50 protein-coding genes, 1 tRNA gene and 1 pseudogene (1 of these 52 running past the window's edge) are annotated in these 57227 nt (G+C 63.2%); 27 read left to right on the forward strand and 25 right to left on the reverse strand.

Going from position 1 to position 57227, the window contains the following annotated elements:
- Positions 1-369 precede the first annotated feature (369 nt).
- From D8Z78_RS19855 to D8Z78_RS19870, 4 genes are read right to left on the reverse strand one after another with little or no spacing between them, the layout of a single operon-like run.
- Positions 370-1404 (reverse strand): extracellular solute-binding protein, encoded by a 1035-nt coding sequence (locus tag D8Z78_RS19855; protein WP_121632272.1) that lies wholly within the window; start codon positions 1402-1404, stop codon positions 370-372.
- Positions 1405-1444: 40 nt separating this feature from the next.
- The gene (locus tag D8Z78_RS19860) at positions 1445-2248 is read right to left on the reverse strand and encodes an ABC transporter permease (protein ID WP_240672192.1); all 804 of its coding nucleotides are present in this window, start codon (positions 2246-2248) and stop codon (positions 1445-1447) included.
- Entirely contained in the window at positions 2241-3164 is a 924-nt protein-coding gene (locus tag D8Z78_RS19865) for an ABC transporter permease (RefSeq protein ID WP_121632274.1), read from the reverse strand. The genes D8Z78_RS19860 and D8Z78_RS19865 overlap by 8 nt, the downstream gene beginning before the upstream one ends.
- The gene (locus tag D8Z78_RS19870) at positions 3154-4230 is read right to left on the reverse strand and encodes an ABC transporter ATP-binding protein (RefSeq protein ID WP_121632365.1); all 1077 of its coding nucleotides are present in this window, start codon (positions 4228-4230) and stop codon (positions 3154-3156) included. Before D8Z78_RS19870 ends, D8Z78_RS19865 begins: the two co-directional genes overlap by 11 nt.
- An 88-nt stretch (positions 4231-4318) precedes the next feature.
- Between D8Z78_RS19870 and D8Z78_RS19875 the strand changes: the two genes are divergently transcribed.
- The 10 genes from D8Z78_RS19875 (at position 4319) to D8Z78_RS19915 (ending at position 13739) form a co-directional block, all read left to right on the forward strand.
- Entirely contained in the window at positions 4319-4996 is a 678-nt protein-coding gene (locus D8Z78_RS19875) for a TetR/AcrR family transcriptional regulator (protein ID WP_121632275.1), read from the forward strand.
- Positions 4993-6642, forward strand: a complete 1650-nt coding sequence (locus D8Z78_RS19880) for an amidohydrolase (protein ID WP_121632277.1) — start codon at positions 4993-4995, stop codon at positions 6640-6642. Before D8Z78_RS19875 ends, D8Z78_RS19880 begins: the two co-directional genes overlap by 4 nt.
- On the forward strand, positions 6632-7111 hold the full coding sequence (locus D8Z78_RS19885) for a DUF3237 domain-containing protein (protein WP_121632279.1): 480 nt from the start codon (positions 6632-6634) through the stop codon (positions 7109-7111). Before D8Z78_RS19880 ends, D8Z78_RS19885 begins: the two co-directional genes overlap by 11 nt.
- A gap of 69 nt (positions 7112-7180) precedes the next feature.
- Entirely contained in the window at positions 7181-8590 is a 1410-nt protein-coding gene (locus D8Z78_RS19890; protein ID WP_164933024.1) for a transaminase, read from the forward strand.
- Entirely contained in the window at positions 8590-9972 is a 1383-nt protein-coding gene (locus tag D8Z78_RS19895; protein ID WP_121632280.1) for a glutamine synthetase family protein, read from the forward strand. The genes D8Z78_RS19890 and D8Z78_RS19895 overlap by 1 nt, the downstream gene beginning before the upstream one ends.
- Before the next feature lie 441 nt (positions 9973-10413).
- Positions 10414-11301, forward strand: coding sequence for a LysR family transcriptional regulator (locus D8Z78_RS19900; protein WP_121632282.1), 888 nt, complete (start codon positions 10414-10416; stop codon positions 11299-11301).
- Positions 11302-11408: 107 nt separating this feature from the next.
- Positions 11409-12032, forward strand: coding sequence for an NAD(P)H:quinone oxidoreductase (gene wrbA, locus D8Z78_RS19905; protein WP_121632283.1), 624 nt, complete (start codon positions 11409-11411; stop codon positions 12030-12032).
- On the forward strand, positions 12032-12670 hold the full coding sequence (locus D8Z78_RS19910; RefSeq protein ID WP_121632285.1) for a DsbA family oxidoreductase: 639 nt from the start codon (positions 12032-12034) through the stop codon (positions 12668-12670). Before wrbA ends, D8Z78_RS19910 begins: the two co-directional genes overlap by 1 nt.
- Positions 12671-12681: 11 nt before the next feature.
- A complete protein-coding gene (locus D8Z78_RS24740) occupies positions 12682-12819 on the forward strand; it encodes a hypothetical protein (RefSeq protein ID WP_164933026.1) in 138 nt (45 codons plus the stop codon).
- Positions 12820-12839: 20 nt separating this feature from the next.
- Complete coding sequence (locus tag D8Z78_RS19915) at positions 12840-13739, forward strand: EamA family transporter (protein ID WP_121632287.1); 900 nt, start codon at positions 12840-12842, stop codon at positions 13737-13739.
- A 313-nt stretch (positions 13740-14052) separates the two neighbouring features.
- Here the strand turns inward: D8Z78_RS19915 and D8Z78_RS19920 are convergent, their stop codons facing one another.
- Genes D8Z78_RS19920 through D8Z78_RS19930 form a run of 3 tightly spaced genes read right to left on the reverse strand, consistent with a single transcriptional unit; the run spans position 14053 to position 16807 of the window.
- The gene (locus D8Z78_RS19920) at positions 14053-14901 is read right to left on the reverse strand and encodes an MBL fold metallo-hydrolase (RefSeq protein WP_121632290.1); all 849 of its coding nucleotides are present in this window, start codon (positions 14899-14901) and stop codon (positions 14053-14055) included.
- A gap of 4 nt (positions 14902-14905) precedes the next feature.
- Complete coding sequence (locus D8Z78_RS19925; protein WP_121632292.1) at positions 14906-16330, reverse strand: sulfatase family protein; 1425 nt, start codon at positions 16328-16330, stop codon at positions 14906-14908.
- A 9-nt stretch (positions 16331-16339) separates the two neighbouring features.
- Positions 16340-16807, reverse strand: coding sequence for a MarR family winged helix-turn-helix transcriptional regulator (locus D8Z78_RS19930; protein WP_164933027.1), 468 nt, complete (start codon positions 16805-16807; stop codon positions 16340-16342).
- Positions 16808-16918: 111 nt separating this feature from the next.
- On the opposite strand from D8Z78_RS19930, the gene D8Z78_RS19935 reads away from it, so the two are divergent.
- The 6 genes from D8Z78_RS19935 to D8Z78_RS19960 all read left to right on the forward strand — a co-directional run bounded on the left by D8Z78_RS19935 (position 16919) and on the right by D8Z78_RS19960 (position 28602).
- Positions 16919-17866 carry a Bug family tripartite tricarboxylate transporter substrate binding protein gene (locus D8Z78_RS19935; protein ID WP_121632295.1) on the forward strand — a complete coding sequence of 316 codons (948 nt, stop codon included), beginning with the start codon at positions 16919-16921 and terminating at the stop codon, positions 17864-17866.
- A 58-nt stretch (positions 17867-17924) separates the two neighbouring features.
- Positions 17925-18473 carry a hypothetical protein gene (locus D8Z78_RS19940; RefSeq protein ID WP_121632297.1) on the forward strand — a complete coding sequence of 183 codons (549 nt, stop codon included), beginning with the start codon at positions 17925-17927 and terminating at the stop codon, positions 18471-18473.
- Entirely contained in the window at positions 18473-20062 is a 1590-nt protein-coding gene (locus D8Z78_RS19945; RefSeq protein WP_121632299.1) for a tripartite tricarboxylate transporter permease, read from the forward strand. The genes D8Z78_RS19940 and D8Z78_RS19945 overlap by 1 nt, the downstream gene beginning before the upstream one ends.
- Positions 20059-21585 carry a sulfatase-like hydrolase/transferase gene (locus D8Z78_RS19950; RefSeq protein WP_121632300.1) on the forward strand — a complete coding sequence of 509 codons (1527 nt, stop codon included), beginning with the start codon at positions 20059-20061 and terminating at the stop codon, positions 21583-21585. Before D8Z78_RS19945 ends, D8Z78_RS19950 begins: the two co-directional genes overlap by 4 nt.
- A gap of 464 nt (positions 21586-22049) precedes the next feature.
- Positions 22050-23711, forward strand: coding sequence for a C1 family peptidase (locus D8Z78_RS19955; protein ID WP_164933028.1), 1662 nt, complete (start codon positions 22050-22052; stop codon positions 23709-23711).
- A gap of 34 nt (positions 23712-23745) precedes the next feature.
- Entirely contained in the window at positions 23746-28602 is a 4857-nt protein-coding gene (locus D8Z78_RS19960; RefSeq protein ID WP_121632303.1) for an OmpA family protein, read from the forward strand.
- Between the two features lie 173 nt (positions 28603-28775).
- Here the strand turns inward: D8Z78_RS19960 and rtcR are convergent, their stop codons facing one another.
- The gene (rtcR, locus tag D8Z78_RS19965; protein WP_240672193.1) at positions 28776-30386 is read right to left on the reverse strand and encodes an RNA repair transcriptional activator RtcR; all 1611 of its coding nucleotides are present in this window, start codon (positions 30384-30386) and stop codon (positions 28776-28778) included.
- A gap of 164 nt (positions 30387-30550) precedes the next feature.
- Between rtcR and D8Z78_RS19970 the strand changes: the two genes are divergently transcribed.
- The 3 genes from D8Z78_RS19970 (at position 30551) to D8Z78_RS19980 (ending at position 34245) form a co-directional block, all read left to right on the forward strand.
- Positions 30551-32104, forward strand: coding sequence for a vWA domain-containing protein (locus D8Z78_RS19970; RefSeq protein WP_121632306.1), 1554 nt, complete (start codon positions 30551-30553; stop codon positions 32102-32104).
- Between the two features lie 273 nt (positions 32105-32377).
- A tRNA-Gln gene (locus D8Z78_RS19975) sits at positions 32378-32453 on the forward strand.
- Between the two features lie 373 nt (positions 32454-32826).
- Positions 32827-34245: an RtcB family protein gene (locus D8Z78_RS19980; protein WP_164933029.1), complete on the forward strand. Its 1419-nt coding sequence runs from the start codon at positions 32827-32829 to the stop codon at positions 34243-34245.
- A 129-nt stretch (positions 34246-34374) separates the two neighbouring features.
- Here the strand turns inward: D8Z78_RS19980 and D8Z78_RS19985 are convergent, their stop codons facing one another.
- The 3 genes from D8Z78_RS19985 to D8Z78_RS19995 all read right to left on the reverse strand — a co-directional run bounded on the left by D8Z78_RS19985 (position 34375) and on the right by D8Z78_RS19995 (position 35981).
- Complete coding sequence (locus D8Z78_RS19985) at positions 34375-34578, reverse strand: RHS repeat-associated core domain-containing protein (RefSeq protein ID WP_121632310.1); 204 nt, start codon at positions 34576-34578, stop codon at positions 34375-34377.
- A gap of 265 nt (positions 34579-34843) precedes the next feature.
- On the reverse strand, positions 34844-35287 hold the full coding sequence (locus D8Z78_RS19990) for a hypothetical protein (RefSeq protein WP_128910869.1): 444 nt from the start codon (positions 35285-35287) through the stop codon (positions 34844-34846).
- Positions 35280-35981: a Tle-like phospholipase domain-containing protein gene (locus D8Z78_RS19995; RefSeq protein ID WP_121632312.1), complete on the reverse strand. Its 702-nt coding sequence runs from the start codon at positions 35979-35981 to the stop codon at positions 35280-35282. The genes D8Z78_RS19990 and D8Z78_RS19995 overlap by 8 nt, the downstream gene beginning before the upstream one ends.
- A gap of 549 nt (positions 35982-36530) precedes the next feature.
- Here D8Z78_RS19995 and tnpA point away from each other — a divergent pair.
- The 4 genes and pseudogenes from tnpA (at position 36531) to D8Z78_RS20020 (ending at position 39258) form a co-directional block, all read left to right on the forward strand.
- Positions 36531-36902 (forward strand): IS66-like element accessory protein TnpA, encoded by a 372-nt coding sequence (gene tnpA, locus D8Z78_RS20005; protein ID WP_164933031.1) that lies wholly within the window; start codon positions 36531-36533, stop codon positions 36900-36902.
- Positions 36899-37246, forward strand: coding sequence for an IS66 family insertion sequence element accessory protein TnpB (gene tnpB / locus D8Z78_RS20010; protein ID WP_121632314.1), 348 nt, complete (start codon positions 36899-36901; stop codon positions 37244-37246). Before tnpA ends, tnpB begins: the two co-directional genes overlap by 4 nt.
- A 62-nt stretch (positions 37247-37308) precedes the next feature.
- A pseudogene (gene tnpC / locus D8Z78_RS20015) lies at positions 37309-38962 on the forward strand (IS66 family transposase).
- Complete coding sequence (locus tag D8Z78_RS20020; RefSeq protein WP_121632317.1) at positions 38962-39258, forward strand: hypothetical protein; 297 nt, start codon at positions 38962-38964, stop codon at positions 39256-39258. Before tnpC ends, D8Z78_RS20020 begins: the two are co-directional and overlap by 1 nt.
- A 179-nt stretch (positions 39259-39437) precedes the next feature.
- Here the strand turns inward: D8Z78_RS20020 and D8Z78_RS20025 are convergent, their stop codons facing one another.
- The 9 genes from D8Z78_RS20025 to D8Z78_RS20065 form a co-directional block, all read right to left on the reverse strand.
- A complete protein-coding gene (locus D8Z78_RS20025; RefSeq protein ID WP_121632319.1) occupies positions 39438-40388 on the reverse strand; it encodes an SMP-30/gluconolactonase/LRE family protein in 951 nt (316 codons plus the stop codon).
- Positions 40385-41677 carry a TRAP transporter large permease gene (locus tag D8Z78_RS20030; RefSeq protein WP_121632320.1) on the reverse strand — a complete coding sequence of 431 codons (1293 nt, stop codon included), beginning with the start codon at positions 41675-41677 and terminating at the stop codon, positions 40385-40387. The genes D8Z78_RS20025 and D8Z78_RS20030 overlap by 4 nt, the downstream gene beginning before the upstream one ends.
- Positions 41678-41680: 3 nt before the next feature.
- Complete coding sequence (locus tag D8Z78_RS20035) at positions 41681-42139, reverse strand: TRAP transporter small permease (protein ID WP_240672194.1); 459 nt, start codon at positions 42137-42139, stop codon at positions 41681-41683.
- 55 nt (positions 42140-42194) lie between these two features.
- Complete coding sequence (gene dctP / locus D8Z78_RS20040) at positions 42195-43163, reverse strand: TRAP transporter substrate-binding protein DctP (RefSeq protein ID WP_121632324.1); 969 nt, start codon at positions 43161-43163, stop codon at positions 42195-42197.
- A gap of 130 nt (positions 43164-43293) precedes the next feature.
- Positions 43294-44790 carry a tripartite tricarboxylate transporter permease gene (locus D8Z78_RS20045; RefSeq protein ID WP_121632325.1) on the reverse strand — a complete coding sequence of 499 codons (1497 nt, stop codon included), beginning with the start codon at positions 44788-44790 and terminating at the stop codon, positions 43294-43296.
- Positions 44791-44793: 3 nt separating this feature from the next.
- Positions 44794-45255, reverse strand: a complete 462-nt coding sequence (locus D8Z78_RS20050) for a tripartite tricarboxylate transporter TctB family protein (protein ID WP_121632327.1) — start codon at positions 45253-45255, stop codon at positions 44794-44796.
- A gap of 59 nt (positions 45256-45314) precedes the next feature.
- On the reverse strand, positions 45315-46268 hold the full coding sequence (locus D8Z78_RS20055; protein WP_121632329.1) for a Bug family tripartite tricarboxylate transporter substrate binding protein: 954 nt from the start codon (positions 46266-46268) through the stop codon (positions 45315-45317).
- A 28-nt stretch (positions 46269-46296) separates the two neighbouring features.
- On the reverse strand, positions 46297-46983 hold the full coding sequence (locus D8Z78_RS20060) for an RraA family protein (protein WP_121632330.1): 687 nt from the start codon (positions 46981-46983) through the stop codon (positions 46297-46299).
- Positions 46980-47990 (reverse strand): hydroxyacid dehydrogenase, encoded by a 1011-nt coding sequence (locus D8Z78_RS20065; protein WP_121632368.1) that lies wholly within the window; start codon positions 47988-47990, stop codon positions 46980-46982. The genes D8Z78_RS20060 and D8Z78_RS20065 overlap by 4 nt, the downstream gene beginning before the upstream one ends.
- Before the next feature lie 189 nt (positions 47991-48179).
- On the opposite strand from D8Z78_RS20065, the gene D8Z78_RS20070 reads away from it, so the two are divergent.
- Positions 48180-49076: a LysR family transcriptional regulator gene (locus D8Z78_RS20070; protein ID WP_121632332.1), complete on the forward strand. Its 897-nt coding sequence runs from the start codon at positions 48180-48182 to the stop codon at positions 49074-49076.
- 169 nt (positions 49077-49245) lie between these two features.
- Here the strand turns inward: D8Z78_RS20070 and D8Z78_RS20075 are convergent, their stop codons facing one another.
- Positions 49246-51822, reverse strand: a complete 2577-nt coding sequence (locus D8Z78_RS20075; protein ID WP_121632334.1) for an ATP-binding protein — start codon at positions 51820-51822, stop codon at positions 49246-49248.
- Between the two features lie 170 nt (positions 51823-51992).
- Here D8Z78_RS20075 and D8Z78_RS20080 point away from each other — a divergent pair, with 170 nt between their 5' ends.
- Positions 51993-52229, forward strand: coding sequence for a hypothetical protein (locus D8Z78_RS20080; RefSeq protein WP_121632335.1), 237 nt, complete (start codon positions 51993-51995; stop codon positions 52227-52229).
- Between the two features lie 86 nt (positions 52230-52315).
- Here the strand turns inward: D8Z78_RS20080 and D8Z78_RS20085 are convergent, their stop codons facing one another.
- Positions 52316-53431 (reverse strand): DUF418 domain-containing protein, encoded by a 1116-nt coding sequence (locus tag D8Z78_RS20085; protein WP_121632337.1) that lies wholly within the window; start codon positions 53429-53431, stop codon positions 52316-52318.
- Positions 53428-54027 (reverse strand): TetR/AcrR family transcriptional regulator, encoded by a 600-nt coding sequence (locus tag D8Z78_RS20090; protein ID WP_164933032.1) that lies wholly within the window; start codon positions 54025-54027, stop codon positions 53428-53430. Before D8Z78_RS20090 ends, D8Z78_RS20085 begins: the two co-directional genes overlap by 4 nt.
- 244 nt (positions 54028-54271) lie before the next feature.
- Here D8Z78_RS20090 and D8Z78_RS20095 point away from each other — a divergent pair, with 244 nt between their 5' ends.
- Positions 54272-55129: a nuclear transport factor 2 family protein gene (locus D8Z78_RS20095; RefSeq protein WP_121632340.1), complete on the forward strand. Its 858-nt coding sequence runs from the start codon at positions 54272-54274 to the stop codon at positions 55127-55129.
- A gap of 358 nt (positions 55130-55487) precedes the next feature.
- Here the strand turns inward: D8Z78_RS20095 and D8Z78_RS20100 are convergent, their stop codons facing one another.
- Positions 55488-55877: a winged helix-turn-helix transcriptional regulator gene (locus D8Z78_RS20100; RefSeq protein WP_121632342.1), complete on the reverse strand. Its 390-nt coding sequence runs from the start codon at positions 55875-55877 to the stop codon at positions 55488-55490.
- 103 nt (positions 55878-55980) lie between these two features.
- On the opposite strand from D8Z78_RS20100, the gene D8Z78_RS20105 reads away from it, so the two are divergent.
- Positions 55981-56826, forward strand: a complete 846-nt coding sequence (locus D8Z78_RS20105; protein WP_121632344.1) for an SDR family oxidoreductase — start codon at positions 55981-55983, stop codon at positions 56824-56826.
- Positions 56827-56888: 62 nt separating this feature from the next.
- Here D8Z78_RS20105 and D8Z78_RS20110 read toward each other — a convergent pair whose 3' ends face one another.
- Positions 56889-57227, reverse strand: partial view of an aspartate aminotransferase family protein gene (locus tag D8Z78_RS20110; RefSeq protein ID WP_121632345.1) — the 3' end only. The gene runs 954 nt beyond the window's last position; 339 of the gene's 1293 nt are visible here — the last part of the coding sequence; the start codon falls outside the window, past its right edge; its stop codon occupies positions 56889-56891.

Raw genomic sequence — 57227 nt, forward strand, 5'->3', positions numbered from 1 at the left:
GACGACAAAGGCGCTCGCGCCATGTTCAGGCGTCGATATTCTGCGGCCGCGAAGGGTTGTTTTTCCACAGAATCGGCGGAAGGCGGGCATTCGCTGCAAGTGCAAAGCCGATCAACCTGCTTATTGAAATCTGGCAGCCGGACGACATTTCCAGGCCTTGCCTCGGCAATGTCTTGAAGGGGTTAGATCAAGGTCGGTTTGGTTCACGCCAAACTCGGTGTGGAATGCTGACACGCTTGAAGGCGCCGACACAAAAATCACCCATCCAACAGCTGGTTCGTCGGGACGACTACTGCGTTCATCGCGGCGTCAGGGACAGTCATGTGCCAAGGGTCGGACCGGCGGGCGGGACGCCGGTCCGGGGGAAGATCAGCGCGTCAGCTCGGTCCAGATCCGGGCATAGAGATCCTGCGCCTCGGGCGCGCAGAGGGTCTGCTGTATCGCAGCGTCGCGCAGTTCCTGCGGAACAGTCAGTTCAGGCGCAGTAACCAGTCCGGGATCCATGAACTCCTCGGAACCGTCAATGCCGTTATTGTACATCGTGTAGTTCGAGATCATTGCAGCATTTTCAGGGGCCATGATGTAGTTCAGGAACAACTTCGCGTTCTCGACATTGGCGGCGTCGGACAGGATCGCGACATTGTCCATCCACTCCATATAGCCGGATGCGGGCCAGCCATAGGCAAAGCCATCGTTCAGGCCGCGCACGCGGGCGGCTGCGCCGCTCCAGAACACCGAGGCGTTCAGGTCTTCGTTGATGAACTTTTCGAACGAGGGGTAGTCGACCGATGCCCAGTTTTCCTTGGCCGAAAGCAGCAGATCGCGTGCTTTGCTCAGGGCTTCGCGGTCGGTTGTGCAGGGTTCGGCGCCAATGTAGCGCAGGGCCATGTCGATCGTGTCGTTCATGGAGGGGACGACGTTGATGCTGCCCTTCAGTTCCTCTGGCGGGTCGAGAAAAATCGCAGCCGTGTTGATGTCGCCGTCATAGACCTTCTTGTTCACCATGACACCGGTCGTGCCCCAGACCCACGGCACGGTGTACATGCGATCGGGGTCGGTCGGGATGGATACCCACTGATCCGCGACGTGTTCGAAATTCTCCATCTCGGTGGGGTTGCTTTCCATCAGCAGGCCCTGTTCGACATAGGCCGGGAGGAAATAGCCGCTTACGACGATCACATCCATGCCGTGGCCGCCGGCCTGAATGCGGGCGATGGCTTCTTCGTTAGCCACGAAGTCGGTCAGGGTGACCTCGACATCGTATTCTTCAGAGAACTTTTCGAGCAGTTCGGGAGGTGTATAGAGCCCGAAATTGTAGATATTCAGATTGCCTTCGGCCATGGCGGATTGCGCGAACAGGGTCAGGCTGGCGGCGATCGCGGTGCGGGTTGGATCAAGTTTCATTCAAAGACTCCGTTGTGGGACATGGGGTGAAGGTTTTTTTCTATTGCCTGGTGCGGGTGACGAACCACGAAGCCGCGACGATCGAGATGCTGGCGAATAGCAGCAGCGCCGAGATCGCGTAGATTTCCGATGTTAGATTGCGGCGCAATTCACCCATAAGGTAGGTTGGCAGAGTTTCCTGACCCGGCGATTTGATCAGGCTGCTGACCACCACGTTGTCGAGCGAGATCACGAAAGCCAGCATGAAACCGGCCAGTATGCCTGGCAGCAAAAGCGGCAGTGTGACCCGCCGGAAGGTGTAAAATCGGCTGGCGTAGAGGTCCATCGACGCGGTTTCCAACGTCAGGTCCATGCCCGACAGTCGCGCGCGGATCGGCAGAAACGCAAATGGGATGCAGAACGTTGTATGAGCCACGATCACGTAGCCAAGGCCTTGATAGCCGGTCGCCTGTTTGACCTGTGCCAATACGACCATCAGGGCAATGGCAAAGACGATCTCGGGCACCAGCAGCGGCTGGTTCAGGATGACGAAGATGCCCCCCTGTCCCTTGATGTGTCTGCCGCGTGTGACGGCCAGTGCCGCCGCGGTTGCCAGAACGGTCGACAGCGTTGCAGCGGTGAGGGCCACGATTGCCGAGTTGAGCGCCGCCCTCCGGAACGCGGTATTGTCCAGCGCGGCGGCAAACCAGCGCAGGGTTGCGCCCTCCCACCGGCCTGCCGTGTCGCTCGCGTTGAAGGCGTTCACCACAAGTATCAGGACCGGGATGTAGAGGGCAAGGAAGGTGACAATCGCGATGGTCGCAACACCGGGCATATGGGTGACATCGAAGCGCTTCTCAGCCAATGGATTCCCCTCCTTTGGCGACGCGCCGGATGTACCAAACCATCGCGCCAAGCACGACGAGCGTCAGGGCGATCGACAATGCAGCCCCCAAGGGCCAATTGCGGCCTTGCCCGAATTGCAGATCGATCAGATTGCCCCACATCATCGCACGACCGCCGCCCATCAGCCGCGGCGTAACATAGGCGCCAAGGGCCGGGATGAAGACCAGAATTGAGCCGGCCGCGATGCCCGGCCACATCAAGGGCAGCACCACCTTGCGCAGACAGTAGAACCGAGACGCATGCAGGTCGTAGGCGGCCTCGGCGAGGCGGAAATCGAATTTCTCGATGGCGGCATAGACCGGCAGCACCATCAGGGGCAGGTAGACATAGGTCATCCCCACCAGCACCGCGCCGTTTGTGAACATCATCTGCAAGGGTTCGTCGATAATGCCCGTCGCCAGCAGCAGGCGGTTCAGGGTGCCATCGGCGCGGATCACCTCCTGGATCGCGATGGTGCGCACCAGAAGATTAGTCCAGAACGGAACGGTGATCAGGAACATCCAGAAGGCCCTAGTGGACGGTGAACGTGTCGCGATGAACCAGGCGGTCGGGATGCCAAAGACGAAGGTGAGTGCGGTGGTCAGCAGCGCAAGAGCCACGGATCGCCCAAGGATCGTCAGGTGCGCGGTTGCGGGAATGTAGCTATCGTCGAAAAAGTCTTTCTCCAGAATGACCGCTCGCCAGCCTTCAAGCGAGAAGCCCCATTCCACATTTCCGTACTGCCCCTTCTCCATGAAGGAATAACCGACCATGACGACGAGCGGCAGGATCGAGCAAAGCGTGATGACGGTCAGCGCAGGCAGGGCCAGCGACCAGCGGCGCCGGGTTTCGGCGCGTATAACAGCCCTTTCGCTGGCGATCGCGCTACGCGGCATCGGCGGCTTCCTGTGGCAAAAGGCGCAAGGCATCCAGCGGCAGAGAAACCTGAAGGCGCTGCCCTTCGGTGAGTGTCGTCTCGGCGTGAAGGTTGTTCTGAGCGCGCAGGCGGAGGGTTTCGCCATTTTGCAGGCGCACAGAGGCCTGGGTGTCATTGCCGGAGAAGACCAGCGTTTCGATCCGGCCATTGAGCGTGATGGCGTCCTTGGCGAGCGGTCCGACGACAACCTGTTCGGGACGGATCATGACTGTGACAGGGCCGTTGGCCGCCTCATTCCGTGGCAAAGGCACAGGCGGTTGCCCGGCCATGCCCAGCTTTGCGTCCGCGATCACACCGGCCAGGAAATTCGCATCGCCGATGAACTCTGCAACGAACCGGTTCGCCGGGTGGTCGTAAAGCGCCCGGGGATCTGAAACCTGTTGTAGCGTCCCACCTTCCATCACCGCGATCCGGTCGGACATCGTCAGCGCCTCATCCTGATCATGGGTGACGAAGATGAAGGTCAGGCCCATTTCGCGCTGCAATCGCTTGAGCTCGACCTGCATCTGCTTGCGCAGCTTGAGGTCAAGCGCGGACAGCGGCTCGTCCAGAAGCAGAATGCGCGGGCGCGGTGCGAGCGCGCGGGCCAGGGCCACGCGCTGCTGCTGACCACCGGACATCTGGCTGCTCTTGCGGTCGCGCAGATGCGACATCTGCACGATTTCGAGCATCTCGTCCACCCGGCCCGCTACCTCTGACGGTGTCGCGCCGCGAGCCTCAAGACCGAAGGCGACATTCTGCGCGACAGTCATGTGCGGGAACAGGGCGTAGCTTTGAAAAACGGTGTTTACCGGGCGGTTATTCGGCGGGATCATCGCGATATCTTTGCCATCGAGCACGAGCTGCCCGCCGCTGGGCTGCTCGAATCCTGCGATCATCCGCAGCAATGTCGTCTTCCCACAACCCGACGGCCCCAGAAGGGTAAAGAATTCGCCTTCCTCGATGGTGATGTCGATCGACTTCAGCGCGTGAAAGGCGCTGTTTCCGGCACCGAATTTCTTCGAAAGCGAACGTATGTCGAGCATGTTTGCCACCCAAATTGCTGCGTAAACGTTATTGACAGTAATTTTTTAGTCAATACAAAATTAAACTGACAAAAGGATTGGACAGTGGATGACAACGCAAGCAGAACTCGGGCTTCGGGACCGCAAAAAGGCGCGTCGCCGTGAGGATATAATTGCGGCGGCCATCGAGCTTTTCGAAGAGAAAGGCGTCGATGCGACCACGATTGCGGACATTGCCGAAGCTTGCGAAGTGTCGGCGCCGACGGTGTTCAACTACTTCGGGTCCAAGGATGGGATTCTGGTCGCCATCACGGAAGAAGGCACGCAGCGCAAACGTGAAAGCGGATCGCGCAGACCGCGCCTGGATGGTGTTCCCCTGGCAGACATTGTGCTGGATCTGTTCTTGGAGATATCTCAAGAGACGCTGGATATCGCGTCGCGGCGGGTCTGGCGCTACGCCGAAGCGTCGGTCATCCGACGGCCCGAGACAGAGCTTTCGGCGCGGTTTCGAAATATCTCGCGCCTGCTCGTCGAGGCGATTGTCGAGCGGCTGGACATCTACGAACTGCACACACGCGCGGGCACATCAATAGACACCCGCTATCTTGCGACCGTGCTCTATGATTTGTGGATGCCCTGCTACCTGACCCTGATCACCGAGCCGCAGACCACGCTGGCCGATCATAACGCTATGCTGTCGCAACGGATCACACCCATTTTAACTTTCATCTTTGACGACAACACGCTGGCGGCCACCTATCTGCGCAAGACCGGAGAGACAGCATGACCCCGACACTCGTTTTCACCAATGCGAGCGTTCTGACAATGGACCCTGACGCACCTCGCGCGACCGCAGTTGCGGTGGTCGGTGACCGGATCAGCGCCGTGGGCTCGGACGCCGAGATCGAAGCGCTGGCAGGTACGGGAACGCGCCGGATTGATGCGCAGGGCCGAACGCTGCTGCCGGGATTCGTGGAGTCTCATGTGCATCTTTTCATGGGCGGCTACAACGAAACTGTCATCAAGGCCGACCGGGTCATCGGCATTGAAGACTTGCGTGCGGCGATCAACGACTACGCAAAAGCCAATCCGGACCTGACCTTGTTGCTGGGACAGGGCGCGGACTATGCCATTATCGGAAAGGACCGGCCATTGAACCGGCACGAACTGGACGATCTTTGCCTGGACCGGCCCTTGGCGATAATGGCCTACGACTTTCACACGGCCTGGGCCAATACCGCCGCGCTTGAAGCGGCGGGCCTGTTGCATGGACGCGATCTGCCGCCGGGCAGCGAAGTGGTGATGGGCGCGGACGGCAAGGCGACCGGTGAATTGCGAGAATTCTTTGCGTTCCTGCCAGTGCTGGAGATCCGCAATGTCGGCGGGCGCGAAGCGCTCGGCATGTCGGGGATCGAGCCCCCAGTTCCGCCGACCGAAAAGGAACGCAGCGAAGACCGCGAGACCATCAAGGTTGGAATGCGTCATGCCGCGCAACACGGCATCACCTCGCTGCACAGCATGGACGGAAACCGCTACATGCTAGAGCTTCTGCGCGAGATCGAGGAAAAGGGCGAGCTGATCTCTCGGCAACGGGTGCCCTTCCATCTGACAACGGAAATGGACCTTTCGGAACTGGACCGAGCCAGCGCGATGACGCGCGACTTTTGCAGCGATACGCTGTGTTCCGGCTTTGTCAAAATTTTCCTCGACGGGGTGATCGCAAGCGGCACGGCGGCGATGATCGAACCCTATGCACACCGGCCGGATCATCACGGCGAGCTGCTGCACACGCGCGAGGATTTCATCGCGGCCGCGATTGAGATCGACAAGCGCGGGATGCAGATCGCCATCCATGCTATCGGCGACGCAGCCGTGCGGTTGGCGCTGGATGGCTACGAGGCGGCGGCGAAAGCCAACGGCCCACGCGACCGGCGGCACCGGATCGAGCACATCGAGATGCTGCATCCCGACGATGTGGAGCGTTTTGCCAGGCTGGGGGTCGTGGCCTCGATGCAGCCGCTGCACGCGCCGGTGCGTGAGGACGAGACCACAGTCGGGATCGGACCAGACCGGGCGCGCCTGGCCTATGCCTGGCGCGAGATTGCAGACACGGGCGCTGTCCTCGCGTTCTCTTCGGATTGGCCAATCGTGCAGATCTCTCCGCTTGCGGGGATACAGGCCGCAATGACGCGACAGAACTGGGTTGAGGGATTGCCCGATCAGCGGCTGGATCTTCACGATGTGTTGGCAGCCTACACCCGCAACGGTGCCTATGTCGGTTTCGCGGAAGAGCTGACCGGCACAATCCGGCCCGGCATGAAGGCCGACCTGGCGCTGCTTTCAGGCGATATCGAAAAGACTGACCCCGACCGCATCGGCGACATGGCGGTCGACCTGACACTATTTGACGGACGTGTCACCCATGAGCGCTGATTGCCCCGACATCACCACGCTGGGTGCACCGCTGTCGCCCGGCCTGCCGCATTTGACGCGGGTCTGTTCGATCCGGGCAGAGATCGGCCCGCCGACCGAATTCGACACCAGCCGAGGCACGGGTCGGGCGATGTTCCCGATCACCGGGGGAAAGGCCGTTGCGGCCGACTGGCGCGCGACCATTCTGCCCGGCGGTGCGGACTTCGCGCGTCGTCTGGCCGACGGCACCTACGAGATCGAAGCGCGCTATGTCCTCAAACTGGAGGACGGCACGCTGATGATGGTGCACAACGCGGGCCGCATGGTGCCTCAGGCCGACGGCAGCTATCACGGGCGCACCCGCGCCGAGCTGGAGGTGCCCGAAGGCCCACTCCAGCGTCTGGGTGACATGGTGCTGTTCGGCACGGCCTATGCGCCCGCGGACGATGAAGAGAATGTCTACATCGAGCTCTGGCATGCCCGGATCTGAGGCCCGGGCTGTCCTGGACCGCGCGATGCGACGTGTTGGTCACGTCAAACACTTTCAAAAGGGAATGCCATGAGCCATCAGGAATACGCCCACCCCTCTGGGTCAAGTCTTGACGTCAGCGCGCTCTGTGCCACAGCGCGCGACATTGCCGAGAGCGAGGCGGATCTTTACGAACAGCGTCGGCCCAAGAGCAAAGCCATTTTCGTAAACCCCGAGCCGGGGTTCTACGATCAGGTGCCACAGCATTGGATGAGGGATTGGCCCATGCCTTTCCCGTTTGCGGTCGCCGGAGCCACGGGCAGCACCCTGACCGATGTCGACGGCAACGAGCTTGCCGATTTTTGCCTTGGCGATACCGGAGCCATGTTCGGCCACGCGCCCCAACCCATCGTCGATGCATTGGCACGGTCGGCCCAGCGTGGCCTGACAACGATGTTGCCGTCGGGCGAAACGGCGGAGGTCGGCAGGCTGCTGGTGGATCGCTTTGGCCCCTTCGTCTTCCAGCTCGCGACCACCGCCAGCGACGCCAACCGCTTCGCCATTCGGGTCGCGCGCGCCGTGACAGGGCGCAACAAGATCCTTGTGTTCGATGGCTGCTATCACGGGGCTGTAGACGAAACGCTGGTCGATTTCGAGGATGGCAAGACGGTGGCCCGCAAGAACCTGTTGGGTCAGGCTGTCGATGTCACCACGACCACCGTCAGTATTCCGTTCAACGATCTCGATGCGCTGCAAGCCGCGCTGGAAACCGGCGAGATCGCCGTCGTTCTGGCCGAGCCGGTGATGACGAATTGCGGGATGATCCTGCCTGACGGGGGATACCTGAAGGCGTTGCGCGCGTTGACCCGGGCCACGGGCACCTTGCTGCACATCGACGAGACGCACACGATCTCGACGGGCCTTGGCGGCTATACCGCTGTGCATGGTCTTGAACCGGACATCTTTGTCGTCGGCAAGCCAGTCGGCGGCGGCGTCCCTGTCGCAATCTGGGGCATGTCCAGCGAAGTCGCCCATGCGATTTCCGGCATCCGCGCCAAGATGACCGGCATAGGCCATTCCGGCATTGGCACGACACTGTCAGGCAGCACGCTGCAAATCGCCTGCCTGCGCGCCTGCTTGGAACAGGTAATGACGGCCGAGGCCTACGCGACGATGAACCGCCATGCCGACCGTCTGGAACAGGGGTTCAACGATGCGATCCGCGCCGCGGGGCTGCCTTGGCATGTCAGCCGCGTTGGCGCGCGGCTTGAGATCGTCTTTTCGCCTGACCCCGTGCGCAATGCGGCAGAGGCCCGTGCGGCGGCAATCGACGGCATCCAGCACGCCCTACATATCGGCCTGCTCAACCAAGGTTACCTCGTGACACCGTTCCACAACATGGTGCTGGTCGCCCCGACCACGACGGACGCACAGATCGAGGGGCTCTTGGGCGCATTCAAACGCATGTTGGCCCGCCTTGTCGCAAGGGAGGTCGTGTAATGACCGATGGCAGGCCGACCGAAGCTGCTCCGATCGAGGAAGCAGAAGCCTTCCTTGCCGATCACCCCGACATCTCGGCGTTCGATCTTGTATTGATCGACCCGAACGGGATCGCACGCGGCAAGATCATCCGCCGCCACGAACTCTTGGGCCTCTATCGGTCCGGCCGACATTTGCCGGGCTCAATCCTGGGTCTCGACGTCACGGGCGAAGATGTGGACGAAACCGGGCTGGTCTGGGACGATGGCGACGCCGACCGTATCGCCTGGCCGATCGCCGGATCGCTGGTTGAACTGCCCTGGACCTCCCCGAAACGGGGCGAGGTCCGGGTCAGCCTGTATGAACTTGACGGGACGCGCATGGCGGCAGACCCGCGCCACGCGCTGGCCCGCCAGATCGAGGCTTTCAATCAGATCGGGATGAACCCGGTCATGGCCTTCGAACTGGAATTCTATCTTCTGGATGCCGAGCGTGACGCAAATGGCCGCCCTCAAGCGGCGCGGATGCCGATGACGGGTGATCTGGTGCAGGCGAACCAGGTCTATGGGCTGGACCCGCTCGACAGAATGGAGACCTTCATCGCCGAGCTTTATGCCCATGCCGAGGTTCAGGGCCTTCCCGTGGAAACCATGATTTCTGAATATGCCGCCGGACAGTATGAGCTGACCTTGCGGCACCGTGACAGCGGCCTGCGTGCGGCGGATGATCTGGTCATGCTGAAACGGCTCATGCGGGGCCTCGCGATCCGGCACGGGATGCGCGCCAACTTCATGGCAAAACCGTTTTCCGGGCGCTCCGGGTCCGGCATGCACTTGCACACCAGCCTGAATGATGAGGCGGGCAGAAACCTGATGGCGGACACGGATGGAGAATTGGCACCGCTCCTTTTAAATGCCGTGGCTGGTCTGCAAAGGAGCCTGGCGGAGTCGATGCTGCTGTTCGCGCCCAACATCAATTCGTGGCGACGGTTCAGCCGCAACAGCTACGCGCCGACAGCAGCAACATGGGGGCGCAACAACCGCAGCGTGGCGATAAGGGTTCCCGCCGGGAACCCCGACAATCGCCACATTGAACACCGCACGCCCGGGGTCGATGCCAACCCATATCTCGTGGCAGCAGGCGTGCTTGCCGGAATGTACGAAGGCATCCGGAGCAAACTCAGTCCCGACGAGGAATCCACGTCCTATGATGCAGATAGCCAGTATGTCCTGCCAAAAGACTGGGCGTCTGCCATCGAGCGCGCGTCAGGTTCTGCATTTCTCAAAGACGCCCTCGGCGACAAGATGGCAGCTGTCTTTCTGGCGTTGCGCCAATCGGAATACGACCGGTTCCTGGCCCAGGTCACGGCTGAGGAGTTCGACTATTTCTGCCACACGATCTGACACGCCGTGGTGCATGCGAGATATTTCGACCTTGCATCCGAAGAGTGAGCAGGCCCGGCAATCCAGGCCCCGGGGATCGGCTGACTGCGGCGCATCCCGATCACGAAATTCGCGGCATCCTTGTTGGGGAAACGGCTAACCCACGGCGTTGCCGCGAAGCCAAATGACGGCACCGAAGCGCAAATGGGGTCACGGATGCAGATGACCTCTCTGCCTGCACTGCCGCAATTGCCCTGATCGAAATGCCGTGGCTTGATTGATTGGCCGCAACGCAGCATTTCGCATGCCCAAGGAACGGCAACTTTGGACCGAATGCATCGACCGCATCGAGTTTTACGATTGGCAGAAACAGAACCGTTCCGCTTCGAAAGAACGTGTCGATCGTGTAAGTCTGACGATGCGGCCCGAATACGCCGCGGTTGAGCTTCAGAGCTGAGGACCATGGACAAGCTGTCGGTCATGCACGCCTTTCGGCGCATCGTGGAGCGTGGAAGTTTCGCGCGCGCGGCCGAGGATCTCGGCGTGTCGCCCGCGCTTCTGAGCCGTGAGGTCAAGCTGCTGGAGGAAAGTCTCGGGGCCACGCTGCTGACACGGACGACGCGCTCGATGTCGCTGACCGATGCCGGGCGGCTCTATTACGACGAGGCTTCCGGCATCCTTGACGCCGTTGTTGGGGTCGAAGCGCGGATTCGCGAGGGCGCCGGCGCTGTACGTGGGCACCTCAAGGTCAATGCCTCGAGTTCCTTTGGGCAGACCGTGATCGCGCCCATGCTTCCGGCGTTCCTCGACGCTCATCCCGACTTGCGGCTCACGTTATCCATGGACGACCGGGTGGTGGATATGGTCGATGGTGGGTTCGACGTCTCGATCCGTATCCGTGCCGCGATGCCGGACTCCGCGCTTGTGGCGCGCAAGATCGGCACCATGCGGCAACGGATCTTCGCGTCGCCTGCCTATCTTGAGGGCGCGGGCACTCCACAGTCGCCGGAGGATATCACCGGGCATAAGATCGTCGGCTTCCTGCTGGCCGATCATTTGACCTCCTGGGCCTTGAGCGGTCACTTGGGAAGTACGGTCATCGCCCTCGATCCGACCGTGCGCGTCGGCAACAGCTTGGTTCTGCGCGACCTTCTGATCGCGGGCCAGGGTATCGGCACGCTGCCGGATTTCGTCTCGAACCCGGCCGAGGCGCGGGGCGATCTGGTCCGGGTCCTGTCGGACTGGGAACTGCCTGCGCCCGATATATTCGCAGTCACCGCCTCCCGCCTCGGCATGGATGCGAAGGTGACGGCGTTTCTCGACCACCTGCGGCGCGCGCTTCGGCCCTGACATTCTTCAACTGACGTAAAGAGTGAAGTGACAGCCGGGCGGTTATTCCGTCACCGCTGATCCACGATCTTCTCGGGCAAGGAAACCCCGAACACTGAGAGGATCCCATGACCCGCATTCTTGTTCTTTACTATTCGAGCTATGGCCATGTTCGCGCGCTTGCGCAGGCCGAGGCCGAAGGCGCACAATCCGTCCCGGGCACACAAGTCGACCTGCGCCGCGTGCCTGAAACCGTCCCCGAGACGATCCGGCAGAAAGCCGGCTTTGCCCCGGATGACACGCCCGTCGCGACCCCCGCCGACTTGGAAACCTACGACGCGATCATCTTCGGCACGCCAACGCTCTTCGGCATGATGGCCGGGCAGATGAAGTCCTTCCTCGACCAGGCGGGCGGCCTCTGGGCGCGCAACGCGCTGGTCGGCAAGGTCGCTGCGGTCTTTGCTTCCACTGGCTCGCAACACGGGGGCCACGAGGCGACGCTGCTCTCGACCCAGATCCCGCTCCAGCATTTCGGAATGCTGATCGTGGGCATGCCCTATACCTTTGCCGGCCAGACGACCGGCGAGGGCATCGTCGGCGGCGCGCCCTATGGTGCCGGAACCATCGCGGGCGCCGACGGCTCGCGCCAGCCCTCCGAAACCGACTTGGCAGGCGCACGGTTCCAAGGCGCGCATGTGGCACGGATCGCCGCGCGCCTCGCGCGGGCCGACCTGACCGAGGAGGCCGCGTAATGACCGGCCTCACCATCGACTTTTTCCACGACGTGGTCTGCTGCTGGTGTTTCAACATCTCCTCGCGGTTGCGCAGCCTGACCGAGGAATTCGACCTCGACATCCGGCATCGCAGCTTCGTCCTGCAGGCCAGCCGCGCCGAAATGGCCGCGCGCTGGGGCAGCCCCGAGGACGCCCGCAAGACGATCCTCGAGCACTGGGCCGTCTGCCGGCGGGTCAGCGACCAGCCGGGACTGGTCGATATCGATGCCATGCGCGCCGCATCCTTCGACTATCCCCACGGGATGACCGCGGCGCAGGGATGCAAGGCCGCCGAACGGATCGGCGGGCAGTCCGCCCACTGGGACATGTTCGACCGCCTTCAGCATGCGCATCTGGCCGAGGCACGGAACATTGCGGATCCGAAGGTTGTGCGTCTCGCAGCGCGGGATCTCGGCTTCGAGGCCTCGGCCTTCGCCGACATCTTCGACGATCCGGGCACCCGTCGCGCCGTAGAGGCCGACCGGCAGCATGCCCGCGCGCTTCAGGTCCGGTCGGTTCCCACCCTCATCGTTCGCGAGACCGGCGCCCGTCTCGTCAACGGCCCGCGCGAGGATCTCGCCGCGCAATTGCGCGCCGTCCTGCGCCTCGTCGCATGAAAGGAAATGCCATGACCTTCTCTTTCCTCCGCACAGATGCATGGCATCGCCGCCGCATTCCGAGCGACCTGCCGCCCCACCTGATGCGCGACATCGGCCTCGATCCCTGGCCGGAGCGCCCGCGCGTGTCCTTGCATCCACTCTGGTGAGCACACAGGAGATAAAGCCAATGTCCCGCACGACCGATATTCTTCTTACGGCCCTCGCCCCGGCGGTCTGGGGCAGCACCTATCTCGTCACGACCGAGGCGCTGCCCGCAGGATACCCCATCACCATGGCGGCGCTGCGCGCCCTGCCGGCGGGGTTGATGTTGCTGGCAGTGACGCGCTGCCTACCGCCCCGCGCCTGGCTGGGTCGTGTTTTCCTACTCGGAAGCTTGAACTTCGCGCTCTTTTGGGCGCTGCTCTTCGTGGCCGCCTACAGACTGCCGGGCGGTGTGGCGGCCACGCTCGGGTCGCTGCAGGCGATGATGGTGATCTTCATGGCGCGCGGGTGGCTCGGCACGCCCATCCGGCGGGCTGCTCTCGCCGCGGCGGGAACCGGGGTTCTCGGGGTGGCGCTGCTGTTGATCGGCCCCGATGGCGGGCTCGACCCCGTGGGTCTCGCCGCAGGTCTTGGCGGTGCCGCCTCAATGGCCGCCGGCACGGTACTCAGCCGGAAGTGGCAGCCGCCGGTCTCCGCGCTCAGCTTCACCGCCTGGCAGTTGGCGGCAGGTGGCTTGATCCTGCTGCCCTTGGCGCTGACCATGGAACCGACGCTGCCGCCCCTGACGATGACGAACCTCGCCGGTCTGGTGTGGCTCGGCCTCGTCGGCGCGGCGTTGACCTATGCGCTGTGGTTCCGCGGCGTCGCCCGGATCGAGCCCGGGGCCGTTGGGATGCTCGGCATGATGAGCCCCGTGACAGCGGTGTTGCTTGGCTGGGTGGTGCTGGGCCAGTCCCTGACGCTTCTGCAGGGCCTCGGCGCGATTGTCGTCCTCGGCTCCGTCTGGGTCGGGCAAAGGGCAAACCGCGCCGCCACCTTGGGCGCCCCGGTGGTTGCGGCCAAGGTGCCGGCTAGGCTTGTGTGATTTCGATTTCAGAAAGGACCACGCCTCGCGACCGTTCTTGTCCCCGCCAATGCCCCCGCACGGGAAGGGGCGGTTCGCCGGGCCGCCCTACCCCGTCATCATCGCCGCGGTCTCAGGGCCAAGGTGTGGCTCCGGGGTCCACCGATCGACTGCACCGATGCGGACGCAACCGGAGCTACATTTCAACGTCAGTCTGGCCAACGAATGGCAAGAACGGGCCGTCCATGTCGTCTTTGCCAAGGTACGGCGGGCCGAGCTTCGGTGCGCCCAAGATCTGCTTCGCGTCCATTTTGACGAGTAACGCACCGCTGCCCTAGATGGTGTAGCTGTCCAGATCTTCGACAATCCCGCTGTCGGGGCCGAATTCCGCTGTCAATGTCGACAACGCTTCGGCGTGGCGTTCCGGTCCGTCCATGTGGATGCGGAAATGGGTGAGCAGAAGCCGTTTTGCCCCGGTGGATTTGGCCATCCGTGCGACCTCGCCCGGTGTTGGTGTCAAGGGCAGCATCAGGGGATGTGCTGCCTCACCGTCCAGCCGATAGCACCAGTGCAGCAAGAGGTCGGCCTCCGCACACAGCGCGGACAGTGCCTCGCAAATCCCGGCATCCCCCGAATAGACGAATTTCCGCCCCGCGCTTTCAACGGCAAACGCCATGCAGGTCAGTGCGGGCTGGGCATGCGGCACCTCACAGGAGGAAAGGGTCCAGCCAGTTCCTTCAAAGGCAAACCCGGGCGCGATCTCGGTCACTTCGGGCGCGGGCCATGGCCGCGGGATCGTTCCGCCGCGCGCCTTCCAGACCTCTTGGCTCGGCAAAAGCTCGGTCCGCGCGCGCAGATCGTGGGAAAGCACGCCTTGGGGTCCGAAATACCCTTCGGTGATGCGCGCTATGGGGGCGGGGCCGAACACCTTGATAGGCGCGCCACCTTCGTCCCATGCGGCGTGAACGAGGCGCGCGTAGTCCATCATGTGATCGGAATGCAGGTGGCTGAAGAAAAGGTGGGTGATGTCCGACGGCTTGCGACCTGAGCGCAGAAGGTTGTCAAACACCCCACCGCCGCAATCGAAGAGGATGACGTCATCGCCCGCTTCCAGCAGGTATCCAGACGAGGCGCGGCGGGCGTAGGCCTCGGGTGAGCCGGATCCAAGGATGGTGAGTTTCATCGGCTTACTCCGGTGGGGGGGTGGCGGCGGGCGCGCCAAGTTTCAACGCTTTTTCGCGGCCACCGTAGCGGGCTATCATCGCGGCCTGATCGGCAAAGGCCTGTGAATCTGCAGCCTCGGGGTCGACCAGCTTGCGCAACTCGGCTTCCATCATTGCCAGATCGGCGGCATGGGCCGGGTCGCTGGCCAAATCGTTCATTTCCTCGGGGTCGGCCTGCAAATCGAACAGCTCGGGCGGAAAGCCCACATACCAGTTCAGCTTGAAACGGCCCTTGCGCAGCATGAACGCCCCCGAAACGGCACCCGCCGCATGGTATTCCGACAGGATGGCGCGGTTCGGATCTGCCGGTTCGGCGGCAATCTGGGCCAGCGGGCGACCGTCGCTTTCGAACCCGGCCCCGAAATGCGCTGGAATGCTCGCCGCCACGTCAAGCAGTGACACCGGCGTATCGCATGTGCCTACCGGCACCCCGGGGCCCGCCATGATCATCGGCACTGAAACACTCTCTTGGTAAAGGTTCGATTTGCCCCAAAGCCCGCGTGCGCCCACGTTATCGCCATGGTCCGAGGTGTAGACGATGGTGGTGTTGTCGCCGAAACCTGCCGCGTTCAGGGCTTTCAGGATTTCGCCGATATTATGGTCGAGCCAAGTGCAGAGCCCGTAATAGGCGGCCATCGCCTTCAGGCGCTCCTCGGGATCGTGGAACTTGGCCTCGGTGTCCATGTTGGCGTTCTGCCGCTCCACCCAAGGGTGGCGCCTGTAGCCGGTTGACGGATGCAGCTTGACCTCGGGCAGCGCATCCAGCGGGTAGAGGTCGAAATACTCCTGCGGCACGACCAGCGGGAAATGCGGTGCGACCAGCCCGACATAGAGGCACCATGGCCGCCTGTCGCCCGAAGCGGCCCGCTCGGCGAACCATTCTGCGGTGCGGGCCGTCACCTTGGCATCGTAATCGGTGTATTTGCTGTGGCCAGGACCGATGTATTCACCCAGCATCCGGGTTGGCGGCTCGACACGTTCTTCCTCGCGCCGGATCGAGGCCCAGACCATGCCGACGCCATCGACGACCTGCATCGGGATGTGTTCGACATCGAACCCGGCCGGATCCTCGGCAAAGCGGTAATGCAGCTTGCCGATGCTTTCCACGGGGATGCCCGTATCTTGCAGGGCATGACCCCAGCCCCGGGGTTCACCGGTATATGGCATGGCATTGTCCCACAGCCGGGTCTTGTTCACCTGCCGCCCGGCGGCAAAGGCGGCGCGGGCGGGCACACAGATGGGCGAGGGCGTATAGGCATCGGTGAACCGCGTGCCCCGTGCCGCCAGCGCATCGAGGTGAGGCGTCTGCACGAAAGGATGCCCCGCACAGCCCATGGCACGGGCCTGATGTTCATCCGACATGATGACAAGGAAATTCGGTTGGGTCATGTGCGGCCTCTATTCTTCGGCGGCGATTTCAAGTTTGTCGAGCACGCGGCGAAACACGCGCAGCTCTTCCTCGGTCAGCCCAGCGCGCAGCTTGCGCTGTCGCTCACGCGAAACAGGCAAGGTGCGTTCGAATATTTCGGCCCCCTTGGCGCTGAGGGACAGAACCTGTGCCCGATGATCGCTTTCATCCGGACGGGTCGCGATCACACCGTCCTCGATCAACCCTTTGAGGTTGCGTGACAAAAGCCCTTTGTCCAGCGCCGCCTCGCGAGCGAGCTGTGACAACCGGGTCTCCCCCGCGGCCCCAACGAGCGCGATGATCCGCCATTGCGTCAGCGTGATTCCACTGGCCTCGCGCAAGATGCGCGTCGCCTGCGCGTTCAGCTTGGCCTGAACACGGCTCAGCCGGTAGGTGAGGAACTGGTGCAGCGGCAGGGTGTCGACATTCGTTTGGGTGTCCTGTGCGGTCTGGGGCATCACGCTCTCCTTTCCCGCCAGCATTCCGCGCAATGGTTGATCCGTCAACATTTTAATTGACCCATCAACCATATTGTGCCTGACTGGCCGGAAAGATCAGGGAGGATCACCATGAAACGGATTCTGAAGGCCGCCGTGGCGGCTGTTGGATTTGCATCGCTTGCCACCTCGGCATTGGCCGAATGGACACCGCCGGGGCCGATCAAGCTGATGATCGCCTTCGCTGCAGGGGGCGGGGCCGACACTCAGGCGCGGCTTGTGGCCGAGGACCTCGAGGCCAAGTTCGGCTGGAAATTCATCCCCGAGCAGGTCACTGGAAAGGGCGGCATGAACATGGCCATGGCGATGAAGGACATGCCCGCCGACGGGACCGTCATCGGCATGGGCGCGTCCGAGACGCTGGGTTACAACATGCGCGTGGCCAATGCGGGCGTCGCACCCAGCGATTTCACCGCCATTGCCACCACCGCCAGCTTCCAGATGGGCGTCGTATCGGCCACCGCCAAGGGCTGGAAAACCTGGGATGATCTCAAGGCAGCGGCCGAGGCCGGTGAAACCATCCGTTTCGGCGTGATGAGCCCGAAACTGGCCGATCTGGCCTATCTCTTGGGCAAGGCGCAGGGGATCGATCTCAACATCGTCCAGGTCCGGGGCGGCAAGGACGTTTTGAATGGCGTGATGGCCGGCGATATGGATGTGGGCTTTATGGCGGGCATCCAGGCCAAGGGCGTGGCGTCGGGCGATCTGGTCGAACTGGCCTCGGGCCTGTCAAAACCGCTCAAGCACGCGCCTGACGCGCCCACGCTGGCCGACCTTGGCGTGGATTTCAACGCCGATGGCTACTTCACGTTCTTCGGCCCCGGCGGCATGCCCGCCGAGGCGCGCGATGCGATTGCCGCTGCCATCGCCGAGGTCGTGACGACCGATGGCATGAAATCGAATGGAATGGTCACCAAGGCCTTCGGCGCCCCCGATGTTGTCACCGGTGCTACCTTGCAGACGTTGGTCGAGGCCGAATACGAGGCCGCGGGCAAGCTGCTGGAAGCGGCCTCGGAGTAAGGCCAACCCCAATCGGCCCCGTCCACCCGGCGGGGTCTTCGCTTTCAGGCCGGAACCCATGAAACCAGCGCGCGCCAATCTCTACCTTTCGCTCGGCTGTGTCGGCTTTGCCCTGCTGCTGGCATTCGTCTGGGCGCCGATGGACAGCGGCACCGGCCTCATACACAAGGTCCGCCGTCAGGTCAGCATCGGGGACGCGCTGGCACCCACTCTGGCTGCGATCATGATCGGAGCCGGAGGCGTGATGGTCTTTCTCGAACGCCGCGCCCCCGATCAACCGGGGCTGACCCGCGGCAACCTCGTCTTCCTGTTGCGGTTCCTCGCCATCATGGCGGTGGGCTTTGCGCTGATGCGCTGGAGCGGGCCGATGCTGGTTGCCGTGTTGAACGGCGATCAGGACTATCGGGCGTTGCGCGATACCGCGCCGTGGAAATATATCGGCTTCTTCATCGGCGGCACTGGCATCATCGTCACCCTGATCGCCAGCACCGAGGGCCGTTTGAGCCTGCGCGCGGTGATGATCGCCATCGCTGCGACCCTCGCGCTGATCGCGCTATACGACCTGCCTTTCGACGATCTTCTTCTGCCCCCCAACGGGGATGTCTGATGGGGGTGGGCGATTACATCTGGATGGGCATCCTGGCGGTGTTTCAGGGGCCGGAGGCGTTTTCGCTGTTCGGGATTGCCGTTTCGATCACCATCGTGATGGTGCTGGCCGGGTTCCTTCTGGGGATCATGGTGGGCGCGACACCGGGACTGGCGGGGCCGATGGCGATGGCCATCGCGCTGCCGATCCTGATCTCGGCTTTCGGGTTTTCGCCTGATGCATTGCTGCCGGTCATGGGCTTCCTGATCGGCGTGATGAAGGGGGCCACGGTGGGCGGGGCGGTGCCCGCGATCCTGTTCAACACCCCCGGCACGCCCGATGCCTATATGACCACGCTCGATGGTCACCCGATGACGCGGGCCGGACAGGCGAAGAAAGCGTTGAAGCTGGCGCATGTCAGTTCGGCCTCTGGAGACACGTTCTCGGATATCGTGCTGATCCTCTGTGCGCCTTTTCTGGCCGTGCTGGTCGAACGCTATCTCGACCTGCCCGAGAAGGCCGCGCTCCTGATCCTGTCGCTCGGCTTCATCGCCTCGGTCATCGGCAATTCCGTTGGCAAGGGGCTCATTTCCATGGGTCTGGGCCTTCTGGCCGTCTATATCGGCACGGGCGAGGATTTCTATCCGCGCCTCAGCCTTGGCACCCAGACGCTGGCGCAGGGCTTTCCGGTGGCCACCGCCGTTCTGGGCGTGCTGATCCTTGGTGAAGTGTTCAAATCGCTTGAAGACCTTTGGTACGATGCCCGGGCCAACAAGCCCGTGACCGAGCCTGCGCAATCCGGCGATCAACGCCTGCACTGGGCCGATATCCGGCGCATTGCGCCCTATATCGCCCGCTCCGCCGTGATCGGCACCGCCATCGGCGCGCTGCCCGGCATCGGCTCGACCCTTGCGGCAACGCTGGGCTATGCCTCTGGCGCGCGCCGCCATGCCAAGCGCCGCCCCGACGCTGTGCAATTCGGCAAGGGCGCGCCCGAAGGCATCGCCGCGACCGAGGCCGCCAACAGTTCGGTCTCGGGGGCGAACCTCATTCCCGTTCTGAGCCTCGGTATCCCGGGCAATGCGGCGGCGGTGTTCCTGATCCTCGCCACGGAAAGCATCGGCGGCTTCAACCCCGGGCCGGGCGTCTTCAGGTTCACCACCGAGTCGGTCAACCCAGAGCTGGTCGCGGCGTTCGGACTTTTCACCACGATGATGCTGGCCAATGCCTTCAACTGGACCATCGGCGGCGTCTTCATGCGGGTGGCAGGCGTGATGGTGCGCGCGCCCAAGCATATCCTGCTGCCGATCGTGCTGATGCTGACGCTGACCGCAATCTATGTGCAGGAGGCGCGGATGAGCGCGATCTGGTTCGCCATCGGATTCGGCATCCTGGGCTACCTGATGCGCCGGGTGGGCATGTCGCCCCTGCCTTTCGTGATTGCCTTCATCCTCGGCGGCAAGCTCGAAGACACCGCGCGGCAGGCCTTCGCCGCCACGGGCAGCGATCCGTGGTTCCTGTTCACCAGCCCCGTTGCGGCGCTCTTCATGGCGCTGGCGGTGGGGTTTGTCGCCCTCTCTCTTCGCCGCCACAGGAAAGGCCCGCAATGACCCGCCCCAATATCCTTTTGATCTCGGCCGACCAGCAACGCGCCGATTGCCTGGGTTTCATGGGCCGCAGGGTCAAGACACCGCATCTGGATCAACTGGCCGCCGAGGGCACCCATTTCACCGCCTGCATCACGCCCTCGGTGGTCTGCCAACCGGCCCGCGCCTCGATCCTCACCGGGCAGCTTTGCCGCACCCACGGGGTGCATGACAACGGCATCGACCTAGACCCGGATGTCGGCGAAAAGGGCTGGGCCGGGGCCATGGCCGCCGCGGGCTATCAGACCAGCCTCTTCGGCAAGGCGCATTTCTCGACCTATCACACGTATGAACCTACCGGCACGCCGGAATGCCTGCGCTCTTCGGCGCAATACGGCGCCGATTGGAACGGCCCCTATATGGGGTTCGAACATCTGGAAATGATGCTGGTCGGTCATAACTGGTGGGCGCCCGAAAAGCCGCCCGCCGGCCAGCATTACGAACGATTCTACCATATGGACGGGCGCGGCGATGAAAAGACCGCTTTGATGTGGGACAACGCGGGCGACACCAAGGATGCGGCGCAGGTCTGGCATTCGCGCCTGCCGGTGGCCTGGCACAACACGCCTTGGACCGCCGACCGTGCCATCGAGTGGATCAAGCATGGGCGCGACGAAAGCCGCCCATTCTGCACATGGGTCAGCTTCCCTGATCCGCACCACCCGTTCGACTGCCCCGAGCCATGGTCATGGTTGCACAAACCCGAAGACGTGGATCTGCCCAAAAACCGCACCCGCAGCTATGAGGGCAAACCTTGGTGGCATAAGGCGGCAATGGAGGGCGAACCGGCCGATCCCAAATTTGCCGACATTCGCAAGGCCTATAGCCGCATCCAGCCCCAGACCGATGCGCAGCTGCGCGAGATCATCGCGAATACCTATGGTCAGATCGCTTTTATCGACCATCAGGTGGGGCGGTTGATGATCGCCTTGCAAGAGGCTGGATTGGCCGAAAATACCATCGTCACCTACATCTCTGATCACGGCGACTGGCTGGGCGATCACGGGCTGATCCTCAAGGGCCCGATGCATTACGAGGGGCTGCTGCGCGTGCCGATGATCGTGCGTGGCCCCGGCGTCCGCGCGGGCGTGGCTGTGCACCAGCCGGTTTCGACCCTCGACCTCGGCGCGACCTTCTATGACTACGGCGCAGCCGACCCGCTGCAAACCCAGCACGGCACCAGCCTACGCCCGCTTCTGGAATCTGCCGATGCCACCCGCGATTTCGCGCTCAACGAATGGGGACTGTTGCCGGGCCGCGTCGGTGTGGCGCTGGAGTTGCGCACCGTCCGCACCCGAACCCACAAGATGACAATCGACCTCATTTCCGGCGCTGGAGAGCTTTACGATCTGGTCGCCGACCCGTTTGAGCAGACCAATCTGTTCGACGCCCCCGAGGCAGCCGCCATGCGCAAACGGCTCGAAGCGTACATCGCCACCCGACCGGACGACCAACGCCCCGACGCAACGCCCGTTGGCACGGCATAGCCGCAGCGGTGTTTCAGACCTAGGGGTGCAGGCAGCCCATTGCTGTGTGAAGAACACTGCTCAGCACTCAGCACTGCCGTCCAAGCAAACAACCCGCGGTCTATCCGGTTTGCGTTGAAGATCGGGGAAGTCCACGGAACCGGCAGCAGGCCATATCGGACCGACGCATACACCGTCGGTGCGGGCAGTTCCTAACCTGTCCAAGCTCGAAATCATCGTTCGTGGTAGCACCTCAACTTGGCTCGAACTTCTATGGCAGGATCGACAGCACGCGTTCTTTGGGAGCCGAAGGCGCAGTGCCAGGGTCGACGCAAGCTGTTGAAAGTTATTCTTTTCACATAGTTGAAAGTCACCTATCGTGTCAGACAATGCTTATCTTTCGGACACCGATCCCGACCTTGGGGGCTGTCGCATTCGCTCTTGGTGCGAGTTTTCCTTCTGATGCATCGGCCCAGGCACGCAGCTTGGGCGCAGTACTTGATCCGCAGGTCTACGAGACGGTAGCTGCGGCTCCGCCACTGACCCGCGGATCCTATGAGGGGATGCCGACGAAGCTGTCGATGCGGGCCTATGTACCGGTACCGGGAAATCAGGGTGAACAGGGCAGCTGTGTTGGTTGGGCCACCGCCTATGCGGCGCGCACGTTGATCGCGGCCCGCGAGGCCGAGGTGACGCATTCTGCGGCCAAACGGCAATTGACTCTGTCTCCTTCGTTCATCTTCAACCAGATACAACGGCAAGGGTGTGAAAACGGCAGTTTGATTTCGGATGCGCTGAAGCTCATGAGCGAGCAGGGCGTAGCGTCGATGGCCAGCTTTCCCTACCGGGAAAACAGCTGTGTCGCCCAGCCGGATGCGCGCATCCTGCAAGAGGCAGAGGACTTCCGGATCAAGGCCTTTACCCGGCTTTGGGGCAGCACGTCGCGCAACCGGCATGTCTCTGCGCGGCGCGCGCTGGCGGCGGGGCATCCGGTGGTGATCGGCATGTTCCTGCCCGAAAGCTTCGTCGACTTCGACGGCAGCGACTTTTTCGCCACCGAGGACGAACGCGCCGGGATGCAGGCGCTTTACGAAGGACGGCGCTCGCCCCTGATCTTGGGCGGGCATGCGATGACGGTGGTCGGCTATGACGACGCGCGCGAAGGCGGGTCGTTCGAGATCGTCAATTCCTGGGGGCCGGACTGGGGGGATGGCGGTTTTTTCTGGATCAATTACCGCGATTTCAACCATTTCGTCACCCAAGGCTACGAGATGATCCCCGAAGCGCCGGACCAGACCATCGCCGACCCATTGTCGGCGCAGGTCACGCTACGCCATATCTCTGGCGATGTTCTGAACGCGCGTGCTGATGGTGCGGGCTATCGGGTGACACGGTCCTTGCCCTCGGGCACGCGGTTCCGGGTCGAAGCGACCAGCAAAACGGCCGCCAATGTCTATGCCATCGGCGGCGATGCGACCGGCGACTACGTCGCGCTCTTTCCCCGGGGCGGGCGGGTCTCGCCGCATCTTGCAGCGCAAGAAACCTTGCTGTTGCCCGGCCCGACGGAACAACATTTCACCCGTCTCAACGACACGACGGGCACGGATTTCTACATCCTGCTGATTGCGCGCGACCCGTTGAGCGTGGCGCGCGTGGCCGAACGCATGGCGGCGGTCGACGGCGATGTGCAGACACGCCTGCGTGCCGCATTGGGAGATCGCTTGATCCCGGACGGGGAAGTCACCCTGAATCGGGTCAGCATCGGCGCCGCCTCGGACAGCGCCAAGGGCGATGTCATCGCCCTGATCCTGACCATAGATCATGTCGCCCCCGATCCGGCACAGGTCGATCGGTCTGCACCACTGATCACGCTGCTGAACCCGGCGCCGGAGGCGTTCGAAGACCCGGACGGCCCGCTTGTCGTGTCGTCGGCCCGGTTCCAGCTGGATGGGATCGCTCAGGACGCCAGCGCCATCGCAGACCTGACCGTCACCGGAGCGGAGTCTACGCGCTTCAGCTCGCGCGGGCCGTTCCGGGCCGAGCTGGCTTTGCCCGATGGCCTCGGCCCGCATAGCGTGACCATCACCGCGACCGACGAACTGGGTCAAACCGCCTCGCGGCACCTGATCTTTACGGTCCGCAACTGAATTCATACCAAAATTTTGCTACCAGGAGCCTGCCATGTTCCATCGCCTCAAACCGCTCATGACCGCCGCCTTGCTGGCCTTGCCCGGGGGCGCGATGGCGCTGGACTGTGCCTATTGCGCCGGGAAATCGCCCACGGAACTGCTGAAACTGTCGGCGCATCTCGGCAGCAACGCGCTGCGGACGCAGATCCGGGGCTGGCTGGCGCAGGAATACCCGGACACCGCGCCGGGCCTGACCGCGCGCGCTTGGGTGGCCAGCCGCAACGGGGCGCCTGTGGACGAGGTCGTGGCGCTGTACAAGCGTGCCATCGAAAAGGACCCGACGCTGACGACGCCCTATATCAACGCCGGGTTCGAACTGGCCGAAGTCAAGCGCTACGAGGAATCCGACGCACTGTACCTAGCTGGGCTGCCCTATTCCGATGGCGACAACCTGTTGACGCGGAATATCTTTTTCAACCTGCGCTATGACGGTCGCGCGGATGAGGCAAATGCGTTTCTCGATGAATCCATCCGCAAGGGCTATATGCCGGCCTGGGCGCGGGACTACATCATTGGCATCGCCTACCAGTCTGCCGGTCAGCGCGACGAAGCGGTGCGGCTGTACAAACGTGCGCTCGACAAGGGCGGCGACTATGAAGTGCTCGAACGCTATGTCGACAACAAGCTGAGGCTGCTTACCGCGCAGCGCGCCAACCGCGACACCCGGCTACGCGTGTTCTACGAAGCAGTCGACTGGGCCGAGGCCAACAACTCCGCGCGCGCGATGGAACTGGCCGCCCAGAAGCTGCACAAGGACTTCCGCTTCTACACCGATGCGGGCAAATACTACGAACGCGCCTTCGACATGGAACCGACGCCGGAAAAGGCGTTGGATGGCTATTACGCTGTGGTGAACTATGACTATGGGCTGGCGACACGGCTTCTTGACAAGGCCGCGCGGGCCTTTCCGGACAATTACGAGGTGCTGCGCACCCTGGCCTACCACAACTCGGTCGTGGTGATAAACGAAGACCGCATTCGCCGCCACGGGGCGGATGCGGTCGCCAATGCCCCGACCATGGAAACCCTGCGCGGCGCGTTGAACGTCTATGTCAACGGGCTCGAAGAGGTCGGGGATGACGAAACCCCGGTGGCCCTGTTCGAGCGTCACCTTCCGGACGTGACAGGCGCTGCCCGGCGCGGGATGTTGGGCAATTTCATCGACAACCGGATACGCGTCGGCGACTATGACCGCGCCGCCGCGCTGCTGGATGAAATCCGCGAATTCGGGTCTGATCTGTCATCGGCATGGCTGGGTGTCCGAGAGGCCCGCGTGCGCAACGGTCTGCGTCTGACCGGCGCGCGGGATCGGTATTATGCCGAAAACCCCTTTCTTCTGGATTGGGAACGCCGCTTTGGCGAAAGCCTGAACGTCTCGGTCGAATTCGCCAGTGGCAAGGCGGACCTGCGCCCCTCGGGCTTTCCTCTGCTGGATGAGGCCGCGGCCGCGCTGACCGGGGAAGACGCCGAGAAATACGTCTTCATGATCGAGGGCCATACGGACTCGGTCGGCTCGGACGCGATCAACATGCCGCTGTCACGCGACCGCGCGGCCTCGGTCGAGCGGTACTTCATCGAACAGGCCGGGCTTGATCCGGCGCGGTTGCAGACCCAAGGCTATGGCCCGCGCAACCCGCGCGCCACGAATGAAACACAGGCAGGGCGCCAGACAAATCGCCGCGTCGAAATCCGCCCTTATGGCAACCTCAGCGCGCCGCAGGTGGCGTCTGCCGGCTGGATGAACCTGAGCCGGGTCAAGATTTCACCGGACGGGCGCCTGCTGATCACCGGCGAGACGCCCATTCAGGTCTGGGACATCGAACGCAATGTGCGCCTGCATGAATTGCCGATCGGCGGCACGAAAGAGGCGGACATCTCGCCCAACGGGCGCTATCTGGCGACGCGCTCGTCCTTTCGGGATGCGACCGGCAAGATCACCTATCAGCTGCTCGTCTATGACCTGCGCACCGGCCTGCTGAAATCGCAGGTGCGGACCGATTTCACGGTGAACAACCTGCAATTCGGGCCGTTCAGCGAAAGGGTCGCGTTTACCGACGCCACAGGCTATCTGCGGGTACTGACCCTGGCCGACAACAGCGTCAAGACGACCAAGATCGACACGATCCGCGGCTCTGCCCGGATGCTGTTCCTCAACGATGGCAAGCGCATCTTGGCAACGGCCTCCAGCCGTCACCCGGTGTCGGTCTTCGATGCCGATACGCTGGAGCGGATCGACCAGTTCCGGCAGGAGGACTGGATTCTCAGCTGGGTGCAATCGGCGGATGGACAATACATCGCTGCGATGACCAACGGCTACGAATTGCACACCTACGACGCCAAATCCTATCGCCTGCTGAACCGAAAGAAGCTACCGACCAGCAGCTTCCGCATGCGTGCGCATCCCTCGAAACCATGGGTGATGGTGCAGGACGCCTTTGACAATGACACCAAGCTTGTGCTGGCCGACATGCGCGACGGGCGGGTGATCTCCAGCCTGCGCCATGATGAGCCGTTGGACGGCAACTGGACACCGGACGGCGTGCATTTCGTGGTGAGTCATGAGGGGGAGATGAAGTGGTTCGAGGCCGAAACCATGACACCGGTCCGCACGCAGCCCAACCTTGCGCATCAGGGCAAGGGGCTGACACTGATCGACGGCACCGATCTGGCGATTTCGCGCGATACGGGGGGCAATTCCGTCTGGAACCTGCGCACCGGCCGCCGCGTGCATCGCTTTGACGTGCCGGTGGCCTATGGCTGGGCCAAGCTGAACGAAAGCGGCTCGATCCTTGTTTCGGTGACGGAGGACGGGCAGGTCGTGACCTTTGACAGCGCGACCTACCAGCACGATATCGCGGAGGACACCGGCCTGAACGTGGGGTCCATCTCGACCAATGGTGACGATTACATCGTCGTCGCCAGCAAGCCCGACGACCTGCAGGGCAAGTCGCGGGCCATGTCCACCATCGTCGTGCTCGAACGCCCGACGCTGCGTGAAGTGCGGCGCTTCGACTATGATCTTGTGACCGAACCGGTGAATGGCGAACGTGTCTACCGCACCGAGGTCAAGGTGCGCCTGTCCGAGGACGGGCTGCTGGCGGTGACCTCGGAGTTCGAGATCGGGTACAAACAGAGCCTGAATGGCTCGACGCTCGTCACCACCTATGACGTGGCTTCGGGGCGCGAAGTGCAGCGCATCACGCTGAAGGAGCGTCAGCAAGACATCGACTGGACCGATGCCAACGAGTTGCGCGTCAAGCGGGACAACCGATGGGAGGTCTTCAACCCCCGCACCGCTGAGTCCCTGCGCACCGAGTCGCCTGACTTCGACTTCACGCGCGAGCTTGCGGACGGGCGGGCGCTGACATGGTTCTGGGACCATATCGAGCTGGATGACCGCTCCATCACCTTTCCCTACAACCTGCGCGACGTCGAGGTGCGCGATGACTTGAACCTTGCCATCGGCATGACCAGCGGCAACGAGGTGGTGTTCGTCGATCTGCGGAATATGGAAAAGGCCCTGACCATCTCGACCCGCGCAGACGGCGAGTGGATCGGCTATGCGCCCGATGGCCGCTTCACCGCGTCGCTGGGGGGCACCGAAGGGGTCTATTGGTCGCTGGGCGACAATTTCCTGCCCTTCGAGGCGCTCAAGGATCGCTATGAACGCCCGGGTCTGATCCGCAACAAGCTGCAAGCCATCGCCAGCGGCAGCGCGCCCGCACCCGAGGACAAGGCGCCAGATGTGGCCGCCGACATCTTTGAAGCGCCGTATACGGTCAGCCTGAAATCAGCCCCCGTTGTGCGGACCGAGGCGGGCAGCTTCACGTTGGAACTGTCGGTCGAAAAGCTGAAGGAGGGCCTGCCCGACCCAGAGATCGAATATGTTCTGAACGGGCGTCGCGTGCTGAAATCCCGTGGTTTCGAAGAGGACGCCTTCTTTGATGGCAACGAAACCATCGGCCTGACCCGCAAATTCGATCTCAATCCCGGTCGCAACGTGATCGAGGCCAGCCTCGTTTGGAAGAATGCCCGCCTGATGACACAGCGCGTCGAGGTCGAGCGGACCTCGAAAAGCGATGTGGAGCTGCAGGCGGCGGGCCGGACTTTGTGGTTCTTCGGCGTCGGTGTCTCGGATTACGAAATCAGCGCTCAGAACCTCAACTTCGCCCATCGCGATGCCGAGGAACTGGCGAAGCTGGCCGCCGCACAGGAAGGCAGGCTGTTCGATCAGGTCCGAACCAAGATCCTGACCAATGCCGACGCCACGGAACGCAATGTGCGCATCGAGATGAACGAGTTTCTCAAGGATTCAGCGCCCGATGACGTCGTGGTGCTGTTCCTGGCCGGGCATGGCGTGACGGACGACGAGCAGCAGCTGTATTTCATGACTCATGACGCAGACTTGTCGCGGCCTTACACGGGCATGAGCGTAGACCGCTTCCGTCAGTTCCTTGAAAACCGTCCGATCAACCAAAGCGCGTTGATGCTGCTGGACATCTGCCATTCCGGCGCCGCCCAGAACGAAGGCCGCGTGGTCGCCGATGACGCAGTCCAAAGCCTGACCGAGGGCACAGGCGCGGTGGTCTTTGCCTCGTCGTCCGGGTCGCAGAAGTCGCTGGAGGACGAAAGCTTTGGTGGCGGGCATGGCGCCTTTACCGCGGCGCTACTGGATGGACTGCGCGGCATGGCGGACCAGACCGTCGGCAATCGCGATGGCTTCAACACGCTGCAGGAGATGATCGTCTTTGCCACGTCCGAAGTGCCGAAATTGACCGACGGGCGCCAACGCCCGACCTATCCCCGGATTGAGCAGTCGTTGGACTATGCTTTGACGGAAGTGGAGTAGGACATTGGCATATCCGGTTTAGTGTGTTGCGCAATATGGGGTGCCACCGGCCGTTGGCACCCCAAGCATACCGCAAAACGCTGCAGCTTGGTCTCAACGACCGCTTCGTGGCGCTGGCACCGGCCTCATGCGGAAAACTATGGTCCAAAAGCCGCAGTTCACGGCGGACCAGGTTATGCGCCGCGGGGTGCGGCGCTAGTGGCGGAAGGGTTGACAGACTGCCAGTCAAGGCCGAAGCGTGCGAGGTATTTCTTCAGCCGGTCGCCGTCATTGGTGGTCGAACGTCGGGCACGCGAGACTGCATATAGGGCCCGCCCCGCCGCGCTGAGGCTCTGCGATGATCGGCAGGTCCGGATGACCCGGGCCAGCTGCACCTGATCGAAGAGATCGATCTCGGCGGCCGCTGCGCCAAGGAGGTCAGCGAGCAGGCGGAAGTCATCATCCGCCGCAGTATCGTGCCAGCTTTCGCGAAGCCGGCTGATTTCTTCGTCCACCATGACACGGGTGATCCGCCCACGCGGCGCAAGGGTGCAAAGCCTGCGGACTGATCCGGACAGGTCACGGAAATTACCGGGCCAAGGTGTGGCCGGATCGGTGGCGAAGCGCAGGTAGTGATCTCGCGCATCGGTGTTGAAGCCGGTCTGGATGCCCAGTTCGCGCTCCGAGCGCGCCAATTCAAAAGCGAGGTTGGGCGCAAAATCCTCGGGGCGTTGCCGCAAAGGCGGCAGCACAAACCGCCAGGTGTCGAGCCGCGCCAAGAGGTCCGGGCGAAACAGCTTGTCTGCGACCAGTTTGCGCAGATCACGTCCCGCACCTGCGATGACGTGGAAACGGCTGGAGCGCAGCGTGTCCGAGCCCACGGGATAGTAGCTTCCCGTCTCGATGGCGTGCAGCAGCACCGCCTGTGCATCAAGCCCAAGCATGTCGATCTCGTCGAGGAACAGCGTGCCGCCATCCGCCTCGCGCAGATGGCCGTTGCGCTCGGTGCCGGCAAGGCCAGTGTGACTGCGCCGTTGACCAAAGAGCGTCGCCATCGCGTCCGGTCCGTTCAGCGTGGCGCAGTTCACATGCACCATGCGCCCCTTCACACGACGACGATCCAGCTTGAGGTTGTGGATGCGTGCGGCAAGCTCAGTCTTGCCCGTTCCGGTTTCGCCCAAAAGCAGGATCGGCGCGTCGGATTTGCTGGCCACCAATTCGATCTGATCGATCAGGGCGTTATAGGCCGGGTTGCGTGTCTCGATGCCGCCTTTCAACTGGTCGCTATACGCCCGCGACATCAGGTCAAAGCGCTGTTGCAGCGCGTTGTAGCGGGACAGGTCGAGATCGATAATGTCGAACTTGCCGATTTCGCCTTCCGCACGCGGCGGACCGGTCTGGATCAGCTTGGCGGGCACGTGGCGGCTTTCGGTCAGCAGGAACCAGCAGATCTGGGCCACATGGGTGCCCGTTGTCAGATGGACGTGATAGCGTTCGCGGTCCTCGTCGAAGCCGTAGTCCTTCGCGAAGTCGAAGAGCTTGCCGTAGACTTCCTGAAAGTCCCAAGGGTCGTCCAGATCGAGACGCTGCAACAGGACTTCGGTATCCGGAGAGATCGCGCGCATTTCTTGCGCGACCCCATGGGCAAGACGGCTGAATTTCTGGTCATACAGCAGCTCAAAACGGTCGATTTCGAAATCCTGTTGCTGGACCAAACTGCGCGACGGCTTCCAGTTGCGTTTTCTTCCGGCGTCGAGCTGAGTCCCCAGAAAGCCTATGACCACATTCCGCACGACTCTATCCAATCATATATACAGCTATACGCCCCTATCGTATATCCAGAAGGGGCAATTCGCAAAACCTGAATTCCCCATGCAAAAACAATATACTACGCTATTTTCGCTTTTTCTTCGGCCCTCGCGGCACGCCATGGCACAACAGGCTTACCGAAGAGAGAAGGAAGAGAGCAATGGCAAACAAATCCGTGTTTGCATCGATCAAGGGCCGGTTCGCCAAGGCGGAAACCGTGAACGCCGAAGGCGCGCCGGCCTACCGCCATTCCGATGCACATGCCCTCGCGCAGGTGGCCATGACTGGCACCTTTGGCGGCATGTTCTATACCGATCCGGCGGACGAACTGGAGTATGTCGTTGATCTGGCCGAGACCGTCGATCCGGTGGTTCTGGCCAAGACGGCGATCTACGCCCGCAGCAAAGGGTACATGAAAGATATGCCGGTTGTCTTGCTGGCGGTTCTGGCGCGGCGTGATCCGGCGCTCTTCCGGGCGGTGTTTCCGCGCGTCGTAGACAACGGCAAGATGCTGCGCACCTTCGTTCAGGTGATCCGCTCTGGCGCGACTGGGCGCAAATCGCTGGGCTCCGCGCCAAAGGCGGTGGTGCAGAATTGGCTGAACTCGGCGTCCGACCGGGCGCTGTTGCAGGCCAATATCGGCAATGACCCGTCTTTGGCGGATGTCATCAAGATGGTGCATCCAAAGCCCGAGACGGCAGAGCGTGAGGCGCTTTTTGCGTGGATCGTCGGTCGCCCGTGCGAGGCGCGGCTTTTGCCGCAGCCCGTGCAGGATTGGATGGCCTTCAACAAGGCGGGCAAAGGAACCGTGCCGGACGTGCCGTTCCAAATGCTGACCCAACTGCCGCTGTCGCCCCAGCAATGGGCGCGGCTGGCGCGGAACGGGTCGTGGCAAATGGTGCGGCAGGGTCTGAACATGTTCCTGCGTCACGGGGTCTTCAACGTGACGAAGAACGTCGATCACGTGGCGGCCCTGCTGCGCGACCCCGAGGCGATCCGCAAGGCGCGTGCCTTCCCCTACCAGTTGATGGTCGCGGCGCAGCACGTGTCCCCAGAGATGCCAGAGGCCATCGTCGAGGCGCTGCACGATGCGATGGAAATCGCGGTACAGAACGTGCCGAAGGTGCAAGGTCAGGTTGTCGTCTGCCCGGATGTGTCCGGGTCGATGCTCTGTCCGGTCACGGGGTATCGCGCCAGGGCCTCGTCCAAGGTTCGTCACGTCGATGTGGCGGCTCTGGTGGCGGCGGCGTTCTTGCGGGTGAACCGGGGTTGCACGGTGCTGCCGTTCGAGTTTCAGGTGCGTGAAGCGCGTCTGCGGGCGCGTGACACCGTGCTGACCAACGCCGAGCGGCTGGCCGCGATGGCGGGCGGCGGAACGAACTGTTCCGCGCCGCTCAAGTGGCTGAACGATCGTGGCCGGTCCCCGGACCTCGTGGTCTTTGTGTCGGACAACCAATCTTGGGTCGATGCCGGGAATGGTCGTCAGGGGACCGCGATGATGCAGGAATGGGACCGCCTCAAGCGGCGCAACCCCAAGGCTCGCCTCGTCTGTATCGACATCGCGCCCTATGGCTCGACGCAGGTGCAGACGCGCCGTGACGTGCTGAACGTCGGTGGGTTTTCCGATGCGGTCTTCACCCAGATCGCGGCCTTTGCCAGCGGTCAGACCGATGGCGACCATTGGCTGCGCGAGATCGAACAGATCGCGCTTTGAACGAATACGGGGGCGCGTTTGCGCGCGCCCCTGACACCTGAAATTTCGGGCGGAATGCCTGCGGGAGTACAGCTTCAACCTGTCATCCCTCTCGCAATTCCCTTGTCCGCCCGACCCGAATGAAAGCCCCTCGGCGAATGCCTGTGGAACTACAGATCGTTAATCTCCGTGTCGCGGGTTCGAATCCCGCCGCGCCAGCCATTTCACTGATGGCGCGTAGCTCAGTCTGGTAGAGCAGGAACGTTTCACACCCGACTTGTCGCCGGGACCCCTTGGAAAGTAGCTCAATTGGTAGAGCACCGGTTTTTGGTACCGGGGGTTGCAGGTTCGAGCCCTGCCTTTCCAGCCAAATTTTAGACCGAAAGACGAAAGGAATTGTCCCGGCGAATGCCCGGAGGAACTACAGCACCATCATCCGGAACACACCCGAGCGGGTTCGACTCCCCTCCTTGCGGGCGCCCATACGGCAAACGCGGCCACCCATTTGGTCGCGGGGCGGGGTCCGGTATGTTTCTCCACGGTCGTTGGATCGACCACCTTGTCGCCGGGACATGAATGACAGCGCGGGGAATGCCCGCAGGACTACAGGTAGACGCACCTCCTTCGGAGGGGGCCTTTTCCAAAGGCTGTGCCGGTTCAAATCCGGCCCGGGGAAACCCGGTGGCGGAATTCACTGTCCTGCGATCCCTTGCCCCCGCGCCAGACGTACGAGGAAAATGATTATGAACACTGAAGCGACATTCGAGCCCGTCACTGGCGACCACCTGAAGGATTGGGGGCATCGCCCCGGCAAGCAGTTCCCGGACCTGCTGGCGCGCGCCAATGCGCTGCGGGCCGAGGGCTATGGGTTGGTGAAAATCCGCGCCGAGCTGGCGGACGAGATTCCGGCTGTGCTGCCGACCATGGACCTGCGCGCTGCTGGCGCGGTCTCCTTTCACGAGACCATCGAGGCGCAGGACGCTGACGAGTTGGACAACGTGACCAAGGTGCGTGAGACCATGACCGAGGTGATGCGTGTGCCAACGGTCGAGGCCGGTGCGATCATGCCCGACGCCTGCCCTGCCGGTCCGGTGGGGACGATCCCCGTCGGCGGTGTGGTGGCGGCGCGTAATGCGATCCATCCGGGGATGCACTCGGCCGATATCTGCTGTTCGGTGATGATCACCGATCTGGGCTTCGCCGATCCGCGCGCCGTGTTGGACGCGGCCCAGTCGGTCACGCATTTCGGCCCCGGCGGACGTCCGCAGGGCAAACGCTTCACCGTGTCCATGGGCCTGCTGGATGCATTCCGTGCCAACCCGTTCCTCGACAACCCCAAGAGCCTGCGCATGGCGCAGGAACACATGGGGACGCAGGGCGACGGCAACCATTTCCTGTTCGTCGGGCGCTCGCGCAAGACGGGGCGGACGGCGATCGTCACCCATCACGGGTCGCGCGGTCCGGGGGCGGTTCTGTACAAGACCGGCATGATCGCGGCGGAGCGGTTCCGCAAGGCATTGTCACCGCAGACGCCGAAACAGAACGCATGGATTCCGGCGGATACGGAGGAAGGGCGGGACTACTGGGCCGCTCTGCAACTGATCCGCAAGTGGACCAAGGCCAACCACAACGCCATCCATCAGGCCACGGTGGAGGCCGTGGGCGCCGAAGTGGGCGATCGTTTCTGGAACGAGCATAACTTCGTCTTCAAGCGCGGTGACCTGTTCTTCCATGGCAAAGGGGCGACCCCCGCTTGGGACGGGTATGCGGCAGACGCGACCGGGCTGACCCTCATTCCGCTCAACATGGCGGAACCGGTACTGGTGGTGCGTGGCCGCGATGCGGCGCATGGCCTTGGCTTCAGCCCGCACGGCGCGGGACGCAACTATTCGCGCTCGGAGCATCGGCGCCGGATGGGCTCGGCCACACCCGAGCAGATGTTGCAGGCAGAAACGGAGGGCCTCGACGTGCGGTTTCACGCCGGCGGTGTCGATGCCTCGGAATTGCCGTCGTCCTACAAGAGGGCGGACAGTGTCGTGCGTCAGATCAAGCAGCACGGTCTGGCCGAGATCGAGGATTACATCGACCCCTACGGCTGCATCATGGCTGGTGACGTGGCGCCGTTCTGGAAAAACAGACCGAAGAAAGGCAGGCGGACCTGAGCGGCCCGCCTGTCTACAGACAAATCGCCCCCGAACGAATGACTGCCAGCTCTGTGACGCCCGAAACTCAGCGGCACCGCATGACGCCAAGCGACCTGTGCGGGACATTCCAAGCCGGGCACGACGAGATTAGCTGACAACGACGTAGCGCTGTGGGACGGGCGGAGGCGCATGTGCGAAAGCGTCTGTGACCGCCAAACAGTCGGGCTGGATGAACAGGCCCAAAGCCGGGTCCATGTAACGGGCGTTCGGGTAGTACAGCCCCACGTCCATGTCGTAGCGCTCGCCGAAAAACGCCTTGGTGTCGGGCTGCGGGCTGGTCGTCGAACGCACCGAAGGGGCGGTAGCCGCGGATGCTATCCGTCTCATCGACGCTCTAGACTGAGCGCACAGAGGCCAGCTGATCGGCGAACAGGATCGACACAGTCTCGACCCTGTGCACTTTGTATTCATGGCGCAGGTCCGGGAGCGGGTAGTCGAAGCTTTTCTCGACCCCGCTATAATCACGGATATCAACCGGGCCGACATAGAGCGTGGTCTTACCGTTGGCTCTGGAGTCATTGGACGCGAAGCTAACTCGACCAGCCGCGAGTTGCCGCTAGTCTACATATGACTTATGCGTTTCCAAGATTTGATCTTGAGGGACCAAATTACGCATCCAGTCTTCAAGGTCACGGAAGCGCTGAGTTACAAATTTTCCAGATTTGACATCTTCATCGGTTGGCGGAATGAGATGTGTGCGAGTTGATTTGGCTGACATCACAAAGTTTCCGCTGGGTGCGTATCCAAAAACTAGTAGTATCGTAGGGTTCTCACCTTGAGTGTAACAGCGGAGCTTGGGCTTACTTTCATTGGCCAACGAACATTGTGCATCAAGGGCATTCGCCTTTTCCTTTAGGCTCTGCATCAGTGAATCTTCAATCTCTTTTGTCATGTAGCTTGGCTTTATAACGACAAGAGCGCTTGTTAGGGATGTAGCGCATCCGACAAGAAGAACGCACGCGGCAGTTGTTGCAATAAAAAGCTTCGGGATTTTAGTCATGATATCCTGCAATCCTTCCTCGGAACGCAGCCATCTGGTGGTTTGATAAAGGATTCCATGAGATTGGTGAGTAATACGTCAAAAAGCCAAATATCCCCATTCCAAGAGTTACGGCATTCAAGCTGGAAACTGGATCTCCGAGTACAACATGGTTTTTCATCTTTGTGTTCCGGCCAATCATCCCCATCCAAACATTATTGGTTATTTCTTGGATCGTGTCACGTACTCCTGTTGCATTGAAGGTCTTTGCGTCGCGATGCGGATTGACTCGACGGATACTGGCGGGAAGCGCGTTCGCCGCTTCCATCGCCAGACCACCACCGAGCGAGTGGCCACTGAATGAAAGAGGCCCTTGGGTTTTTCCTGACACATAGGCGGCAATTCCCTTCGCCTGAGTGTATTTTGGAGAGTCACCAAGCATGCCCTGAACTCCGTTGTTTTTCCAATCCTGTAGGTCTTGCGTCCCTGAAAATACAACGATTATCCCACCTGTCTTGCTGTTCTTGTATGCCCCAGCTTGAAGCCTCGTTTCTTTGTCTGACCAAACTGCGCCGGGATATAGCTTGTCACGCTCGGCGGCTGTGAGCCTGTGCAAGTAGTCGGAAAGCTCTGGGTCATAGCTGTTCGTCCCGCCCCTAGGCTCGGTCACTTCGAAACAGTCGGGCTGGATGAACATGCCCAAGGCCGGGTCCATGAGATCTGTGCGTTGAGATAGTACAGCCCCGGTGCGGGCGAGCTGCCGGGCATCTTTATGTTCTTCGCGGGTGATCTTGCGGGCATACGTATTCGGACAGCAGTTCGCTGTCACGAAACTGTCCTTGCAGGTTCTTGGAAAAGATCGAGTGGTCCGGGACGCGGTCAATCAGATCGAGACCGCAATATCAGCGATGGGCGGGGTTCAGATGCACCTCGCCGCCGCGCCGCAACACGCACCTGAAGATCGTGGCGTGGCCTAAAACCCATGCACGGCGGCACACCGTTTGAAATCCGGTTGGGCTGGTCACGGGGCCATCCATGTCAGCCTCATCCAGCCCCGTCCTATGTCGCCCGCGATCACGAGCCTCGCGATCCTTGGCGCGGTTTTTGGTGAACACCAGCCTGTTCAGTGTCAGGGCTATGCTGGGCGCGGGTGGGCAGAGCTTTCGTAACCGCCCGATTTGAACCGCCTGCTCGTATGTCCGGTTGATTGGTAAGAGACGTCCATAATGACGTCATTAAAGACGTCTCCTACAGGGAGGCAGGGATGCGGGGCGAAATTCTGGGCGTAGAGCGTCGGCGCCGATGGAGCGACGAGGAGAAGTTGTCGATTGTGCTTTCGGTCGGGGCGAACGGCGCGACGGTATCGCAAGTCGCGCATCGGCACGAGATCAGGAGGCAGCAGATTTATGCTTGGCGATACGAGCTGAGGAAGAAGGGTCTTCTGACACCTGACGACACGGCGCTGTTCTTGCCGGTCGATATTGCACTGCCGCCCGGACCGCCGGAATCCTGCGGCCCTGACGCGAGTTCGGTGTTGATCGAAGTGGTTCTGCGCGAGGGCCGCAGCCTCCGGGTCGATGCCCATGTGGACGCGGCGGTGCTGACCCGTTTGATCCAAGCAGTTGAGGCGGCATGATCGGCCCGGGCACCGGCGTTCGGGTTTACCTGGCTTGCGGTCACACTGATATGCGCAAGGGTATTGCGGGCCTGTCCGCCATCGCGCAGGACGCCCTGCGTCAGCGGCCATCGAACGGTGCCGTGTTCGCGTTTCGGGGGCGCCGGGGCGACAGGGTGAAGCTTTTGTATTGGGATGGCCAGGGATTTTGCCTGTATTACGAAGTCCTCGAGAAGGGGCGTTTCCCATGGCCCGCAGCGACGGATGGCAGCGCACGTCTGACCGCCGCTCAACTGGCCATGCTCTGGGAAGGAATCGACTGGCGTCGGCCGGACTGGGGTGCGCCGCCGGCCCGGACGGGTTGAATTATCTCTCTGGAATCGTTTGTTTTTATGGCACCTGACCTGCGGTCATGGTATCCACCGCCATGTCCGACGAAGCCACGTCTCTCTCCAATGATCCTGCCGTCCTGAAGGCGATGATCGTCGCATTGCAGGCGGAAAACCAGAAGATGTCCGCCAGTTTGCGAGCCCATGATCTGCTGGTTCAGGCGCTGCGTGTCCGGATCGCCAAATTGCAGAAGCAGAAATTCGGTTCCAGCTCGGAAAAGATCGAACGCGAGATCGAACAACTGGAACTGGCGCTCGAGGGCCTGCAGGTGGCGCTCACCGAGGCGGAGGGCCAGTCGCAGGACCACGACGATGAACCGGAGGCGGAAAACCGGGGCCCGGAACCAGCTGAGATGCGGAACCCGAGGCGCCGCCGCCCGAAGGTGTCGAAGGACACGCCGCGCGAACGCCGCGAGCTTGATCCCGGCGACAATTGTCCGGATTGTCATGCCGCAGGCATGCTTCCAGCATGACGGCGACCTGCGGGTGGTGGGCGAAGATGTCAGCGAGCTGATCGACATGATCTCGGCGCAGCTGAAGGTGATCGAGATCGCGCGCGTCAAGAAATCCTGCCGACGCTGTGAAAAGATCGTTCAGAAACCTGCGCCCAGCCGTCCCATTCCCCGCAGCATGGCGGGCCCGAACCTGCTGGCTTATGTGCTGACCTCGAAATTCGACGACCACCTGCCGTTGTATCGTCAGAACGAGATCTTCGCCCGCATGGGGGCGGACATCCCGGACACGACGCTGGTCGACTGGTGCGGCGGGGCAATGAAGACGCTGGCGCCGCTGATCGAGAAGATCGAGGCCGAGATCATGGCCAGCGATCTTCTGCACGCCGATGACACGCCCATCCGGGTTCTCGATCGCGGCCGACGCGACAAGGGGCTTGGCAAGGGCGTCAAGAAAGGCCGGATTTGGGCCTATGTGCGCGATCAGCGCCCCTGGTCGGGCACGGCTCCGCCCAGAGCGGTCTACCGGTTCGCCCCGGACTGGAAGGAAGAGCATGTCCTCGCCCATCTCGGCGAAACCCGCGGCATTCTCCAGGCCGATGGCTACAAGGGCTATGCCAAGCTCTATGCCGCCGGTCCGGACGGCAAGAGCCAGTTCCGGGAAGCCGCATGCTGGACGCATCTTCGCCGCGACTTCCACGATGTCTGGACCGCAACGAAATCCGAAATCGCGCGAGAGGCACTCACCCGGATCGGAGCGCTTTACGACGTCGAACGGCAAATCAGCGGCAGGCCCGCCGAGGTGCGGCTGGCCGTGCGTCAAAAGGAAAGCAGGCCCAAGGTCGATGCGTTCCTGAACTGGGCCGAAAAGCAACTCACGCGCATTCCCGGCAAGAGCGATCTGGCCAAGGCGTTCCGCTACGGGCTGAGCCGCTGGCCCTCGTTCACGCTGTTCCTTGAGGACGGGCGCGTAGCCATCGACAACAATCCCGCCGAGCGCGCGCTGAGACCGATTGGCGTCGGAAGGCGGAACTGGCTATTCGCTGGCTCGGATACCGGTGGCGAAACGCTCGCCCGCGCCATGACCGTGATTGAGACGGCCAAGTTGAACGGGCTCGATCCGCAGGCCTTCCTCGCCGACGTCTTGGATCGCATCCACGATCACATGAACAATCGCCTGGCCGAATTGCTCCCCTGGAATTGGAGCCCGACGGATCAATCACGCAACGAGGCCGCGTGATGTCCGCAACGACCTACGTCTGCTCGATCGCCCATGTCGCCACCCGCCTGGGCGAAGATCCCGAGCTGCTCGAGGCCATCGCCAGCAACGACGACAACCTAACCTACGGCAATATCGTCAGCGTCCATGTCGGGCACGACGACTACATCACCGCGCTGACCGACGACGGCATCGACGAGATACGTGATATGCTCGCATCCGCACGCGTGTCTGTCGAAGAATGGCACAGCTTCCTCGACGACTTCGTCATCGAGCCCGACATTATCGCCCGCGTCAAGGACCAGCCGCTGCGGTAGAAACCGGGCGGTTACAACATTTCCGTGTCGCCGCGCTCACTTTGCGCCGCCGCTGGTCTGGCCGCACGGGACGCCCCCCAAAACGCCGCCCGCTTTCCAACCGGTGCCGGATCCGAGCCGCAAGCCCATCGCAAGCTGCAAATGGGACAGGCCCGAACGGCTCTGCGGCTTCGGATCGCCTACAAAGCGCCCGAGAACATCGGCGCGCCTTTGATGCCCAACTCCTGCGGGAACTCCGCCTTCAGGATGCTGCCGCTGTCCGACTCCGTGATGTATAGCGTCCGCCCCTCCGGCCCGCCGAAGGCGCAGTTGGTCGTCCCGAGGCCCCGTGGCGAGCGGACCACCGCGATGGGCCGCCCCAGCACGTCATGCACCCAGACCAACCCCATGCCGGTCTGACACACCACGACGCCACCTTCGGAGGTCAGCGCAAGCCCGTCCGGCCCGGCCCGTCCGCCGGAAAACTGGATGAACAGCCCAGCCTTGTTGACCCGTCCACTGGGCGACATGGGCAGCCGCCAGATCGCATTGGCCCGCGTCACGGCGAGAAAGAGCACATGTTCGGCAAGGTCCAGAACCAAGCCATTGGGGCTGGGCACCTTGTCGATCAGGCAGGTCAGCGCGCCGGTCTCAAGCACCCATTTCCAGACACGCCCCGTGGGGTCCTGCAAGCCCGTCTGACCCTGATCCGTGAAATACAGCGCGCCGTCGCGGCCAAAATGCAGGTCATTGCAGCCCTTGAAGCTTTCGGTGTCGGCATCGCCAAGCGCCTTGGTCACGGCCCCGGTGGCCGGATCCAGCAGCATGATGCCGTTCTGGTAATCCGCGAGGAAGATCCGCCCGTCGCGATGGATCTTCAACCCGTTGGGCTGTCCGTCATATTCGGTGATCTGAGTGATCTGGCCGCCCGGATCGGCACGGAACACCCGGCCAAAGGGGATATCGACGAAATACAGGTTCCCGTCGGTGTCAAAGGACGGCCCTTCGAGGAAGCTGTCCGCAGGCGCGCCGCGCCGGTTCTTTTCCGCCCAATAGGACGGCTGCCCGGTCCGACGCAGCGTGGCGGGCAATTCGGTGAACACCTCGGCGTCGATGACGACCGGCTCGGGGAAGGGATAGGTCGGTGTCATCCGAATGTGACCTCCGGCAGGAACAGGGCGATTTGCGGCGCGGCGATGAGCAGCAGCATAAAGGCCACGATGATGATGAAGAAGGGCAGCGTGCCCATGATCACATCCTCGACCTTCACCTCCTCCGACGAGGAGGCCACGACGAACAGGATCACCCCCAAAGGCGGCGTCAACTGGCCCAGCTCGACAAGGATCACCACGAAGACGCCGAACCAGATCGGGTCCACGTCCAGCGCCAGCAGCGCGGGGAAGATCACCGGCACGATGATCGCGATCATGCCCAGCCCTTCCATGAAACACCCGAGGATCGCAAAGACCACCATGATGATCAGCAGAAAGGTCAGGCGCGAGACATTGGCCGTTTCCAGCATGCCGACGAGGTCCTCACCGATGCCCGACAGTGCGGTGGCATAGGCAAAGATCATCGAAGTGAAGACGATGAACAGGATATTGCCACACATGGAGGCGGTGCGGGACAGCGCGTCCTTTACGAGTTGCCAACTGAGCTTGCGATAGAGCCCGGCGATCAGGAGCGCGCCGACCGTGCCGACGGCCCCGGCCTCGGTCGGGGTGGCGAAACCGCCATAGATGCTGCCCAGCACGATCACGATCAGCATGAGGAACGGCACGATATCCAGAAGCGCGCGGCCAAGGTCGCCCGGCGTGGCCTTGGTCTCGACCTTGGGGGCCAGTTGCGGGTTCAGCGTCACCCGCAGCATGATGAACCCCATGTAGCACAGCGCCAGCACGATCCCCGGCACCAGACCGGCGGCAAAGAGACGCGCGATCGAGGTCTCGGTAAAGGTGGCGTAGATGATCATGGTGATCGACGGCGGGATGAGGATGCCCAGCGTGCCGCCTGCGGCCAGCGATCCGGCGACGAGGCGGCGGTTGTATCCGCGCGCGGAAAGCTCCGGCAGGGCGACGGTGGACATGGCGGCGGCGGTGGGGGCAGAGCCGCCCGAGATCGCCGCAAAGATGCCGCTGCCCGCGATATTGGTGTGCAACAACCCGCCCGGCAGCCGCCGCATGAAGGGTGCGACACCGTTATACAGCCGCGTCGACAGGCCGGAGCCAAGCAGGATCTCGGCCATCAGCACGAACAGCGGGATGGCGGCCAGCGTGAAACTGTTCGCCGCGCCCCAACTGACGAGGCCCAGCGCCTTCCAGCCGCCAAAGCCCTTGAGCAGCCAGATATAGGTCAGCCCCGCGCCCGCCACGGCGAATTGCACCCACATGCCGCCAAGGATCAGGCCAATCAGCAGGCCAAAGGCGAGGATCGCTTCCATCTGTCAGTCCCCAGATTTGCGGAAGGTCAGCAGCAGTTGCTCGACCAGAAAGAACGCCAGAACGGAGAACCCGAGCGGCAGGATGAGTTGCGGTATCCAAAGGGGAGTACGCAGAACGGTCGGCGCGAATTTGCCGCGTGAAAAGGAGGACAGCGTCAGGTCCTTGGTCTTCCACGCGAGGATCACGCAGATCACCAGCGCGATCAGGACAAAGACGCGGACCAGCCAGCGGCGCGTGCCTTCGGGCCAGCGGTCCAGCAGGAAATGCACCTGAAACATCGCGTGGCCGCGCAAGGCCAGCGCCGCGCCGAAGAAGGTCATGAAGACCACGCCATAGCCGGTCAGTTCCTCGGCAAAGCCCAGCGAATAGTTGAACCCGCCGCGCAAGAGCGCCTCGAGGCAGACCAGCGAGACAAGCCCCACCAGCACCGCGCCCGTGGCAACGCTGGTGATCCGCGCCACCGCGTCAAAGAGGGGGCCGGCGGATACCGGCCCCGTTTTGTCCTGCACCCGCATCTTACTTGCCGATGGCGGCGCGCACGGTGGCAAGCGCTTCGACATAGTCCGGGCCGTTCTCTTCGGCCCAGGCTTCCCAGAACGGGGCCAGCTTTTCGGTCGCCATGGCCACGTCGCCATCGGCTGCGGCGCTTAGAGTCATGCCCGCCTCGGATTGCGCCTTTTTCTGCACTTCCTCGTCCTCAAGGAAGGCCGCGGTGGTTGCGGGGCCTTCCTCGGCGACGATGGCGCGCAGCTTGGCCTGCGTGTCCTCGGGCAGCGCGGCGAAGCTGTCGGCATTGGCGATGATCATCGAGTTGCCGTAATTCACCGCGAACCGGTAGTTGTAGGGCAGGAATTCGTGCCAGTTCTTGGCCCCACCCGCGCTGGCGGTCAGCACACCTTCGATCACGCCGCGCTCCAGCGAGGTCGGCACTTCGGAGCCGGACAGGGTGATCGGCGCGCCGCCGAATTCCTCGATGAACTTGCCTTGCTCGGGCGAGGTCACGCGGATCTTGTGGCCTTGAAGATCGGCCAGAGAGGTGATCTCGAACGTGGTAAAGATGGTCTGTTCCGGGTAGCGATAGCCGCCCAGCAGCACGACGCCTTGGTCTGCAAAGGCCTCGACCAAGGTCGGCTCCATCGCGGCATAGGCCTTGGCCCATTCCGCGTCGTTTTCGATCAGCATCGGCAGGTTCAGCACGCGCGCCAGCGGCACCGACCCGGAAAAGAAGAAGTCCGCCGCCATGTCGATGATCCCATCGCCCACCGCCTGCGTGATGTCAGCCGACGCGATTTGCAGCGTCTTTCCCAGATGCAGGTCGATGGTCAGGTCGGTATAAGCTGCGACACGGTCGACGATGCGGTTCATGCCCTTGACCGCAGAGGTCGTGGAGACGGACGAGTAGGTATAGGCGGTCCAGTCGTCGGCATGGACGACGGTGGTGGATGCGGCGATCAGCGCAGCGGCGCCGAGTGTTTTCATGGTCATGGTTTTCCTCCAGTGGTGAAAGGTGTGGCCGGGTCTTGCGGCCCGTTTCTTTGAGGTTCCCCCGGCGCAAGAACAGCCTCTTGCGTCAGGGCGAGCCAATCCTTGCGGACGGTATGATGCGGGCTGGCGGTCATGCGCTCTTGCGGCTGTCGATGTAACGCTTCTTCAGCGTCGGGCCGACGATGACGGCGATGGTCAGCGCGACGAGGATCAGGCTGGTGGTGTTCTGGAACAGGATCATCGGGTCGCCGCGTCCGATCCGCAGGGCAAGGCGCAGGTTCTCCTCGGCAAAGCCGCCCAAGATCAGGCCCAGCACGACGGGCGGCAGCGGGAATTTCAGCCGGTCCATCACCCAGCCGATCGCGCCAAAACCAAGCATCAGGTAGACGTCGAACATGCGGCCATGGATCGAATAGACGCCGATCAGCATGAGCACGATGATCACCGACCCCAGCAGCGGGCGCGGCAGGTTCAGCAGGCGCGCAAATGAGTTGGTCGCAAGAGAGCCACCCAGCAGCACCAGCAGGATCGCGCCGAACAGGAACTGCCACATGAAGCCGAACACGATGTCGGGGTTATCGCGGAACAGCATCGGGCCGGGTTGAAGGCCATGCACGAGCAGCCCCCCCAGCATCACGGCGGCGACGGCAGTGCCGGGGATGCCCAGCGTCAGCGCCGGGATCAGCGCCGATGCGGTGTCGGCGTTGTTGGCGACCTCGGCGGCGGCCACGCCCTCGGGCTCGCCCTCGCCCCATGTCTCGGGGTGCTTCGAGGTGCGCCGCGCCTCGTTATAGGACATGAACGCCGCCATGGAGCCACCGGCTCCGGGCAGGATGCCGATCCAGATGCCGATGAAGGAGCCGCGCAGCCACGTCTTCCAGTAGTTCATGCGCGGCAACGCCTTCCAGATCGACTCGGTCCCCAGCTTGGAGCTGTTGATACCGTCCGTCTTCAGCGGCGTTTCCAGCAGGTCGATCACCGGCGGCAGCGCATAGAGGCCGACCAGCAGGATCACGATATTGATGCCGTCCAGCATCTCCAACTGGCCAAAGGTGAAGCGGTCGTTGCCATAGATCGGGTCCGATCCGATGACCGAAACGAAGACGCCGAAACAGGCGGAGATCAGGCCTTTGACCGGGTTGCCGCCCAGCAGGAAGATGATCGAGGCGAGGCCGAAGACGGCGACCCAGAACACCTCGGACGGGCCGAACAGCAGCGTGACGCGCGACAGCGGCGGCGCCAGCAGCATCAGGGCAAAGGCCGAGGCGATGCCACCGAAGGCCGACGAAACAACGGCGACTTGCAGGGCAAACCCGCCCTCGCCCTTTTGCGCCATCGGGTAGCCGTCAAAGGTGGTGGCGACAGCGGCCGGCGTGCCGGGGATGCGCAGGAGCACGGCGGGGATCGCGCCGCCATACATCGCGCCGTTATAAATGCCCGCCATCAGGCCGAGCGCCACAAGCGGCTCCAGCCCGAAGGTGAAGGGCACGAGGACAGAGATCGCCATCGTGGCCGACAGGCCCGGCATGGCCCCCACGACGATGCCCGCGACTACGCCGATGATGACGGCGGCGAAATTCGTCAGAGCAAAGACATCCGGCAGGGCGTGGAGAAGATCAGCATACATGGTTCAGCGCCCCCAGAAACGGCCGGTGGGAAAATCCTGGTTCATCCCGAAGTCAAAAATCGCCCAGATCGTGCCGACCACGATCACAGTCGCGATCAACAGGCCCACCGGGCTGCGATAGCCAAAGAGCCACGCGACCAGCGGAACGGCCACGACGGTGCTGACGTAGAAACCGATGAAATCGGTCGCCAGCGCATAGGCGACGATCAGCAGGAAGGCCCCGACCACCCGCTTGGGCGACTTGGTCATGGGCGCGGCACCCTCGCCCGCGCTGGCCTTGCGCTGGTCGGCAAGCAGCAGGACCACCGACAGCACGATCAGGCCGATCAGCATCGCGGCGGGCAGCAGCGCGGAAATCGCGCGCAGCTCGAATGTCGGAAACAGGAATCCGCTGGCTGCCACGATGATGCCGAGCGCGGTCAGGGTCTCGGGCCGGGTCAGGCGGGATTTGCGGCTCTCGGGCATGGTCGCCTCTTGATGTCAGGGGTGGATGCGTGAGGGGCTGCCCCCTCACGCGGGGTGACTCAGTTCCAGGGGGTGGTTTCCCACACGCCCTTGGCAAGGTCATAGAGGTCCGAGGTCAGTTGCTTGAAATCGTCGCCGGTGACGACTTCGACCGGGTTCGCGGTCGCGGCCATCGCGTCGAGGAATTCCTGATCGCTGGACAGCTGGCTGAACGCGTTCAGCAGCTTGGCCTGCACGTCTTCGGGCAGACCGGCGGGCGCGATGAAGCCGCGCATGGAGCCGTTCACGAGGTCCAGACCCTGTTCCTGAAAGGTCGGCAGGTCGGGCGCGAAGGGCGAGCGTTCCTTGGTGGCGACGCCCAGCACGTTCAACTGGTCCCGGAATTCCGCCACTTCGGAGATGTTCAGGATGCCCATGGCCACGTGCCCACCCAGCAGCGCGGTGCGCGCGGGGGCAGAGCCCTTGAACGGCACGATGGTGAACTCCGTCTCGGTCGCGTTTTGCAGCTTGATCAAGGCAAAGTGGTCATCGCCGCCCAGCGACGACATGCCGACGGTCACGGCAAAGGGGTTCTCCTTGGCCTCGGCGATCAGCTTGTCCAGCGTGTCCAGCCCGCTGTTTTTCGACGTGACGATCACGTTGGGATCGTTCACCACGTTGGCGAGGTAGGTAAAGCTGTCGCGGTCGTAATCCGCCTCGCGGTCGATGGTGCGGGCCATCATGCCGGGCAGGTTGAACGTGCCCAGCGTATAGCCGTCGGGGTCGGCATTGGCCGCCTCGGTCACGCCGATCTGGCCGGAGGCGCCGGGCATGTTCTTGACCACGATGCTGGCCCCTTCGCCCAGATATTTCTCGATGAAGGGCGCCGCGGTGCGGGCCATCACGTCGGTGCCGCCGCCTGCGGAATAGCCGACGATCACCTCGATAGGCTTTTCCGGGTATTCGGCCAGCGCCGCGCCTGCGGCGAGGGTCATTGCGCCTGCGATGGCGACTTTCTTGAAGATGTTGAGCATGTCACTCCTCCTTTTCATGCGCTTGGTGTCAGTCTTTGGGCAGGGCGCAGCCGAGTTTGGTCAGCGTCGCATCAACCCAGGATCGGTCGTTCTTGCCTTCGGCGATGGCTTGCATCTGTGCGGTTTCCGCCGCCAGCTTGGCCTGCGCCTTCTTGAGGATGTCCTCGGCCTCATCCATCGGCACGCAGAGCACACCGTCGCCGTCGCCGATGATGATGTCGCCGGGATGAACAACCATGCCGTCGATGGCGACGGGCACGTTGATTTCACCGGGGCCGTCCTTGTAGGGGCCGCGATGGGTCACACCGGCGGCAAAGACCGGGTGGTTGACCTCTTTCATCGCGTCCGAATCCCGGATCGCACCATTCAGCACCAGCCCGGCCACGCCGCGTTTGATCGCGTAGGCCAGCATCATCTCACCAAACAGGGCGTTGGTGGTGTCGCCCCCGGCATCCATCACGATCACATCGCCGGGCTGTGCCATGTCGATGGCCTTGTGCAGCATCAGGTTGTCGCCGGGCCGCGCCTTGACCGTCAGGGCCACGCCCGCCATGCCGCCAGAGGCGTGCATCGGGCGCAGGGTCGGGCCAGCGGCGGTCATGCGCGACATGCTGTCGGACACGTTGGCGACGGGCAGCTTGGCGAATTCGGCGACGATGTCGGGGGGCGCGACGCGGTCACGTTTCAGGATACGGAAACCGAGGGTCATGGTCATTTCTCCACGCTGGCCAATTCGGCCTGTGCGGCGGCCAGCAATTTGCGGTTGATGATGCGTTCTGGGGCGACGGGCTGGCCGTCGAGGATCTGAAAGATCCCCCGCACCGCATCGACGCCGACACGCGCGCCCGCCTGGCGGGTGACACCGCCGATATGCGGGGTCAGAACGATTTCCGGCACGGCAAAGAACGGATGATCCGGGCTGGGCGGCTCGACCGCAAAGGTATCCAGCCCCGCGCCCGCCAGATGGCCGCTTTGGATCGCGGCCACAAGCGCCGCCTCGTCGATCAGCCCACCGCGCGCGGTGTTGATGACGTAGCCGCCTGCGGGCATGCGGGCCAGCGCGTCGGCGTTCAGGATTTTGCGGGTCTGGTCGGTCAGCGGGCAATGCAGCGACAGGATATCGGTTTCGGCCAGCATGTCCTCGAAGCTGGCGCAGCGCATCACGCCCAGTTCGTCAAAGGCCGCGTCGGGCGCATAGGGGTCAAAGCCGACCAGCGTCAGCCCAAGCCCCTGCGCAATCCGACCGGTGGCCTGCGCAATCGCGCCCATGCCCATCAGGCCCATGGTCGCCCCGGCAATCTCGCGCCCCGCGAAGCCGGGCTTTTCCCAGCGCCCGGCGCGCAATCCCGCATCCAGCGGCAGCACACGCTTGACCGCCGCCAACAACAGCGCAATCGCGTGCTCGGCGACGGAGACGGCATTGGCCCCGGTCGCGACCAGCACCGGAATGCCGCGCTCGGCAGCGGCCTGAATGTCGATATTGTCGACCCCGACACCGTGTTTCGAGATCACTCGAAGCTGCGGGGCCGCATCCATCACGGCGGCATCCAGACGGCCCATGCGGGACACGATCCCCTCGGCGCCGGTCTGTTGGAGATAGTCGGAAATCACCGCGCTGTCGGCATAGGGCGGGGTATGCACGGTCTGGTACCCTTGGTCTGCCACCAGTTGGGCGGCCGCCGGATCCAGGTCAGGCCCCGTCACGAGGATTGTCTTGCTCATCGCGCATGTCTCCATAGCGTCCCGAAGCGTCGGGGCGCGCCATTTCGTCTGGTTGTCTGTCGATTGGCCCACAGCGGTCTCCCAAACCGGGCTGCGGGTGTCCTCCTTGGTCGATCACTCTAATGCCAAGAATGTCTTCACAAAAGCGCCTAATTCTGGTAGTTAAATTTAGAAAAACTGGATTTACGCGTGGATACCCGGCAGCTAAAGACCCTTTTGGCCATTCAATCCCGTGGCACATTTGCACAGGCTGCCGATGCGGTTGGCCTGACCCCGTCGGCTGTCAGCCAGCAGATCCACGCGCTGGAAGACGAGTTGCGCGTCACCATCTTCGACCGCAGCAGCCGACCGCCACGGATCACGCCCGAAGGGATGCAAGTGCTTGAAATGGCGCGTGATATCCTGCGTCGCGAAGAAGACACGAAGGCCAGCCTGCGCGGCGACCAGATTGCCGGGACCCTGATGCTCGGGTCGGTTCGTTCGAGCGCGCTGAACCTTCTGCCCCGCGCGCTGGTCCAGATGCGCCAAAGCTATCCGGACCTGAAGCCGAACCTGAGGGTCTCGCTCTCCGCGACACTGATCGCGGATGTGGCGGCGGGACGGTTGGATGCCGCCATCGTCGCCGAACATCTTGGCATCCCCAACTCCCTGCGGTGGAGCCCCTTTCTGCGCGAACCGCTATGGCTGATCGTACCGCGCGGCCTCGAAGCGGGCGATCCGATCGCATTGCTGAATACGCGCCCCTATATCCGCTTTCGCAGCGCCGTCCCCTTGGCGAATTTGATCGATACCGAACTTTCCCGCCTCGGGGTAGTGACGAACGACGTCGCCGAGATGGATACCATCGGGTCGATCGTCACCGGCGTCAGACAGGGGCTGGGTATCTCGGTGGTCCCGCATGTGGCGCTTCAGGACCCTGAGGACATGAACATCACCCGCCTTCCGTTCGGCACGCCGCAGGTCAATCGCCAGATTGGCATCGTCGAGCGCACCGCAGCCCCGCGTGCCGAGATCATAGCACTTCTTCATGCGGTTCTGGCACAGCTGTGCGGGCCCCACGGCGTCGAACGCCCGGCCCGATCCTGACGCCATGCCCCCGGGACGGACACCTTTGGACCAGCCCCCGACCGGCGCCGCCGCTCGTGCGCGGAAAAACCCGGAGGACCGACGGGCTAAATGGCGTTCGCAGGCGGAAGGCTAGGCAGGTCTGGTGGGCGAAGATCGACTGACACAGGGTCCGGAGGGAAAGGTTGCGTCAAACCCAGCCTTCCTTGCGGGCCAGTGCGGCGGCCTCGCCGCGCGAGGCGACGTCGAGCTTGCCGAGAATGGCCGAAACGTGGTGGTCGACGGTCTTGGCCGAGACGAACAAGCGGTCCGCGATGGCGGCATTCGACAGGCCTTCGCCCAGCAAGCCCAGCACCTGCATCTGCCGTTTCGTCAGACCCGCCGGGTTTTCGAGCGTCGTCGCGCGCGGTTTGGCCGGGGCGTTGACCTCCAGCCCACGGGTCCGCGCGCGGGTCAGGACGGCCTCACGCACACGCGCCGCGCCAAGCCGGTCGAGGATCAGAAGCGCGCGCGCCACGGCGTCCGCGTCCCCTTCGGCAAGGGCCAGCGCCTCGCGATAAGGATCGCCCGCCTGCCGCCAATGCGCGGCGGCTGCAGCCCAGTCCCCTGCCATCGACGCCCGGTACGGATCGTGCAATCGGCTCATCCCGCCGGGCAGCCGGGCCGGGTCGATCCGCCGCTGCCAGTCCAGAAACTCCTCCTTGAGCATCGCGTTGATCGGCAGCGCGAGTGCGTCTTCCAACCGTGCTTGCGCGCGGACCTTGTCCTCCAGCCCCAGCCATGCGCGCTCGGCGATTAGACAGGCGACATCACAGATGTGGCGGGCGTCTTCCTCGGTGCCCATCAGGGCGTCGATCTCGTCCAGATATTCTCCGCCGTCGCTGTCCCCGCGCCGCATGGCGATCCGCGACGCGGCCAATCGCAACAGAATCGCTGGTGAGGATTGTTCCAGCGGCTTGGACAGGATGTCCTGCGCGGTCGCGAGGGCGTCGTCCCATCGTCCAAGCCGGTCCAGCACGTGCACACGAAATCCTTGGTGAAAATCCACTTGTTCCGTCGTGTCCGTCTCGTAAGCCGTGGCGATTGCAGTGTCGAAAAGGTCGAGCGCCTCCTTGAACCGCAGGCCATACCAGTTGACGACGCCGCCATTCGACAGGCTCCGCGTCAGGTTGATCGGGCTGCGGGCCGCTTTGGCCGCCGCGATGCTTTCGGTGTAAAGCGCGTTTTGCTCGGAGCTGTCGAACAGGCTGGCCAGCGACAGCGTGCTAAGCGCGTGACTGACGATGTCGTTGCGGCCCAGCCGCTGCGCCATTTCAAGCGCGCGCTGTGCGACCGGAAGGCTGGCTTCCATCTGGTAATCGGACATGGCAATCTGCGCGCGGCTGGCCAGCGCCATGGCCAGTTCATCGGTATCCGCCCCTTCCTGCAGGGCGATCGCCTGATCACCCAATGTCCGGGCCTGCGCCTTTTGACCGGCGGTCCATTTCACGCGCGACAAGCGCTGCAGGATGCGGCCTTTCAGCGTGGTATCGGCCCCGGCGACGTCGACCGCGCGCTCGAAATACCCCATGGCATCGCGCAACCGGCTGACAAGGCGGCAGGCCTCGCCGGCCTCGAAGAGCAACGCGGCAAGTGTTGCTTCATCCTGCGGATCCGCAAGTTCGACCGCGATGGACAGGTAATCGGCGGCCTGCCGGTTGGCCCCTGCGGCCATCGCCTCGCGACCCGCGAGGGGGGCAAGGCGGGCGATCTGCGCCCGGTCTCCGGCGGCGCGTGCATGGTGCATCTGCCGTGCGTTCGGCACCTGCGCATCCGTCTGCATCCTGACCAACAGCGCCGCGTTGAGACGGCGGCGCTGTGTCGGTTTCAGGGCCATTTCCACCGCCAACCGGGCGATTTCGTGCCGGTAGGCCAGAAAGTTGTCGTCCTCCTGAAGCAACCCGCTGTCGATGGCAGGATCGAGCGCCTCATCCTCGACCCCGGCGAGGACGAGCGCCCAATCCCGTTCCGCCCGCCGCGGAAAGATCGACACGGCCTCCAGCACCTGACGGGTCTCGGGCGGCAGGCGGCCCAGCCGGTTCAGGACCGTGTCCTGCACGCTGCGCAGGGCATCATCCTTGCCCGCGCGCAACAGCTCGGTCACGTAAAAGGGATTGCCGCCCGTGATCCGGTGAACCTCCTCCGGGGCCTGCCCGCTGCCCGCCGCGAGGCGATTGACCGCATCGGCAGACAGCGGCTGCAAGGCGATCCGGGTTGCATCCGAGGCAGCGACGCCGTCCATCGCGCGGCGCAGTTGCGGGCGGCCCTGTGTCTCGTCATCGCGGGCGGTCACGACCATCAGGATGCGGCGTGTTCGCAGGCGCCGTGCGGCGAAACGCACGAAATCGAGCGTGGCCTCGTCCGCCCAGTGCAAATCCTCGATCAGCAACAAGGACGTGTCCCCGGCCTCCTCGATGGCGGCGAGCAGGTTCAGGAAGACCGACAGCCTGTCGCCTTCGTTGCGCCACAGCGCGTCCAGATCGACCCCGGCATCGACCGCGACGTCCCGCAAGGGTCCAAGCGGTTCGGGGATCGACAGGTCCTCGCAGGCGCCGCGCAGGGACCGAGCCCCTGTCATCCGCTCTTCGAAGGCGCGCAACAGGGTCGTTTTGCCCGCGCCCGCCTCGCCGGTGACGAAGACGCTGTGCCCGGCCCCGTTACGCGCGGCCTGTGCAAGGCTGTCCAGCTGCGCAAGCGCCGCGTCGCGTTCGAGGATAGGGATATCCACGCTGCCGTCTCCCTATGGCGGGCCGCATCCGATGATGGCCCGGGCCGACAATGGCGGAAAAAATAGGGAATGCCAAAGCGCAAAAATGGGGAGGGTTCCCGACGCGGGCCGGGCCTTGGCTGGGTAGTTTGGGTCACAGGACGACAAGCATCCCCCAAAGGAGCCACCCCATGACCGACATGCCCGACACCCGCGCCATCCGGAACCTCCACGCTTCACAACCGCGCAGCCTGCTGTTCGCCGCGCTGACGCTCCCCTTGGACATGGCCGAGACGCTGTGGAAGCTGATGACCCGTGACGCCCGTTGGCCGATGCCGACCGATGCCCGCAGCCGCGCCGAACGCGCGCTGCTGGCTGAACGCCTGCGGGACGAATCCCGCCGCAAGGTGGATCGGCTGATGATGTGATCTGGCGCGGGCAGGTGACCATTCTGCGGTTCTGCTTTGGCCCTCACGCACACCGATACGATGTGGTCGCCAAAGACCTCGCAGCCTCAGTCGCGAAGCCCGGCATAGGTGATCCGTCGCAAGACCCACTCGAACGGACCGAGCGCGAAGCGCGACCGCCAGATCATCAACGCCCCGATCAGGGCCGCCGTCACCGCGATGGCAATGGCCGTGGCGGTCAGCCGGTCCACCGCATCCCAAAGGCCCAGCCCGTAGCCCGAAAAGATCGTCGAGAGGAGGATCGACTGGCCCAGATATATGCTTAGGCTCGACCCTCCCGCTTTCAGTGCTTGCGCCATGATCGGCCCCGGCGGGCGGGACAGTGCCGCGATCAGGCCGAGATAGCCCAGCGTCGCGACCGGCGCGGCTATGACCGTCAGAAGGACGCCGGGCACTGCTGGCCCCCATTGCCAGATCGCGGCCCCGGCAAGCCCCAGCACCACACCCGGCCCGAGACACCAGCGCCGCGCGCGCCGCCAGAGCGGATGACCCGCGTCGTCGATCATCCCGGACTTCACCGCGGCCAGTCCAAGGCAGAACCAGCCGAGCGCCGCGATGCCTTGGATCACGAGGAAAGACGGCATGATGACCGCAAAGCCTATGCTTCGGAACAGGGCTGCGTCGAGGAACCCGCCCTCGGTCAGGATGGCGCGTTCCATCGCGATGATGTCGGGCGGCGTCTCTGGCGCGGCCAGCAGCAGCGGCGGCGCGATGAGGGTTTGGAGAACAAGCAACGCCGCGCCGACCTGCACGAGACGCCGCACGGGCCAGTTCCGAAACAGGTACAGGACGGACCCCGTCACCGCGTAGATCGTCAGGATATCGCCGGGAAAGAACAGGCAGCCATGGGCGATGCCAAGGATGGCAAGGCCGATCATCCGGTTGCGGTACAGGCGTCCAAAGGGCAGCCCGCGCCGCGCCGCCGCGCGCATCAGAAACCCCAGCCCGACGCCGAACATGAAGGAAAACAACCCGTAGGATTTGAGCAGCGCCAATCCGTTCACCAGCCACAAGGCAAGCGCGTCCCGCATCGTGTCGGCGGCAGGGTCTGCAAAGCTGCCGAGCGCGGAGAAAGCAATGTATTGGACATTGACGACGACGATGCCGAACAGCGCGACGAGGCGCAGGTAATCGGGCATCAGGGCGCGCGGCGATCTTGTCATCGGCGGGTGAACACGGACAAGGCCAGCGTCAACATCTCGCGGATGCGCGCGGGGTCTTCGCCCGATGCACGCTGGGTGATGGCCAGCGCGATCTGCTCGCCAAGGTAGCGCGCCCCGGCCTCGACCGACAGGCCATCGGGCCACTCGCCTGCGTCGCGGGCCGCTTGCAGGAATGCCGCATAAGCCGCGCGCGCCGCTGCGTCGATCTCTTCGACCCGCGACAGCGTGTCCGGCCCAAGCCGGTGCTTGCCCGCGCGCATCTTGTAGAACAGGCAACCGGTCTCCATTCGGGGATCGTCGCTGGCGAAGTCGATCAGCGCGTCAAGCGTCTGGTGCAGCCCCGTCCCGCCCTGAAGGATCACGAAGATGTCCGACAGCACCTGTTCGGCATAGCGGTCGAGCACCGCGCGCGACAAGCCGTCCTCGCTGCCGAACGCGCGATAGAGCGAAGGCTTGGAGATGCCCGCCATCTGACAGATCGCGTTGACCGACACATCGGCCGGGTCGTTTTGCCAATACGCGCTCATCGCGACGTCGAGCACGTTCTCGGCGTTCATCGTGCGCGGTCGGCCGCGTTTCGGGTCAGGATCGCTCATTTTTATACCAATCGGTATTTTAAGTCTTGACTGGGTGCGGCCTATATTCGTACCACTCGGTAACACAGCACGCAAGCTGGAGTATGACCGATGTCTGCACCTGAAGGAACCCTCCTCCTCACATGGACGGGCCACGGTTTTGGTGCGGCAGGACCCGGCTTTCGCGGACCTTGCCCGGATGCAACGCGCAGCGTTCACGCCTGACCACCCAAGCATCCCTCCCCCTGAAAAAGGAACCCATCCCATGAAACAGACCCTGACGGCCGCCGTAGCCGCCGCATCGCTTGCCACCGGTGCCCTTGCCGATGACGCCCCGTCGATCAAGCCGGTTGTGGGCGCGTTTCTGGGCGCCGTCCTGCAAGGCGACGTCGACACGATGCGGGACTTGGCCAACGCGGATTATATCCAGCACAACCCGTTCATCCCGACCGGGCTGGAGCCGTTCATCGGCCTTCTGCCGGTGCTGGCAGAGGCCGGCACGACCGCCGAGAACATCCGCATGTTCGAAGACGGCAACTATGTCTTCATGCACAATATCTGGCGCAATGCCGCGCCCTTCGGGGCCGATGAGATGGTGTCGTTTGACATCATCCGCGTGGACGAGAATGGCAAGGTCGCCGAACACTGGGATGCGATGACGCAGCTGGTCACCGAAACGGTCAGTGGCAGAACGCAGACCGACGGCCCGACCGAGGTCACGGATCTGGACAAGACCGAGGCGAACAAGGCCCTTGCCGTCGCCTTGATCGAAGATGTGCTGATGGGGCGCGACCCGGCGAAGATCACCGACTACATCAGCGCCGAAAGCTACGCCCAGCACAACCCGATGATCGGGGACGGGCTAAGCGGGATCGTCGCGGCGGTCGAGGCGCTGACGGCACAGAACAACATGTTCCAATACACCAAGGTCCACAAGGTTCTGGGCGAAGGCAACTTTGTCCTGACCGTCAGCGAAGGCCAATGGAATGGCACCACCAACGCCTTCTATGACCTGTTTCGCATGGAGGATGGCAAAATCGTCGAGCATTGGGACGTGATCCAGCCCGTCCCGACCGCGGGCCTTGCCAACACCAACGGTATGTTCACCGGCTTCGACAACTGAGCGCTGCGCGGTCGGGGTTCAGGCCCGACCGCGCATTTCCGCGCCCAAGCCGTGTGCGATTATCCAGTTCCCCACGCGGCCCATCCGAACGCGGGACCCTTTGCCCAGCGCAACAACCCGGCCATCGACCGGCCCCATCAGGGACCGCAAAAATCGACCGCCACCGGCTGCGTCCCCTCAAGTGTGCTCGTGCGCCAAGTGGGCATTGACCTCATCAAGTACGGTCAGGCCCGCCTTTCTGGACCCGACCTGAACGGCAGCGTCGCATCCGGTGCGGGCGCCCCACGAACAGCATGGGCAGACAGCTCGCACTCGCGGCATGGCCCATTGTCGAACCTTGCAGCGCGATAGGGGCTCGTCATTCCGCCGCGATCTCTTTCCGGGTCGAGAGGATCGCGCCTGTGTTGTCCTCGATCCAGTCGGCCAACACACGCACATGCTGCGCGACCTCTTCGCCCATCGGGGTCAGGCTGTATTCCACATGCGGCGGCACCACCTTGAAGGCCTGCCGGTGCACGAATCCGTCTGCCTCCAGCGTCTGCAGCGTCTGGGTCAGCATCCGGTCACTGACCCCGCCGATGGTCCGCCGAAGCGCGGCAAAGCGGATCGTGCGACCCTGAAGCGCAATCAGCGTCAGAACGGCCCAGCGACCTGTGACATGTTTCAGGATGTCGCGCGACGGGCATTCCTGCGCCTGCAGGTTGCCCACCAGCTTGCCCGTGCGGACGGCGTCACTGAGCTTTGGCATGGGGACCTCGGAATTTTTAAACTAACAAAAATGTATGTACTTACCTTTGGTAAGTAAAGAGGTTACCTCTTCGCTATCGAAATCGAAAGCAGAGAGACACATCATGACCCTCGCACTCACCGGCGCCACCGGCCAGCTTGGCCGCCTTGTCATCGAAACCCTTAAAGCCAAGACCGCGCCCGACGGCATCGTCGCGCTGGCCCGCGACACCGCCAAGGCCACCGACCTTGGCGTGCCCGCCCGCGCTTTCGACTATGACGCGCCCGACACCCTCGCCCCGGCGCTCGACGGCGTCGACACGCTGCTGCTGATCTCGGGCAGCGAGATCGGCCGCCGCGTGCCGCAACATGCCGCCGTGATCGAGGCCGCGAAGGCCGCTGGCGTCCAGCATATCGTCTATACCAGCCTGCTGAACGCACCCTCCAGCACGCTGAGCCTTGCCCCTGAACATGTCGAAACGGAAAAGCTTCTGGCCGCGTCCGGCATCGGTCACACCATTCTGCGCAATGGCTGGTATACCGAGAACTACACCATGGGCCTGCCCGCCGCGCTGGAACACAACGCCCTGATCGGCGCGGCCAAGGATGGCCGGATCTCTTCGGCCACGCGGCAGGATTACGCCGAGGCTGCCGTGGCCGTGCTGCTGAACGCGGACCTTCGGGGCAAGACCTACGAGCTTTCCGGCGATGACAGCTATACCCTCACCGAACTGGCCGCCACGTTGTCCGCACAGGCCGGCAAGGAGGTCCGCTATGTCGACATGCCCGAGGCCGACTATGCCGCCGCGCTGACCGGCGCGGGCCTGCCCGCCGAGCTGGCCGGGTTTCTGGCGCATTGCGATGTCGAGGCCTCAAAGGGGGCGCTGTTCGATGAGGGAACGCAGCTTTCCGCCCTGATCGGCCGCCCGACCACGCCGCTGGCCACCGCCGTTGCCGCCGCAATCGGCTAAGGTCTGCCCGCGGGGCGCCCCATAGCGCCCCGCCCAATGACGCGCGCCTGCGCGGGGCCTGTTCACATGGCCGTTGATCGATCGTCCGACACGGCACGTGCGGCGCGCTGAAAAGCGGCCTTGGTCAGGTCCAGATCGTCCCCCGTCAACGCCAGAGAGGGATAGAGCTTCCCGGGCGATTTGAAGACACCGTTGGCACGCAAGGTGGTGTTCCAGACCTCGTTGATCTTTGGATCGGCGTGCTTGGCGGTGCGGTAGTCAACCGGATCGCAATCTGTGAAATAGATGTCGAACAGGGTTGGATCGCCGCAAATGCGATGCGCGATCCCGTGCTCGGTCAGTGCGGCGGATTGAAAATCCATCAATGTCTGGCCCAAGTTGCGCAGCCGCTCATATTGGCC

It is taken from the genome of Tropicibacter alexandrii, assembly GCF_003667315.2.
GTDB classification, from domain to species: domain Bacteria; phylum Pseudomonadota; class Alphaproteobacteria; order Rhodobacterales; family Rhodobacteraceae; genus Tropicibacter; species Tropicibacter alexandrii.

Excerpts from the sequence above, each read along its gene's own strand:
- D8Z78_RS19855 (WP_121632272.1), bottom strand. The coding sequence starts at position 1,404 with ATGAAACTTGATCCAACCCGCACCGCGATCGCCGCCAGCCTGACCCTG.
- D8Z78_RS19865 (WP_121632274.1), bottom strand. The coding sequence starts at position 3,164 with ATGCCGCGTAGCGCGATCGCCAGCGAAAGGGCTGTTATACGCGCCGAA.
- D8Z78_RS19870 (WP_121632365.1), bottom strand. The coding sequence starts at position 4,230 with ATGCTCGACATACGTTCGCTTTCGAAGAAATTCGGTGCCGGAAACAGC.
- D8Z78_RS19875 (WP_121632275.1), top strand. The coding sequence starts at position 4,319 with ATGACAACGCAAGCAGAACTCGGGCTTCGGGACCGCAAAAAGGCGCGT.
- D8Z78_RS19880 (WP_121632277.1), top strand. The coding sequence starts at position 4,993 with ATGACCCCGACACTCGTTTTCACCAATGCGAGCGTTCTGACAATGGAC.
- D8Z78_RS19885 (WP_121632279.1), top strand. The coding sequence starts at position 6,632 with ATGAGCGCTGATTGCCCCGACATCACCACGCTGGGTGCACCGCTGTCG.
- D8Z78_RS19890 (WP_164933024.1), top strand. The coding sequence starts at position 7,181 with ATGAGCCATCAGGAATACGCCCACCCCTCTGGGTCAAGTCTTGACGTC.
- D8Z78_RS19895 (WP_121632280.1), top strand. The coding sequence starts at position 8,590 with ATGACCGATGGCAGGCCGACCGAAGCTGCTCCGATCGAGGAAGCAGAA.
- D8Z78_RS19900 (WP_121632282.1), top strand. The coding sequence starts at position 10,414 with ATGGACAAGCTGTCGGTCATGCACGCCTTTCGGCGCATCGTGGAGCGT.
- wrbA (WP_121632283.1), top strand. The coding sequence starts at position 11,409 with ATGACCCGCATTCTTGTTCTTTACTATTCGAGCTATGGCCATGTTCGC.
- D8Z78_RS19910 (WP_121632285.1), top strand. The coding sequence starts at position 12,032 with ATGACCGGCCTCACCATCGACTTTTTCCACGACGTGGTCTGCTGCTGG.
- D8Z78_RS24740 (WP_164933026.1), top strand. The coding sequence starts at position 12,682 with ATGACCTTCTCTTTCCTCCGCACAGATGCATGGCATCGCCGCCGCATT.
- D8Z78_RS19915 (WP_121632287.1), top strand. The coding sequence starts at position 12,840 with ATGTCCCGCACGACCGATATTCTTCTTACGGCCCTCGCCCCGGCGGTC.
- D8Z78_RS19920 (WP_121632290.1), bottom strand. The coding sequence starts at position 14,901 with ATGAAACTCACCATCCTTGGATCCGGCTCACCCGAGGCCTACGCCCGC.
- D8Z78_RS19925 (WP_121632292.1), bottom strand. The coding sequence starts at position 16,330 with ATGACCCAACCGAATTTCCTTGTCATCATGTCGGATGAACATCAGGCC.
- D8Z78_RS19930 (WP_164933027.1), bottom strand. The coding sequence starts at position 16,807 with ATGCCCCAGACCGCACAGGACACCCAAACGAATGTCGACACCCTGCCG.
- D8Z78_RS19935 (WP_121632295.1), top strand. The coding sequence starts at position 16,919 with ATGAAACGGATTCTGAAGGCCGCCGTGGCGGCTGTTGGATTTGCATCG.
- D8Z78_RS19940 (WP_121632297.1), top strand. The coding sequence starts at position 17,925 with ATGAAACCAGCGCGCGCCAATCTCTACCTTTCGCTCGGCTGTGTCGGC.
- D8Z78_RS19945 (WP_121632299.1), top strand. The coding sequence starts at position 18,473 with ATGGGGGTGGGCGATTACATCTGGATGGGCATCCTGGCGGTGTTTCAG.
- D8Z78_RS19950 (WP_121632300.1), top strand. The coding sequence starts at position 20,059 with ATGACCCGCCCCAATATCCTTTTGATCTCGGCCGACCAGCAACGCGCC.
- D8Z78_RS19960 (WP_121632303.1), top strand. The coding sequence starts at position 23,746 with ATGTTCCATCGCCTCAAACCGCTCATGACCGCCGCCTTGCTGGCCTTG.
- D8Z78_RS19970 (WP_121632306.1), top strand. The coding sequence starts at position 30,551 with ATGGCAAACAAATCCGTGTTTGCATCGATCAAGGGCCGGTTCGCCAAG.
- D8Z78_RS19980 (WP_164933029.1), top strand. The coding sequence starts at position 32,827 with ATGAACACTGAAGCGACATTCGAGCCCGTCACTGGCGACCACCTGAAG.
- D8Z78_RS19990 (WP_128910869.1), bottom strand. The coding sequence starts at position 35,287 with ATGACTAAAATCCCGAAGCTTTTTATTGCAACAACTGCCGCGTGCGTT.
- D8Z78_RS19995 (WP_121632312.1), bottom strand. The coding sequence starts at position 35,981 with ATGGACCCGGCCTTGGGCATGTTCATCCAGCCCGACTGTTTCGAAGTG.
- tnpA (WP_164933031.1), top strand. The coding sequence starts at position 36,531 with ATGCGGGGCGAAATTCTGGGCGTAGAGCGTCGGCGCCGATGGAGCGAC.
- tnpB (WP_121632314.1), top strand. The coding sequence starts at position 36,899 with ATGATCGGCCCGGGCACCGGCGTTCGGGTTTACCTGGCTTGCGGTCAC.
- D8Z78_RS20020 (WP_121632317.1), top strand. The coding sequence starts at position 38,962 with ATGTCCGCAACGACCTACGTCTGCTCGATCGCCCATGTCGCCACCCGC.
- D8Z78_RS20025 (WP_121632319.1), bottom strand. The coding sequence starts at position 40,388 with ATGACACCGACCTATCCCTTCCCCGAGCCGGTCGTCATCGACGCCGAG.
- D8Z78_RS20030 (WP_121632320.1), bottom strand. The coding sequence starts at position 41,677 with ATGGAAGCGATCCTCGCCTTTGGCCTGCTGATTGGCCTGATCCTTGGC.
- dctP (WP_121632324.1), bottom strand. The coding sequence starts at position 43,163 with ATGACCATGAAAACACTCGGCGCCGCTGCGCTGATCGCCGCATCCACC.
- D8Z78_RS20045 (WP_121632325.1), bottom strand. The coding sequence starts at position 44,790 with ATGTATGCTGATCTTCTCCACGCCCTGCCGGATGTCTTTGCTCTGACG.
- D8Z78_RS20050 (WP_121632327.1), bottom strand. The coding sequence starts at position 45,255 with ATGCCCGAGAGCCGCAAATCCCGCCTGACCCGGCCCGAGACCCTGACC.
- D8Z78_RS20055 (WP_121632329.1), bottom strand. The coding sequence starts at position 46,268 with ATGCTCAACATCTTCAAGAAAGTCGCCATCGCAGGCGCAATGACCCTC.
- D8Z78_RS20060 (WP_121632330.1), bottom strand. The coding sequence starts at position 46,983 with ATGACCATGACCCTCGGTTTCCGTATCCTGAAACGTGACCGCGTCGCG.
- D8Z78_RS20065 (WP_121632368.1), bottom strand. The coding sequence starts at position 47,990 with ATGAGCAAGACAATCCTCGTGACGGGGCCTGACCTGGATCCGGCGGCC.
- D8Z78_RS20080 (WP_121632335.1), top strand. The coding sequence starts at position 51,993 with ATGACCGACATGCCCGACACCCGCGCCATCCGGAACCTCCACGCTTCA.
- D8Z78_RS20085 (WP_121632337.1), bottom strand. The coding sequence starts at position 53,431 with ATGACAAGATCGCCGCGCGCCCTGATGCCCGATTACCTGCGCCTCGTC.
- D8Z78_RS20090 (WP_164933032.1), bottom strand. The coding sequence starts at position 54,027 with ATGAGCGATCCTGACCCGAAACGCGGCCGACCGCGCACGATGAACGCC.
- D8Z78_RS20095 (WP_121632340.1), top strand. The coding sequence starts at position 54,272 with ATGAAACAGACCCTGACGGCCGCCGTAGCCGCCGCATCGCTTGCCACC.
- D8Z78_RS20100 (WP_121632342.1), bottom strand. The coding sequence starts at position 55,877 with ATGCCAAAGCTCAGTGACGCCGTCCGCACGGGCAAGCTGGTGGGCAAC.
- D8Z78_RS20105 (WP_121632344.1), top strand. The coding sequence starts at position 55,981 with ATGACCCTCGCACTCACCGGCGCCACCGGCCAGCTTGGCCGCCTTGTC.